The organism is Streptomyces flavidovirens DSM 40150, assembly GCF_000429085.1.
Taxonomy (GTDB): domain Bacteria; phylum Actinomycetota; class Actinomycetes; order Streptomycetales; family Streptomycetaceae; genus Streptomyces; species Streptomyces flavidovirens.
This window is the reverse complement of sequence record NZ_AUBE01000032.1, coordinates 1-57,671: the sequence shown is the minus strand read 5'-3', so window position 1 is coordinate 57,671 and position 57,671 is coordinate 1. Positions and strand designations below refer to the sequence as shown.

Annotated in this window: 43 protein-coding genes and 1 other RNA gene (1 of these 44 running past the window's edge); 24 read left to right on the top strand and 20 right to left on the bottom strand. The window is 70.8% G+C overall.

Features of this window, described 5'->3' with window-relative positions; all coding sequences use genetic code 11:
- The 4 genes in view from G412_RS0128440 to G412_RS0128425 are tightly spaced (at most 4 nt apart) and all read right to left on the bottom strand, a layout consistent with a single transcriptional unit that may run on beyond the window.
- Window positions 1–624, bottom strand: the 5' portion of a protein-coding gene (locus tag G412_RS0128440) for an AAA family ATPase (RefSeq protein WP_028815039.1). The gene continues 351 nt to the left of window position 1, outside the view; only the first 624 of its 975 coding nucleotides appear in the window; the start codon lies at window positions 622–624; its stop codon lies beyond the left edge, outside the window.
- Window positions 621–1,805 carry a DUF4350 domain-containing protein gene (locus G412_RS0128435; RefSeq protein ID WP_028815038.1) on the bottom strand — a complete coding sequence of 395 codons (1,185 nt, stop codon included), beginning with the start codon at window positions 1,803–1,805 and terminating at the stop codon, window positions 621–623. Before G412_RS0128435 ends, G412_RS0128440 begins: the two co-directional genes overlap by 4 nt.
- Window positions 1,802–2,500, bottom strand: a complete 699-nt coding sequence (locus tag G412_RS0128430; RefSeq protein ID WP_028815037.1) for a DUF4129 domain-containing protein — start codon at window positions 2,498–2,500, stop codon at window positions 1,802–1,804. Before G412_RS0128430 ends, G412_RS0128435 begins: the two co-directional genes overlap by 4 nt.
- A gap of 4 nt (window positions 2,501–2,504) precedes the next feature.
- The gene (locus G412_RS0128425) at window positions 2,505–3,734 is read right to left on the bottom strand and encodes a DUF7847 domain-containing protein (protein WP_078607473.1); all 1,230 of its coding nucleotides are present in this window, start codon (window positions 3,732–3,734) and stop codon (window positions 2,505–2,507) included.
- Between the two features lie 140 nt (window positions 3,735–3,874).
- On the opposite strand from G412_RS0128425, the gene mtnA reads away from it, so the two are divergent.
- From mtnA to G412_RS0128390, 7 genes are all read left to right on the top strand, one after another.
- Window positions 3,875–5,029, top strand: a complete 1,155-nt coding sequence (mtnA, locus tag G412_RS0128420) for an S-methyl-5-thioribose-1-phosphate isomerase (protein WP_028815035.1) — start codon at window positions 3,875–3,877, stop codon at window positions 5,027–5,029.
- Between the two features lie 4 nt (window positions 5,030–5,033).
- Complete coding sequence (mtrA, locus tag G412_RS0128415; RefSeq protein WP_187283109.1) at window positions 5,034–5,723, top strand: two-component system response regulator MtrA; 690 nt, start codon at window positions 5,034–5,036, stop codon at window positions 5,721–5,723.
- A 1-nt stretch (window position 5,724) separates the two neighbouring features.
- Window positions 5,725–7,710, top strand: coding sequence for an MtrAB system histidine kinase MtrB (mtrB, locus tag G412_RS0128410; protein WP_078607471.1), 1,986 nt, complete (start codon window positions 5,725–5,727; stop codon window positions 7,708–7,710).
- A complete protein-coding gene (locus G412_RS0128405) occupies window positions 7,700–9,586 on the top strand; it encodes an LpqB family beta-propeller domain-containing protein (protein ID WP_028815033.1) in 1,887 nt (628 codons plus the stop codon). Before mtrB ends, G412_RS0128405 begins: the two co-directional genes overlap by 11 nt.
- Before the next feature lie 102 nt (window positions 9,587–9,688).
- Complete coding sequence (locus tag G412_RS0128400; RefSeq protein WP_028815032.1) at window positions 9,689–10,417, top strand: ComF family protein; 729 nt, start codon at window positions 9,689–9,691, stop codon at window positions 10,415–10,417.
- 313 nt (window positions 10,418–10,730) lie between these two features.
- Window positions 10,731–11,420, top strand: a complete 690-nt coding sequence (hpf, locus tag G412_RS0128395; RefSeq protein WP_028815031.1) for a ribosome hibernation-promoting factor, HPF/YfiA family — start codon at window positions 10,731–10,733, stop codon at window positions 11,418–11,420.
- Between the two features lie 225 nt (window positions 11,421–11,645).
- Window positions 11,646–12,401, top strand: a complete 756-nt coding sequence (locus G412_RS0128390; protein WP_028815030.1) for a response regulator — start codon at window positions 11,646–11,648, stop codon at window positions 12,399–12,401.
- A 13-nt stretch (window positions 12,402–12,414) separates the two neighbouring features.
- Here the strand turns inward: G412_RS0128390 and G412_RS0128385 are convergent, their stop codons facing one another.
- Entirely contained in the window at window positions 12,415–13,578 is a 1,164-nt protein-coding gene (locus G412_RS0128385) for a winged helix-turn-helix domain-containing protein (RefSeq protein ID WP_028815029.1), read from the bottom strand.
- Window positions 13,579–13,694: 116 nt separating this feature from the next.
- Window positions 13,695–14,267 (bottom strand): GNAT family N-acetyltransferase, encoded by a 573-nt coding sequence (locus G412_RS0128380; RefSeq protein ID WP_028815028.1) that lies wholly within the window; start codon window positions 14,265–14,267, stop codon window positions 13,695–13,697.
- A gap of 262 nt (window positions 14,268–14,529) precedes the next feature.
- On the opposite strand from G412_RS0128380, the gene secA reads away from it, so the two are divergent.
- Window positions 14,530–17,391: a preprotein translocase subunit SecA gene (gene secA / locus G412_RS0128375; RefSeq protein ID WP_028815027.1), complete on the top strand. Its 2,862-nt coding sequence runs from the start codon at window positions 14,530–14,532 to the stop codon at window positions 17,389–17,391.
- Between the two features lie 107 nt (window positions 17,392–17,498).
- On the opposite strand, the gene G412_RS0128370 is transcribed toward secA, so the two are convergent.
- Window positions 17,499–17,996, bottom strand: a complete 498-nt coding sequence (locus tag G412_RS0128370) for an Rv3235 family protein (RefSeq protein WP_028815026.1) — start codon at window positions 17,994–17,996, stop codon at window positions 17,499–17,501.
- A 278-nt stretch (window positions 17,997–18,274) separates the two neighbouring features.
- Between G412_RS0128370 and G412_RS0128365 the strand changes: the two genes are divergently transcribed.
- Complete coding sequence (locus tag G412_RS0128365) at window positions 18,275–18,778, top strand: DUF6912 family protein (protein ID WP_028815025.1); 504 nt, start codon at window positions 18,275–18,277, stop codon at window positions 18,776–18,778.
- A gap of 87 nt (window positions 18,779–18,865) precedes the next feature.
- Entirely contained in the window at window positions 18,866–19,531 is a 666-nt protein-coding gene (locus G412_RS0128360; protein ID WP_028815024.1) for an HAD family hydrolase, read from the top strand.
- Window positions 19,532–19,906: 375 nt separating this feature from the next.
- On the opposite strand, the gene G412_RS0128355 is transcribed toward G412_RS0128360, so the two are convergent.
- Complete coding sequence (locus G412_RS0128355) at window positions 19,907–20,473, bottom strand: DJ-1/PfpI family protein (RefSeq protein WP_028815023.1); 567 nt, start codon at window positions 20,471–20,473, stop codon at window positions 19,907–19,909.
- Window positions 20,474–21,113: 640 nt separating this feature from the next.
- Here G412_RS0128355 and G412_RS0128350 point away from each other — a divergent pair.
- Entirely contained in the window at window positions 21,114–26,069 is a 4,956-nt protein-coding gene (locus G412_RS0128350) for an NAD-glutamate dehydrogenase (protein WP_028815022.1), read from the top strand.
- Between the two features lie 64 nt (window positions 26,070–26,133).
- Here the strand turns inward: G412_RS0128350 and G412_RS0128345 are convergent, their stop codons facing one another.
- The 3 genes from G412_RS0128345 to G412_RS0128335 are packed head-to-tail and all read right to left on the bottom strand — an operon-like array spanning window position 26,134 to window position 29,076.
- Entirely contained in the window at window positions 26,134–27,378 is a 1,245-nt protein-coding gene (locus tag G412_RS0128345; protein WP_028815021.1) for a glycosyltransferase 87 family protein, read from the bottom strand.
- A gap of 26 nt (window positions 27,379–27,404) precedes the next feature.
- Window positions 27,405–28,127 (bottom strand): ABC transporter ATP-binding protein, encoded by a 723-nt coding sequence (locus tag G412_RS0128340; RefSeq protein ID WP_028815020.1) that lies wholly within the window; start codon window positions 28,125–28,127, stop codon window positions 27,405–27,407.
- The gene (locus G412_RS0128335; RefSeq protein WP_078607469.1) at window positions 28,120–29,076 is read right to left on the bottom strand and encodes an ABC transporter permease; all 957 of its coding nucleotides are present in this window, start codon (window positions 29,074–29,076) and stop codon (window positions 28,120–28,122) included. The genes G412_RS0128340 and G412_RS0128335 overlap by 8 nt, the downstream gene beginning before the upstream one ends.
- Window positions 29,077–29,202: 126 nt before the next feature.
- Between G412_RS0128335 and G412_RS0128330 the strand changes: the two genes are divergently transcribed.
- On the top strand, window positions 29,203–29,823 hold the full coding sequence (locus tag G412_RS0128330; protein ID WP_078607468.1) for a TetR/AcrR family transcriptional regulator: 621 nt from the start codon (window positions 29,203–29,205) through the stop codon (window positions 29,821–29,823).
- Here the strand turns inward: G412_RS0128330 and G412_RS36375 are convergent.
- From G412_RS36375 to G412_RS0128290, 7 genes are all read right to left on the bottom strand, one after another.
- Window positions 29,813–30,526 carry a response regulator transcription factor gene (locus G412_RS36375; protein ID WP_051338663.1) on the bottom strand — a complete coding sequence of 238 codons (714 nt, stop codon included), beginning with the start codon at window positions 30,524–30,526 and terminating at the stop codon, window positions 29,813–29,815. The genes G412_RS0128330 and G412_RS36375 overlap by 11 nt on opposite strands.
- On the bottom strand, window positions 30,523–32,016 hold the full coding sequence (locus G412_RS0128320) for a sensor histidine kinase (protein WP_208857945.1): 1,494 nt from the start codon (window positions 32,014–32,016) through the stop codon (window positions 30,523–30,525). The genes G412_RS36375 and G412_RS0128320 overlap by 4 nt, the downstream gene beginning before the upstream one ends.
- Entirely contained in the window at window positions 32,013–34,826 is a 2,814-nt protein-coding gene (locus G412_RS36370; protein WP_244283280.1) for a bifunctional SulP family inorganic anion transporter/carbonic anhydrase, read from the bottom strand. The genes G412_RS0128320 and G412_RS36370 overlap by 4 nt, the downstream gene beginning before the upstream one ends.
- A gap of 172 nt (window positions 34,827–34,998) precedes the next feature.
- The gene (locus tag G412_RS0128305; protein ID WP_028815015.1) at window positions 34,999–35,910 is read right to left on the bottom strand and encodes a carbohydrate ABC transporter permease; all 912 of its coding nucleotides are present in this window, start codon (window positions 35,908–35,910) and stop codon (window positions 34,999–35,001) included.
- On the bottom strand, window positions 35,907–37,190 hold the full coding sequence (locus G412_RS0128300; protein WP_051338665.1) for an ABC transporter permease subunit: 1,284 nt from the start codon (window positions 37,188–37,190) through the stop codon (window positions 35,907–35,909). Before G412_RS0128300 ends, G412_RS0128305 begins: the two co-directional genes overlap by 4 nt.
- A 76-nt stretch (window positions 37,191–37,266) precedes the next feature.
- A complete protein-coding gene (locus G412_RS0128295; RefSeq protein WP_078607477.1) occupies window positions 37,267–38,667 on the bottom strand; it encodes an ABC transporter substrate-binding protein in 1,401 nt (466 codons plus the stop codon).
- Window positions 38,668–38,836: 169 nt separating this feature from the next.
- A complete protein-coding gene (locus tag G412_RS0128290; protein WP_028815012.1) occupies window positions 38,837–42,223 on the bottom strand; it encodes an FtsK/SpoIIIE domain-containing protein in 3,387 nt (1,128 codons plus the stop codon).
- 379 nt (window positions 42,224–42,602) lie between these two features.
- Between G412_RS0128290 and G412_RS0128285 the strand changes: the two genes are divergently transcribed.
- The 4 genes from G412_RS0128285 to G412_RS41165 all read left to right on the top strand — a co-directional run bounded on the left by G412_RS0128285 (window position 42,603) and on the right by G412_RS41165 (window position 47,897).
- Window positions 42,603–44,228 carry a serine/threonine-protein kinase gene (locus G412_RS0128285; RefSeq protein WP_028815011.1) on the top strand — a complete coding sequence of 542 codons (1,626 nt, stop codon included), beginning with the start codon at window positions 42,603–42,605 and terminating at the stop codon, window positions 44,226–44,228.
- A gap of 137 nt (window positions 44,229–44,365) precedes the next feature.
- The gene (locus tag G412_RS0128280) at window positions 44,366–45,619 is read left to right on the top strand and encodes a serine/threonine-protein kinase (RefSeq protein ID WP_028815010.1); all 1,254 of its coding nucleotides are present in this window, start codon (window positions 44,366–44,368) and stop codon (window positions 45,617–45,619) included.
- 70 nt (window positions 45,620–45,689) lie between these two features.
- Entirely contained in the window at window positions 45,690–46,796 is a 1,107-nt protein-coding gene (gene prfB, locus G412_RS0128275) for a peptide chain release factor 2 (protein WP_028815009.1), read from the top strand.
- Between the two features lie 267 nt (window positions 46,797–47,063).
- Entirely contained in the window at window positions 47,064–47,897 is an 834-nt protein-coding gene (locus G412_RS41165; protein ID WP_028815008.1) for an LPXTG cell wall anchor domain-containing protein, read from the top strand.
- 141 nt (window positions 47,898–48,038) lie between these two features.
- Here G412_RS41165 and G412_RS0128265 read toward each other — a convergent pair whose 3' ends face one another.
- Window positions 48,039–48,233: a hypothetical protein gene (locus G412_RS0128265; RefSeq protein WP_028815007.1), complete on the bottom strand. Its 195-nt coding sequence runs from the start codon at window positions 48,231–48,233 to the stop codon at window positions 48,039–48,041.
- 252 nt (window positions 48,234–48,485) lie between these two features.
- Here G412_RS0128265 and ftsE point away from each other — a divergent pair, with 252 nt between their 5' ends.
- The 5 genes from ftsE to ssrA all read left to right on the top strand — a co-directional run bounded on the left by ftsE (window position 48,486) and on the right by ssrA (window position 52,324).
- Entirely contained in the window at window positions 48,486–49,175 is a 690-nt protein-coding gene (gene ftsE, locus G412_RS0128260; protein ID WP_028815006.1) for a cell division ATP-binding protein FtsE, read from the top strand.
- Between the two features lie 9 nt (window positions 49,176–49,184).
- Window positions 49,185–50,102, top strand: coding sequence for a permease-like cell division protein FtsX (gene ftsX, locus G412_RS0128255; RefSeq protein ID WP_028815005.1), 918 nt, complete (start codon window positions 49,185–49,187; stop codon window positions 50,100–50,102).
- A 68-nt stretch (window positions 50,103–50,170) separates the two neighbouring features.
- On the top strand, window positions 50,171–51,343 hold the full coding sequence (locus tag G412_RS0128250) for a S41 family peptidase (protein WP_028815004.1): 1,173 nt from the start codon (window positions 50,171–50,173) through the stop codon (window positions 51,341–51,343).
- An 18-nt stretch (window positions 51,344–51,361) separates the two neighbouring features.
- Window positions 51,362–51,847, top strand: a complete 486-nt coding sequence (gene smpB, locus G412_RS0128245) for an SsrA-binding protein SmpB (protein WP_028815003.1) — start codon at window positions 51,362–51,364, stop codon at window positions 51,845–51,847.
- 106 nt (window positions 51,848–51,953) lie between these two features.
- Window positions 51,954–52,324: a transfer-messenger RNA gene (gene ssrA / locus G412_RS38620) on the top strand.
- Window positions 52,325–52,353: 29 nt separating this feature from the next.
- On the opposite strand, the gene G412_RS0128240 is transcribed toward ssrA, so the two are convergent.
- Entirely contained in the window at window positions 52,354–53,676 is a 1,323-nt protein-coding gene (locus G412_RS0128240; protein ID WP_028815002.1) for an MFS transporter, read from the bottom strand.
- 83 nt (window positions 53,677–53,759) lie between these two features.
- On the opposite strand from G412_RS0128240, the gene G412_RS36365 reads away from it, so the two are divergent.
- From G412_RS36365 to G412_RS0128225, 3 genes are all read left to right on the top strand, one after another.
- Window positions 53,760–54,773 carry a LysR family transcriptional regulator gene (locus G412_RS36365; protein WP_051338662.1) on the top strand — a complete coding sequence of 338 codons (1,014 nt, stop codon included), beginning with the start codon at window positions 53,760–53,762 and terminating at the stop codon, window positions 54,771–54,773.
- 124 nt (window positions 54,774–54,897) lie between these two features.
- Window positions 54,898–56,232 (top strand): MFS transporter, encoded by a 1,335-nt coding sequence (locus tag G412_RS0128230; RefSeq protein WP_028815001.1) that lies wholly within the window; start codon window positions 54,898–54,900, stop codon window positions 56,230–56,232.
- Between the two features lie 114 nt (window positions 56,233–56,346).
- Window positions 56,347–57,504, top strand: coding sequence for a uroporphyrinogen-III synthase (locus G412_RS0128225; protein ID WP_028815000.1), 1,158 nt, complete (start codon window positions 56,347–56,349; stop codon window positions 57,502–57,504).
- Window positions 57,505–57,671: the final 167 nt, after the last annotated feature.

Below are 57,671 nucleotides of genomic sequence, written 5' to 3'. Positions count from 1 at the left end.
GCCCGCTGCTTGCAGGTCGCGGGGGTTGAAGCCCTCCGCGTGGCGGGTCAGTACGCCGATCTCGTCCTCGCGGGACGGGAGCGGGACCGTGAGCTTGAGGAGGAAGCGGTCCAGTTGGGCCTCGGGGAGGGGGTAAGTGCCCTCGTACTCCACGGGGTTCTGGGTCGCTGCGACCAGGAAGGGGTCGGGCAGGGGGCGGGGGGTGCCGTCGACTGTGACCTGGCGCTCCTCCATGGCTTCCAGGAGGGATGCCTGGGTCTTGGGAGGCGTGCGGTTGATCTCGTCTGCGAGCAGGAGGTTCGTGAAGACCGGGCCTGGTTGGAAGGAGAACTCGGCGGTGCGGGCGTCGTAGACCAGGGAGCCCGTGACGTCGCTGGGCATGAGGTCGGGGGTGAACTGGACGCGCTTCGTGTCCAGTTCGAGGGAGGCCGCGAGTGCGCGGACGAGCAGCGTCTTGGCTACTCCGGGGACTCCTTCGAGCAGGACATGGCCTCGGCAGAGCAGGGCCACGACCAGCCCGGTGACAGCGGGGTCCTGGCCGACCACGGCCTTGGCGATCTCGGTGCGCAGTGCTTCGAGGGAGGCTCGGGCGCTGTCTGGGGTCTCTGCGGGCTGGGCGCTCATGAAGCGCGTACCTCTCTTTCGAGGGCGTCGAGTTCGTCTGCCAGGCGGATGAGGCCGGCGTCGTCCGAAGGAGCGGTGCCGAAGAGCAGGGCCGGGAGATCCCGGCTGGTCGTCGGCAGGTGGGATGAGACGGCTGGGATCAGTGCGTCGGAGGCGTGGGCCCGGGAGGCGGGCACGCCGAGAAGGGGGGCCAGACGGGTGCGGGTTGCCGAGCGGAGGGCCGCGGCCGCGCGGTCGCGGGCGTCGGCCCTGCGGTAGAGACGGGCGCGGCCCTCGGTGGTCTCGGAGGCACGGACGGCCACGGGGAGCTGTTCGGTGACGAGGGGGCCGAGTCGCCGGGCGCGCCAGATGGCGGCGAGTACGGCGGCGAGGGCGAGTTGGAGTGTGGCCCAGAGCCAGCCGGGAGGGACCAGGTCGTAGAAGCTGCTTTCGCCGCCGTCGGTGGCGGAGGCGTCACCGAGCGAGGGGAGGTACCAGACGAGATGAGGCCGGGAGCCGAGGAGTTGAAGGGCGAGCGAGGCGTTGCCCTGCTTGTCGAGGCGGTTGTTGTAGAGGATGTCCGGCGCGCCCAGCAGGACGGTGTCGCCGCCCGTGGTGTCCGGTACGCGCAGGAGGGTGGCGAGGCCGTCGCTGAGGTAGCAGGCGTCGTCGGCGGCGGCCTCGGAGGTGTAGCGGTGCCCGCCGGTGTCGGCGTCGCCGGCGCGGAGCGCGGCGGGCAGCGAGCACTGCGGGGAGCGAGGCGACACGGGGGTGGGCTTCTCGACGCGTACGCCGGGGGCGAGGGCGCGGGCGGAAGGGGCGCCGGGGGCGAGGAGCACCGTACGGGACGCGGATTCGCTCATGGTGGTGCGGAGTTGGTGCTGCTGCCGGTCCGTCAGGAGGTCGGGGTCCGTCACCAGGAGAGTGGTGCCGGGGGTCACCGCCTCCGTGGCGTCGTCGAGAGTGGTGACCACCTGGGTGCTGACGCCGCGGTCCTTGAGCAGTTCGGCGACAGCGCGGCTGCCGTAGGGGTCCGCGGAGCGCGGGTCCAGTCGGCCGTGCTGGTCGCCGGAGCGCACGGCGGCGATGGCGATGCCGGCGACCAGGATGATGAGCAGCCCCAGGAGGAGGCCGCGGCTGCGCGTCCAGACCTGGCGGGCGGTGGGGGAGGCCGAGGTGGAGCGGATGGGAGCTCCGGTCATTCGGCGGCTCCTTGGGCCGCGCCGCTGAGCAGTGGCTTTGTTCGTTCGACGTCGGAGTCGAGTTCGCTCAGGCGCCGGTATGCGTGCTCGTCGGCGGTGCGGCCACCGTATGTGACGTCGTCGAACTCGCGGGCCGCGGCGCGCAGCCGGCCGGCGTGGCCGGGCAGGGACTGTCCGGCTTCCGCGGCCGCCTCGTCCGCGGTGCGGCCAGGACGCGGGGCGAGGAGTGCGCGTTCTTCCAGGGAGCGTACGACGGCCCGCATCCGTTCCTGGACGGCCTGGTTCCAGCGGTGCGTGGCGGCGTGCGCCTCCGCGGCGGTCCGGTGCTCCGCCGCGCTGCGCGGGCCTGCGTCGAACAGCGTCCCTTCGGAGGGAGGGGTGCGCTGCGGGGTGCCGAGCCGCAGCCACAGGCCGACGGCGAGGAGCACGACGAGTACGACGACGACCACGAGCCCCACCCAGCCTCCCGGTGTGGCCCCGGACGCCGCGCTGAACAGGTCGTTGACCCATTCCCAGAAGCGGTCGATGGCGCGCTCGAGGAAGCTCGGGTCGTTCTCGTGGTACATCGGCTTGGACAGTTCGCGCTCCGCGGCCTCGCGGGCCGGGACACGCGGAGTGTCCACCGGTACGTCACCCACGTCGTCGCTTGCGCGGGCCCAGAGGTCCGCTGCTGTCCTGCCCCCCGCTGTGGACACCGCATCAGCTCCCGGGTGTGTTGTCGGTGGGCTGCTGGGGGCCGTAGCCGGGGATACCCGCGGCGCGGGCGAGTTCGAGGTCGAGAGCCTCACGGCGGATGCGCTGGTCCACGTAGAGCAGGACACTCACGCCGGCGGAGATCGGGTAGGTGATCGAGGAGGCGATCACGGCGCCGATGCCGGTGATGATGAGGAAGGGCCAGCCGAACTCCGGAGTCCTGCCGCTGAACAGTCCGTCCAGGCCGTCGTCGGCGGCGTAGGCGATGAGGCCGAACGGTACGGCGATGATCATTGCCACGATGAAGGTCAGCAGCGCCGTGAGCAGCATGATGCCGAAGATCCGCCACCATGCGCCGCTGACCAGCTTGGCCGAGCGGCTCAGGGACTTCATGATGCTTTGCCTCTCCAGCATCAGTGCGGGGGAGGCGAGGCTGAACCGGATCATCAGCCACACGACGACGACGAAGGCCGCGAGACCGAGGAGCAGCGAAAGTGCGGTGCCTACTCCGCCACCCACCAGGAGGCCGGGCAGGATGCCCACCGTCATGATCGCGAAGGCCATGAGGGGGAGCAGCAGGGTCAGGCCGAGCAGCTGCGGCAGCCGGGGCTTCGCCTCGCGCCAGGCGTCGGCGAGCGTCACCGGCCGGCCGAGCACGGAGCGGCTGATCACCATGGTGAGCAGCGCGGTGGTGAAGAGCGTGCCGATGAGGGTGATCGCGAACGTGGGGGCCGAGTTGATCAGGGTGCTCTGCATGACGTCGACGGACTGGCTGAGGGCCTCGGCCGGCGTGGCGTTCGGGTCGACCTCGGGCGGTGCGGGGAGCAGGTAGCGCTGGATCAGGATCTGGCAGATCTGTGTGATCACCGCGACGGTGACCGTGATGCCGAGAACGGTGCGCCAGTGCGCGCGCAGGGTCGACACCGCTCCGTCCAGGATCTCGCCGACGCCGAGCGGGCGCAGCGGGATCACTCCTGGTTTCGCGGCGGGGGGAGGGCCTCCCCAGCCGCCTGCCTGGGGCCTGCCGCCCCAGTTCGGCGCGGGCTGCTGCTGCGGCGGCCCGGGGGGCGTGTCCTGGCCGCTGGGCGCGGACCACTGGCCTGCCGGGGGCTGCTCCTTCGACCACTTCGACGCGGTATCGCTCTGGTCGGTGGGCTCGGCAGGGCGGGGCACGCCCGGCTTCTGGTCGTCGGAGGGGGCAGATCCGGGCGAGGCCCAGCCCGGAGAGTCGTTCATTGTCGCTCCTTCAGGGTGCCCGTCCGCGGGCGCGGCGGCAGGTTGGCAGCCATCGTGTCATGGGGCACGCGTCGGCGGACCGGGCCCCGTATCTCCTTCGCACCTTCAATTGTCGGTGCCTCAGCGGGCAGACTGGGCAGATGGCTGATCAGGACGCGCAATTCCCGGCGGGCGCCGAGCCGCCCGCTCTCCCTACGCTGCGCTGGGAGGAGCCGCCCGAGGGGCCCGTGCTGGTGCTGCTCGACCAGACGCGGCTCCCCGCGGAGGAGGTCGAGCTCGTCTGTACGGATGTGCCTGCGCTGGTGCAGGCCATCCAGGTGCTGGCCGTTCGTGGCGCACCTTTGCTGGGCCTGGCCGGCGCCTACGGTGTGGCTCTGGCCGCCGCCCGCGGGTACGACGTGGAGGAGGCCGTGGCGCTGCTGGAGCGGGCGCGGCCCACCGCTGTGAACCTCGGCTCCGGGGTGCGGCACGCGGCAGCGGCGTACCGGAGGGCCGTCGCGAACGGCGCGGGCAGTGAGCAGGCGGCGGCGTCCGCGCTGGCGGCGGCGCGGGAGCTGCACCGGGCCGACGCCGAGGCCAGTGTGCGGATGGCGGCGCACGGGCTGGCTCTCCTGCAGGAGCTGGTGCCGGGAGGCGGGCACCGCATCCTGACCCACTGCAACACCGGGGCGCTGGTCTCGGGCGGTGAGGGCACCGCGTTCGCGGTGGCGCTGGCCGCGCACCGGACGGGCAGGCTGCGGCGGCTGTGGGTCGACGAGACGCGCCCGCTGCTGCAGGGGGCCCGGCTCACGACGTACGAGGCCGCGCGGCACGGCATGGCGTACACACTGCTCACGGACAACGCCGCGGGTTCGCTCTTCGCCGCCGGTGAGGTGGATGCCGTACTCATCGGGGCGGACCGGATCGCGGCCGACGGTTCGGTGGCGAACAAGGTGGGGAGCTATCCGCTCGCGGTGCTGGCCAAGTACCACCACGTGCCGTTCATCGTGGTGGCGCCCGTGAGCACGGTGGATCTCAGTACCCCGGACGGTGCGTCCATCGAGGTGGAGCAGCGGTCGGGACAGGAGGTGACAGAGTTCACGGTGCCGTCGGTCCCGGTGGCTGGATCTGATGCCGGGATCGGGGTCGGGATGCCTGTGGCTCCGCTGGGGACACAGGCGTACAACCCGGCCTTCGACGTAACGCCGCCAGAACTGGTGACCGCGATCGTCACGGAGCAGGGTGCAATTTCCCCGGTCACGGGGCTCGCACTGGCGGATCTGTGTGCCAGGTCACGCCAGGTAACGATTAGCTAATGGGATGATGTCGTTTATGAAGGGACGCGTCCTTGTCGTCGACGACGACACCGCACTGGCCGAGATGCTCGGCATTGTGCTGCGTGGTGAAGGTTTTGAGCCGTCGTTCGTAGCGGATGGCGACAAGGCACTTGCTGCATTCAGGGAGGCCAAGCCCGACCTGGTGCTGCTGGATCTCATGCTGCCCGGACGGGACGGCATCGAAGTCTGCCGGCTGATCCGGGCCGAGTCCGGGGTGCCGATCGTCATGCTCACCGCCAAGAGCGACACCGTAGATGTGGTGGTGGGGCTGGAGTCAGGTGCTGACGACTACATCGTCAAGCCGTTCAAGCCCAAGGAGCTCGTCGCCCGTATCAGGGCGCGACTGAGGAGGTCGGAGGAGCCGGCGCCGGAACAGCTGGCGATCGGGGACCTGGTCATTGACGTGGCCGGTCATTCCGTGAAGCGGGACGGGCAGTCCATCGCCCTGACTCCGCTCGAGTTCGACCTGCTGGTCGCGCTCGCCCGTAAGCCCTGGCAGGTGTTCACCCGCGAGGTGCTGCTGGAGCAGGTGTGGGGTTACCGCCATGCCGCGGACACCCGGCTGGTCAATGTCCATGTCCAGCGGTTGCGGTCCAAGGTCGAGAAGGACCCGGAGCGGCCGGAGATCGTTGTGACCGTTCGCGGGGTCGGCTACAAGGCCGGACCGAGCTGACATGACCCGAGGCAGCGCTGCTCCGATGCCCGGGGGGCCGGGAGTCCGTACGGGGCGGGCTGCCGGTCCTCGGCGAAGGACGTCCAGGGCCGGGCGTCTCCTGCGGCGCAGTCCCGCGCTGCGGCTCTTCGCGCGCTGGGTGCGCCGGCCGCTGCTGCCGTCGTTGCGGCTGTGGCGGCGGAACATCCAGCTGCGGGTGGTCGTCGGCTCGCTGCTGATGTCGCTCGGAGTGGTGCTGCTGCTCGGCTTCGTCGTGATGTGGCAGGTGCGCAACGGCCTGCTCGACGCGAAGCAGGAGGCCGCGCAGAGCCAGGCGGCCGGTGGGTTCGACGTGGCGGAGGAGAAGGCCCGTACCGTCGCGGGAACGGGTGCCAGTGACAGCTCGGAGGCCAGGGCCGCCGCGCGGAACTCCACCAACTGGAGGACCGAGCTGGTGGAGCAGCTCGCCAGCGGTGGCCGGCAGGCCTTCCACGTCGTGGCACTGAGCGCCAATTCCGACGACGAGAGCTCCAGCAACCGCGGGCCGCGGGCGTCGGGTGGCGTGAACCAGAGCGCGAGCGTGCCGCAGGAGCTGCGGGACGCGATCGACCAGGGGACCGGCAAGGCGTACAAGGCCTTCGTCCGGATCACGTACACGGACGCGCAGGACCCCGAGCCCGGTCTCGTCATCGGCAAGCAACTGAATGACAACAGTGGGCAGCCGTATCAGCTCTACTACCTCTTCCCGCTGACGCAGGAGGAGGAGTCACTCAGCCTGGTGAAGACCACACTCGCCACCGCGGGGGTGTTCGTCGTGGTGCTGTTCGGGGGCATCGCCTGGCTGGTCGTACGGCAGGTCGTCACGCCGGTGCGGATGGCCGCCGGGGTCGCCGAGCGGCTGTCCGCGGGCCGGCTCCAGGAACGCATGAAGGTCACGGGCGAGGACGACATCGCGCGCCTCGGCGAGGCCTTCAACAAGATGGCGCAGAACTTGCAGGTCAAGATCCAGCAGCTGGAGGAGCTGTCCCGGCTCCAGCGGCGCTTCGTCTCGGACGTCTCGCACGAGCTGCGTACGCCGCTGACGACGGTGCGGATGGCCGCTGACGTCATTCACGAGGCGCGCGGCGACTTCGACCCGGTGACGGCGCGCTCCGCCGAGCTGCTCGCCGGACAGCTGGACCGCTTCGAGTCGCTGCTCGCCGACCTGCTGGAGATCAGCCGGTTCGACGCGGGCGCCGCGGCCCTGGAGGCGGAGCCGATAGACCTGCGTGAGGTCGTACGCCGGGTCATCGAGGGCGCCGAGCCGCTGGCCGAGCGCAAGGGCACCCGGATACGGGTGACCGGCGACGAGCAGCCGGTCGTCGCCGAGGCCGATGCCCGGCGGGTGGAGCGCGTACTGCGCAATCTCGTGGTCAACGCCGTCGAGCACGGTGAGGGCCGGGACGTCGTGGTCCGGCTGGGAGCCGCGGGCGGCGCTGTCGCCGTGGCGGTGCGTGACTACGGCGTGGGGCTCAAGCCGGGCGAGGCGACCCGGGTGTTCAACCGCTTCTGGCGGGCCGACCCGGCGCGTGCGCGTACCACCGGCGGTACGGGCCTCGGCCTGTCCATCGCCGTCGAGGACGCGCGGCTGCACGGCGGCTGGCTGCAGGCGTGGGGAGAGCCGGGCGGCGGATCGCAGTTCCGGCTGACGCTGCCGCGTACGGCGGACGAGTCGCTGCGCGGATCCCCGATCCCGCTGGAGCCCGAGGACTCGCGGCGTGCGCGCGAGCGCGCGCAGGCGGACAGCAGGATGACGGGGGACCAGCGGGGCGCCGGCGCCAACCGGCTCGCGACGGTGCCCGCACAGCCGCGCGCCGAGCGGTCGCCGCTGCCCGCGGTGCCCCGTGCGGCGCCCGCGGCGGATCCGACGGCGCTGCCGGGCAGCGGAGCCCGGGTGGTGGCCCGTCCGGCGGGTGACGGTGACAGTTCATCGCAGGCGGAGCGGAAGGACATCACCCGTGGGCACTGAGCGAAGGCGCGGCGGCCGGTGGCGGGCGCCGCGGACGGCGGTGCTGCTCGGGTGCGCGGGTCTGCTGCTGGCCGGCTGCGCCTCCATGCCGGACAGCGGTGACGTGGAGGCCGTGGAGGCGTCCCCACGCGGTGACTCCCAGGTGCGGGTGTACGGGATGGCGCCGAGGAAGGGGGCGCAGCCCAACGAGATCGTCGAGGGTTTCCTGGAGGCGATGACGGGGGACGACCCCCAGTTCGCCACGGCCCGCAAGTACCTGACGAAGAAGGCTTCCGAGAACTGGAAACCCACGCAGGTCACGGTGCTGGACAACGGCCCGGTGCCCCAGGACCAGCGGGCCAATGACCGCGAGGGCGGGGCGTATACGTACGCGCTGACCGGCACGAAGATCGCCGAGGTGAACGAGCAGCACGCGTACCAGCCGGTCAACAGCTCGTACCACGAGACGCTCCATCTCAGCAGGCAGAACGGACCGGACGGCAAGGAGTGGCGCATCGACGGCCTGCCGCAGGGCCTGGTGCTCGGCGAGTCGGACTTCGAGCGCATCTATCACTCCGTCAACAAGTACTACTTCGCTTCCGGTACGTCGTCGGAGCGGACCGGCGCGGCCCACCCCTGGCTGGTCGCCGACCCGGTGTACGTGCGCAAGCGCATGGACCCGCAGACCCAGATGGACCAGGTGACGCAGACGGTCGAGGCGCTGCTGAGCGGTCCGACCAACTGGCTGAAGCCGGTGGTCGGTTCGAGCTTCCCCACGGGTACGGCGCTGAAGCTGGAGGACGGCGCCAAGTCGCTGGCGTTCGACGACCGCAACGCTCTCAAGGTGCCGCTCAACGAAAAGGCGTCCAACGTCGGGCAGAAGCGGTGCCGGGAGATGGCCGCCCAACTGCTCTTCACCCTGCGGGACCTGACGTCGTACCGGGTCGGGCAGGTGGAGCTGCAGCGGTCGGACGGCTCGACGCTGTGCGTACTCGGCGGGGACCAGGCGGAGGACTTCGCTCCGGAACGCGCCTCGGGGAGCCCGGACTACCAGTACTTCCTCGACACGAAGCAGCGTCTCGTACGGATGGTCGGAAGCACCGAGAACACCGGCGCCGACGAGGAGGCCGAACCGGTGCCGGGGCCGCTCGGCAGCGGCGAGCGGCGCCTGAACTCTGTCGCGGTGGCGCGCAACGAACGGCACGCGGCGGGAGTCTCGCACGACGGGCGCTCGCTGTATGTGGCGTCCGTCGTCTCCGACAGTGAGCCGCAGGAGCCGGTGCTGACCAGCAGCGCCAAGCAGGAGAAGGACCGGCTCTCGGCGCCGAGCTGGGACGGCCGGGGCGACCTGTGGGTGGCGGACCGCGACCCGCGCCAGCCGCGGCTGCTGCGCCTGGCGGGCGGCGAGGGCGAGCCGGACGAGGTCACGGTCGTCGACGGCCTCGACGGGGCTCGTATCGAGGCTCTGAAGGTGTCGGCGGACGGCGTACGGATCGCCCTGCTGGTGTCGCAGGACGGCCGGACGACCTTGAAGCTCGGCCGGATCGAGCGGCGCGGGCCCGAGGACAAGCCGGAGGTGTCCGTCACCGACCTGCGGCCCATCGCGCCGCAGATGGAAGAAGTGACGGCCGTGTCGTGGGCCGGGCGCAGCCGCCTGGTGGTGGTCGGCCGCGAGTCCGGCGGGGTGCAGCAGCTGCGGTATCTGCAGACGGACGGTTCGACGTCGGACGCCCAGTCGGTGCCGGGTGCGAACAGGGTGACGGCGGTCGCTTCGGCGGACGACAACCGGCTGCCGCTGCTGGCGCACTCGCTGGAGGACGGCATTGTGCGGCTGCCACCCGGCGCGAACTGGAAGACCGTGGTCAGCGAGGGTTCGTCCCCGGTCTATCCCGGATAGCTCCCTCGGCTCCGCTCCTTGCCGTCTCCGCTCCTTGCCGCTCCGCGATCGAGTTTTCCACAGGGGTGGTTGCCGGGTGCCCGGCTGGGCACAGTGGATGCCATGCACGGATTGTGGCGGGAGGTCGCCGGTCTGGTGCTGCCGGTCGCGTGCGGCGGCTGCGGCAGGCCGCGCACGGTGCTGTGCGCCCAGTGCGGGCAGGCGTTGTACGGCGCCGCGGCGCGCCGGGTACGCCCGTGGCCGGAGCCGCCGGGGCTGCCGGTGGTCCATGCCGCCGCTCCGTACGAGGACGCGGTACGCGCGGTGCTGCTCGGCCATAAGGAGCGGGGCGCATTGGGGCTCGCGGGGGCGCTTGGGGGCGCACTGGCGGGCGCAGTGCGGGCCGCGGTGACCGGTGTGCCGACCGGGGCGGCGGGGCCGCTGCTGCTCGTACCCGTGCCGTCCGCCCGCAGCGCGGTCAGAGCGCGCGGGCACGATCCTGCGCGCCGGATCGCGCTGGCCGCCGCGGGACAGCTGCGGCGCGCCGGGGTGCCGGCCCGCGTGCTGGCCGTGCTCAGACAGCGGAGGGCGGTGAGCGACCAGGCGGGCCTGAGCGCCCGCGAGCGGGCGGCGAACCTGGCGGGAGCCCTGGAGGTCGTCGCCGGGGGCGGGCGGCTCCTGGAGGGCGGCCGGGCCGTGCTGGTGGACGATCTCATGACCACCGGGGCTTCGCTCGCGGAGGCAGCCCGTGCACTGAGTGCCACCCAGGAACGGCTGAATTCCGAATCCGGACGGGTGAATGCGGCGGTGATCGCGGCCCCCTCGCGTTCGTTCGTAATAAACCGGAACTGACAGGGAACACGGATCGTTGCAGGTGGAGAGAGGGGAAAAGCACTTGAATGGAGGTACGCGCCGGTAGCGGGTGCCGACAGGCGTCCGAGCGAGCTATGTTCGGTTGTGAGGAAAAGCAGACCCTGCGCCTCACTTGTCCGGACGGCTGCGCTTCGGGATTCTCTTCAGCCCGAAGTCGATGGGGTGGGGATCTTGTCGACTGGGGAGGAGGAGGTGAAAGTCACCAAGTCCGAGGTTCCGGAGTTCACCGGAACCTGGTGCGAAAGGGAGACGCTCCGCCGTTGAGCGGGGCTATCCGGGAACGGAGTTCTGCGTGGACATCGTCGTCAAGGGCCGCAAGACCGAGGTGCCCGAGAGGTTCCGCAAGCACGTGGCCGAGAAGCTGAACCTGGAGAAGATCCAGAAGCTCGACGGCAAGGTGATCAGCCTGGACGTCGAGGTGTCCAAGGAGCCCAACCCGCGGCAGGCCGACCGTTCCGACCGTGTGGAGATCACGCTTCGCTCGCGTGGCCCGGTCATCCGGGCCGAGGCATCCGCCGCCGATCCGTATGCGGCACTGGACCTCGCAACGGGCAAGCTCGAGGCGCGGATGCGCAAGCAGCACGACAAGCGCCACACGCGTCGCGGGAACGGCCGGATTTCGGCCGCCGAGGTCGGTGCGACCGTGCAGGGTGCCGCAGCCATCAACGGCAACGGGGTGCTCGTCGCCGAGGAGGCGCCGCCCACCATCCCCACCACCAGGATCGGACCGCTCGAAGTACAGGGCGAAGGACCGCTGGTGGTCCGCGAGAAGACGCACGTCGCGGCGCCGATGTCGCTCGACCAGGCGCTCTACGAGATGGAGCTCGTCGGGCACGACTTCTACCTCTACGTCGACTCCGAGACGAAGGAGCCGAGTGTCGTCTACCGGCGGCACGCCTACGACTACGGTGTCATCCGCCTGACGACCGACCCCCTGGCCGAAACCGAGGCGGGCGGCGCCGGCGGTGCACTCGGCGGGTGATTCGCAGGGCACGCTGAACCAACGAGGGCAGCGCGCCGTACCCATCTGTGGTGGTGGCCCCTGGGGAGCGCTCGTGCGCCCCCCGGGGGCACCACCGTGCGACCGCAGGATCACCGGTCCGTCGTCCGGGCATGAAATCATGGCGCCGCAAGCCAATCGGTGCTCTGCACACTGTGGTTGGGGCAGCTCATGAATTTCGGGCCACGGCCTTCAGGGGGAGGAACGATGGCGGACAGCTTCGGTCCGGTGCACGACGAGTCCGGCATGGAGGACGCCGACGGTGCCGGCGGTCCCAGGGGGGACACCGGGGGGTCGCGCAAGGAACCCATCAGGGTGCTGGTCGTGGACGATCACGCCCTGTTCCGCCGGGGGCTGGAGATCGTCCTCGCGCAGGAGGAGGACATCCAGGTCGTCGGCGAGGCCGCGGACGGGGCGGAGGCCGTGGACAAGGCCGCCGATCTGCTGCCGGACATCGTGCTGATGGACGTACGGATGCCCAAGCGCGGTGGCATCGAGGCATGCACCTCGATCAAGGAGGTGGCCCCCAGCGCGAAGATCATCATGCTGACGATCAGTGACGAGGAGGCGGACCTCTACGACGCGATCAAGGCGGGTGCGACGGGGTATCTCCTCAAGGAGATCTCCACGGACGAGGTGGCCACCGCGATCCGTGCGGTGGCCGACGGCCAGTCCCAGATCAGCCCGTCGATGGCGTCCAAGCTCCTCACCGAGTTCAAGTCGATGATCCAGCGCACCGACGAGCGCCGGCTCGTGCCCGCGCCGCGGCTGACCGAGCGGGAGCTCGAGGTCCTCAAGCTGGTCGCGACCGGCATGAACAACCGCGACATCGCCAAGGAGTTGTTCATCTCCGAGAACACGGTGAAGAACCACGTCCGCAACATCCTGGAGAAGCTGCAGCTGCACTCCAGAATGGAGGCGGTCGTCTATGCGATGCGCGAGAAGATTCTGGAGATCAGGTGAGGCGGCCCGCGGGTCAGGTCAGGCGGGCCAGTTCGGCGGTCAGCGGCTCGCGCAGCTCCGGAGCGTCCACACGCTCCAGTCGTACGTTCGTGCAGCCGACCCACTCCGCAGCCTGAACCAGGGCCTCGGCCATCGGCCGGACCGCCTTGCGGGTCACGAGCGAGACCTGCCGGGCCACCAGCGTCTTCCCCTCGCGCGCCGGGTCGACCCGGCCCAGCAGCCGGCCGCCGGCGAGCAGCGGCATCGCGAAGTACCCGTGTATCCGCTGAGGCTTGGGGACGTAGGCCTCCAGGCGGTGAGTGAAGCCGAAGATCCGCTCGGTGCGCGGGCGGTCCCAGATGAGGGAGTCGAAGGGCGACAGCAGCGTCGTGCGGTGGCGGCCGCGCGGGGTGCTCACCAGCGCCTCGGGGGCCGCCCAGGCGGGCTTGGCCCAGCCCTCGACCTCGACCGGGACCAGACCCGACTCGGCGATCACGGCGTCGACCTGCTCACCCTTGAGGCGGTGGTAGTCGGCGATGTCGGCCCGCGTGCCGACGCCGAGGGACTGCCCGGACAGCCGCACGAGGCGGCGAAGGCACTCGGTGTCATCCAGGTCGTCGTGGTAGACGGCGTCCGGGACGGCGCGCTCGGCCAGGTCGTAGACCCGCTTCCAGCCGCGCCGCTCGGTGCACACCACCTCGCCGTACATCAGCGCGCGCTCGACGGCGACCTTCGACTCCGACCAGTCCCACCACTCACCCTTGTTCTTCGCGCCGCCCAAATCCGTTGCCGTCAGCGGGCCTTCGGTGCGCAGCTGCTTGATCACCGTGTCGTACGCGCCGTCCGGCAGGTCGTGGGACCAATGCAGGCGGTCGCGGTAGGCGCGGCGGCGGAAGGCGAAGTGCGGCCATTCCTCCATGGGCAGGATGCAGGCGGCGTGCGACCAGTACTCGAAGGCGTGAGCGCCGGTCCAGTAGGCGCTGTCGACGGTCGCGCGGCCCACGGCGCCGAGGCGGGCGTACGGAATCAGCTCGTGCGAGCGGGCCAGCACGGAAATCGTGTCGAGCTGCACCGCGCCCAGGTGGCGCAGCACGCCGCGCACGCCGGCCCGCCGGTCCGGCGCGCCCAGGAAACCCTGGGCGCGCAGGGCGATCCTGCGGGCTTCGTCGGCGGACAGGGAAACGGCGGGCGGCGGCAGGCTGGTCATGGCGGCAGCCTAAGCGCCGCCACTGACAACGGGCCCTGATCTCGGGGGATTCAGGCCCAGGGGGACAGGCCAGGGGGACAGGCCCGGCGGGGTTCAGGCTTCAGGCTTCAGGGCTTCCTGGGCAGGTACGGGCTGGCCGACGGCAACCCGAGGTCGGAGGGGAGCAGCGCGCCGGCCCAGCCGTCGCGGCGTACCCCCTTGTTCATGATGCCGGCGCGCTGGATGCCTTCGATGACGAATCCGGTCTTCTCGGCCACCGCGCGCGACGCCTCGTTGCCGATCTCGGCGCGCCACTCCAGACGTTCCACGCCCGCCGTGGTGAAGGCCCAGTGGGCGACGGCCCGCACCGCTTCCGTGACGTAGCCGCGGCCGCGGTGCTCCTTCGCCGTCCAGTACCCGATCTCCGCGGCGCCCTCGCCGCGCGTGATCGACGACACCGCCCCCACCAGTTCGCCGGTGTCCCGCGTGAGGACCGCGAAGGCGTACACCGTGTCGTAACGCCAGCCGTCCGGGACGATCCGGCCGATGAAGCCCTCCGCGTGCTCGCGTTCGTACGGCGAGGGGATCGACGTCCAGCGCTGGATGTCGGGGTCCTGACAGGCCTGGTAAACGGCTTCGGTGTCGGCGGGCTCGAAGGGGCGCAGCAGCAGACGCAGGGTGGTGAGGATGGTGGGCTCCATCGCCTGATTCTCGGCTCGCGCGGGCGGCCCGCGCCAGCCCGGCGGCCGGGTGTGCGAGACCTTTTCGGGATGGCCCGGCACCTTCCGGGCTCCCTGTCCGTTCTCTTTGCGGGTAACAGTGGGCCTTCCTGCGGGCGGACCTCCCGGCGTGGCGGGGTCCTCGCTTACGATGGCCGATGCGGTGGGGACCACCTGCCGTGCCCGCGCCAGCGTCCATACATGACTCAGTGCACAGGCCCGACCGGCAAGGAGACCAGCCTCAGTGTCCGTCTTCAACAAGCTCATGCGTGCAGGCGAAGGCAAGATCCTGCGCAAACTGCACCGCATCGCGGACCAGGTCAACTCCATCGAAGAGGACTTCGTCAACCTCTCCGACGCCGAGTTGCGGGCGCTCACCGATGAGTACAAGGAGCGGTACGCCGACGGCGAGAGCCTGGACGACCTGCTCCCCGAGGCTTTCGCGACCGTCCGCGAGGCAGCCAAGCGTGTTCTCGGTCAGCGCCATTACGACGTCCAGATGATGGGTGGCGCCGCCCTTCACCTCGGATATGTCGCCGAGATGAAGACCGGTGAGGGCAAGACCCTCGTCGGCACGCTGCCCGCCTATTTGAACGCGCTGTCCGGCAAGGGCGTCCACCTGATCACGGTGAACGACTACCTGGCCGAGCGCGACTCCGAGATGATGGGCCGGGTGCACAAATTCCTTGGCCTAGAGGTCGGCTGCATTCTCGCGAATATGTCGCCCGCGCAGCGCCGTGAGATGTACGCCTGCGACATCACGTACGGCACGAACAACGAATTCGGTTTCGACTACCTGCGCGACAACATGGCGTGGTCGAAGGACGAGCTCGTCCAGCGCGGCCACAACTTCGCGATCGTCGACGAGGTCGACTCGATCCTGGTCGACGAGGCCCGTACGCCGCTGATCATCTCGGGCCCGGCCGACCAGGCCACCAAGTGGTACGGCGACTTCGCCAAGCTGGTCGTGCGCCTGAAGAAGGGTGAGCCGGGCAACCCGCTCAAGGGCATCGAGGAGACCGGCGACTACGAGGTCGACGAGAAGAAGCGCACCGTCGCCATTCACGAGTCCGGTGTCGCCAAGGTCGAGGACTGGCTGGGCATCGACAACCTCTACGAGTCGGTCAACACGCCGCTCGTCGGGTACCTGAACAACGCCATCAAGGCCAAGGAACTCTTCAAGAAGGACAAGGACTACGTCGTCATCGACGGCGAAGTCATGATCGTCGACGAGCACACCGGCCGTATCCTCGCCGGCCGCCGCTACAACGAGGGCATGCACCAGGCGATCGAGGCGAAGGAAGGGGTGGACATCAAGGACGAGAACCAGACCCTCGCCACGATCACCCTGCAGAACTTCTTCCGCCTCTACGACAAACTCTCCGGCATGACCGGTACGGCCATGACCGAGGCCGCCGAGTTCCACCAGATCTACAAGCTGGGCGTCGTGCCGATCCCGACGAACCGGCCGATGGTCCGCGCCGACCAGTCCGACCTGATCTACCGCACCGAGGTCGCGAAGTTCGCCGCCGTCGTCGACGACATCGTGGAGAAGCACGAGAAGGGCCAGCCGATCCTGGTCGGCACGACGTCCGTGGAGAAGTCGGAGTACCTCTCGCAGCAGCTCTCCAAGCGCGGCGTGCAGCACGAGGTCCTGAACGCCAAGCAGCACGATCGTGAGGCGTCGATCGTCGCCCAGGCCGGCCGCAAGGGCGCCGTGACGGTCGCCACGAACATGGCGGGACGCGGTACGGACATCAAGCTCGGAGGCAACCCGGACGACCTCGCCGAGGCGGAGCTGCGCCAGCGCGGCCTCGACCCGGAGGAGCACATCGAGGAGTGGGCCGCGGCGCTGCCCGCCGCCCTCGAACGGGCCGAGCAGGCCGTCAAGGCGGAGTTCGAAGAGGTCAAGGCGCTCGGCGGACTGTACGTACTGGGTACGGAGCGGCACGAGTCGCGGCGTATCGACAACCAGCTGCGCGGCCGCTCCGGCCGTCAGGGCGACCCGGGTGAGTCCCGCTTCTACCTGTCGCTGGGCGACGACCTGATGCGTCTGTTCAAGGCCGCGATGGTCGAGCGCGTGATGTCGATGGCGAACGTGCCCGACGACGTACCGATCGAGAACAAGATGGTGACGCGGGCGATCGCGTCCGCGCAGTCGCAGGTCGAGCAGCAGAACTTCGAGTCGCGCAAGAACGTCCTGAAGTACGACGAGGTGCTCAACCGGCAGCGCCAGGTCATCTACGGCGAGCGCCGTCGTGTCCTGGAGGGTGAGGACCTGCAGGAGCAGATCCGTCACTTCATGGACGACACCATCGACGCGTACATCCAGGCGGAGACCGTCGAGGGATTCGCCGAGGAGTGGGACCTCGACCGGCTGTGGGGCGCGTTCAAGCAGCTCTACCCGGTGAAGGTCACGGTGGAGGAGCTGGAGGAGGCGGCGGGCGACCGCGCGGGCATCACCGCCGAGTTCATCGCCGAGTCCATCAAGGACGACATCTACGAGCAGTACGCCCAGCGCGAGGCGCAGCTCGGCTCCGAGATCATGCGTGAGCTGGAGCGGCGTGTAGTGCTGTCCGTACTGGACCGCAAGTGGCGCGAGCACCTCTACGAGATGGACTATCTCCAGGAGGGCATCGGCCTGCGTGCGATGGCCCAGAAGGACCCGCTGGTCGAGTACCAGCGCGAGGGCTTCGACATGTTCAACGCCATGATGGACGGCATCAAGGAAGAGTCCGTCGGCTACCTGTTCAACCTGGAGGTCCAGGTCGAGCAGCAGGTCGAGGAGGTTCCGGTGCAGGCCGCCGTGCCGGATCAGGTGGCGGGCGAAAAGCCGTCGCTCCGGAAGGAAGAAGCGGTGCCGGCGGGCGCGGGCGCAGGCGCAGGCGCAGGCGCGGGCCGTCCGGAGATCCGGGCGAAGGGGCTCGACGCTCCGCAGCGGCCCGACCGGCTGCACTTCTCCGCTCCGACGGTGGACGGCGAGGGCGGTGTCATCGAGGGCGACTTCCACAATGGTGACGGGCCTGCCCGGTCCCAGTCGGACGGCATGACGCGTGCCGAGCGGCGCAAGGCGCAGAAGGGCGGCAGCCGCCGCCGGAAGAAGTAGGCACGCTGGTACGTGTGCGCGTACCGCTGTTTCCCGGCCGGGGCCGGACACCGATGGGGTGTCCGGCCCCGGCCGCGTTCTGCGGGGAGTGGCTATGCCGGGACTGCCTATGCCGGGGCGCATGCCGCCGCCGGGGTGCCGCCCAGTTCGACGGCGGCGCACCGCCAGCGCAGGTCGCGGCCCTGCTCCAGGCGGAACGCCATCGCCCGTACCTGATCGCCCGCCGCGATGCTCGCGAAGGCCTCGACCACGCCCGGGCGCGGGTGGAAGCCACCGCAGGTCCGTACGACGGGGAGTGTGCCGCGCGTGCGCAGTGGGGTCCGGGGCGCCAGCTGGACGAGCTGCTCGTATGCCTCGCCGATGGTGTGGCCGAGCATCCAGTGGACGGGGCGCCGGCCGCTGAGGACCGCCAGCAGGCGCTCGGCGAACTGTTCGTGGGGGGTGGGGCGGTGGTGGGGGTGGCGCGGTGCGGTGGGCGCGGGGGTGGGTGTGGGTGCGGGTGCTCGGGTGGGGGTGGGCGTGCGGGGTCGGGTGCGGGCGGGGGGCGTCGTGGCCGGCCTGCGCTGGTCGCGGCGTCCTTGTGGCCGGGTGCTGTCCTTGCTCATCTCAGTGCCCCGCTCTCCGGCCCGGCCGTGATACCGGGCAGTAACTTCTGTTGGTGATCTTCTACGGGAGGGCGGACGGCGGCGGCAAGGGGCGGTCGGTGTGGGAGGCGTCGGCCGTCGGAATCACCTATCCGGGTGACGGGAGGCAGTCCTGGGGCGGTGGCCGGCCGACGGGCGGGTCGACGGGTGGACGGCGCGGGGGCCGGGGACCACCACCCCGAAAGGGGACTCCGTACGTATCCTTGAGGCCGTCTCCCGACTACGAAAGCGGCCTGCTCATGCGCGTCTACGTCCCCCTGACCCTTCCCGGTCTCGCTGAGGCGCACAAGGCGGGACAGCTGGGGCCCGGCCCGCTGACGGCCTACGCCGTGACGCCGGGCCTGCGCGAGTGGTACGTCTCGGACGACATCGAGGAGCTCGAGTACGCCGCGCTCAACCGCGCCGCGGCGGCTTCGCTGCGGCTGCTGGCGGGGGACCCCGGCGCCGCCCGGCGCCGGGTCGTCGTGGCAGTCGACGTACCCGACGGAGACGCTGTCGCCGACCCCGACCGGGGACTGGATTCGGCGGGGATCGGCGAGGTGCGGATCGCTGCCGCGGTGCCGCTGAAGAAGGCGGCGGCGGTGCATGTCGACGCGGACGACGCGGAGGCGGATGTGACGGCGGCTGCCGCGGCGCTGGGGGCGGCGGACCACGGGGACGACGACGCGCAGTTCACGGTGGACGGGGCGGAGGACCACGAGCTGCTGTGGTTCGGGGTGCAGGAGATCCCCAATTTGATCTGACCGGCTCAGTCCGGGCATCAGCGGTGTCTGCGGTTCTGCGGTGTCTGCGATGTCTGCGTTGTCGTACCCGGTGGGTACCTTCTTGGAATGGGGAAGCACACGACGACGCATCTCGTCTGGGACTGGAACGGCACGCTGCTCGACGACATCAGTGCGGTCATCGGGGCGACGAACGCGGCGTTCGCGGAGATCGGCATCGAGCCGATCACGCTCGCGCGGTACCGGGAGCTGTACTGCGTGCCCATCCCCCGCTTCTACGAGCGGCTGATGGGGCGGCTGCCGACGGACGCGGAGTGGCTGGTCATGGACGAGGCCTTCCACCGGCACTACACCGAGCTGCGGGTGGTGTGCGCGCTTGCCCACGGGGTGGAGGAGCTGCTCGTGGAGTGGCGGTCCGCGGGGCGCAGCCAGTCGCTGCTGAGCATGTACGGGCATGAGCAGCTGCTGCCGGTGGTGCGGCAGTACGGAATCGAGCGGCACTTCGTGCGGGTCGACGGGCGGACCGGGCCTTCCGGCGGCAGCAAGGCCGCGCACATGGCGCGCCATGTCGCGGCGCTCGGCGGCGTCACGCCGGAGCGGGTGGTCGTGATCGGCGACGCGGTCGATGATGCGGTGGCGGCGGCGCATGTGGGGGCGCGGGCGGTGCTCTATACGGGGGGCTCGCACAGTCGGGCCAGCCTGGAGCCGGCCGGTGTTCCGGTGGTGGACACGCTTGCGGAGGCGGTGGAGCTGGCGGAGCGGTGGGTGGGGTGACGCCGGCCCCCTGACCCCGTCGCTCTTGACCCCGCCGCGCTTGACCCGCGGCTCTGCGGTGCGGTGCTCGGGGGCCTGCGGCGCTTTCCCCTACCCGCCCCCTTCCCGAACTGGGGCTCGGCCCCAGACCCCGCTCCTCAAACGCCGGAGGGGCTGGAAGTGTCCGGGGGAGGGAGAGCCGGAGGCTGGGATCGCCCGAGGCAACGGCAGCCGGGGCCGGGAGTGAGCCGTAGCCCGGCAGCTGGGGCTGGGATTGCCCCAGGGGGAGCGGCGGCCGGGGGCCCGGATTGCCCGGCGGAGCGGCCAGCCGGGGCTGGACGTGCCCAGGGGAGTGGCAGCCGGGGGCTGGGAGGGGGGCCGTGGTTGTGGTGGTGGTTACGTTGTTGGGTTTTTCGTGTGCAGGATCTTTAGGAACTCTCGCATCCAGGCTGAGTGGTCCGGCCAGGCGCGGGCCGAGACCAGGGTGCCGTCGACGACCGTTTCGGCGTCCTGGAAGGTCGCGCCCGCTGCCTGCATGTCGAGTTCAAGGGCCGGATACGCCGTGACCCTGCGGCCCGCCAGGCCGTCCACCGCCGCTGTCAAAAGCGGGCCGTGGCAAATCTGGGCCACGGGCTTGTCCGAGTCGAAGAAGGCCTTGAGGATCTTGCGCAGCTCCAGGTCGTTGCGCAGGTACTCGGGTGCTCGGCCGCCCGGGATCACCAGGGCGGCGTACTGGCTCGGTTCGACTTCAGAGAACGCCAGGTCGGCGGGCCAGGTGTAGCCGGGCTTCTCGGTGTACGTGTCGAAGCCGGGTTCGAAGTCGTGGACGACGAACTGGAGCTTCTTGCGGGCCGGGGCGGCGATATGGACTTCGTACCCCTCCTCGCGCAGGCGCTGGTACGGGTAGAGGACTTCCAGCGATTCCGCTGCGTCACCGGTGACAATGAGGATCTTGGGTGCCATGGGTGTGTGCTCCCCTCGGTCTGTGCCGTCTCGGTCAACGTGCGTCGGCGGTCGGCGGCCGGCGCTTGCCACGGCGCCGGGCCGGACCGGCGGCCGGAGGCCGCCGCAGCGGCCTCGAAGCCTGTGAGGCGCCCTGGCGCCGAGCAACGCGAGAGACGCGTCGAGGAGAGGTGTCGATGAGGATCTTGGGTGCCATGGGTGTGTGCTCCCCTCGGGCGGGCCGTGCCGTGCCGTCCGGTTCAACGTGCACCCGGCGGCGGCGTTTGCCAAGGCGCCCCGCCGGGTCCGTCAGGAGCTTCGGGCGGCGGTCGTCGCTGTCCACAGTGTCAAACTTCCGGGCTGGTTTTGTACACCGATCGGACATGACGGGGCCCCCGTGCGGCGGGATAGCCTGGTGCCGTGATCAGCGCGATAGCCCTCGGGGGCAGTGAAGCCCCCGGCAAGCGCCCGGAGTGCCCATGCGCCCGGGCGGCGCTCGCTGGTCCCCGAAACCCCGACCGGTCATCAAAAATGGCCAATAACGTCATGGGTATCTCTCACCGCGGCATAACGTCGACACCGACCGGATACCCGCGTCGTGGCGTTGTGTCACCCTTCTTCACCTACGTCACGCAACGGCGCGCGACAGGAGCCAGAGGACATGCAGACCAAGCTGGACGAAGCCAAGGCCGAGCTGCTCGTACGGGCGGCCCGGGTAGCTGAGAACAGCCCGGCCGGGGGGCAACCTTCGACTGGGTCCACGAGTGAAGGCACTCCCGACAGGGAGACGCTCCTCGCGTACCTCCAGCGCTACTACCTGCACACGGCCCCCGAAGACCTCGCCGACCGCGACCCGGTCGATGTATTCGGCGCGGCGCTCTCGCACTACCGGCTGGCGGAGAACCGCCCGCAGGGCACCGCCAACGTCCGGGTGCACACCCCGACCGTCGAGGAGAACGGCTGGACCTGCAGCCACTCCGTCGTCGAGGTGGTCACCGACGACATGCCGTTCCTGGTCGACTCGGTCACCAACGAGCTGTCCCGGCAGAACCGCGGCATCCACGTCGTGATCCACCCGCAGGTCACCGTGCGCCGCGACGTCACCGGCAAGCTGATCGAGGTGCTCGCCGCCGACGGCGTGCGCAGGGGAGAGAAGCTGCCGCACGACGCGTGCGTCGAGTCCTGGATCCACGTCGAGATCGACCGCGAGACCGACCGGTCGGATCTGAAGCAGATCACCGCCGACCTGCTGCGCGTCCTGAACGATGTCCGCGAGGCCGTCGAGGACTGGGAGAAGATGCGCGACTCGGCGCTGCGCATCGCCGAGGAGCTGCCGAGCGAGCCCACCGCCGACGACCTGCGTGACCAGGAGGTCGACGAGGCCCGCGAGCTGCTGCGCTGGCTGGCCGCCGACCACTTCACCTTCCTCGGCTACCGCGAGTACGAGCTGACCCAGGACGACGCGCTGTCCGCCGTTCCCGGCACCGGCCTCGGCATCCTGCGCTCCGACCCGCACCACAGCGGCGACGAGGACCACCCGGTGAGCCCGTCGTTCAGCCGGCTGCCCGCCGACGTCCGGGCCAAGGCCCGCGAGCACAAGCTGCTCGTACTGACGAAGGCCAACAGCCGCTCGACCGTGCACCGGCCCAGCTACCTCGACTACGTCGGCGTGAAGAAGTTCGACGCGGACGGGAACGTCGTCGGCGAGCGGCGCTTCCTCGGGCTGTTCTCCTCGGCCGCGTACACCGAGTCCGTACGCCGTGTCCCCGTCGTCCGCCGCAAGGTCGCCGAGGTCCTCGACAGCGCGGGCTTCTCGCCCAACAGCCACGACGGCCGCGACCTGCTCCAGATCCTGGAGACGTACCCGCGCGACGAGCTGTTCCAGACGCCCGTCGACCAGCTCACGTCCATCGTGACGAGCGTGCTCTACCTCCAGGAGCGGCGCCGGCTGCGGCTCTACCTGCGACAGGACGAGTACGGGCGTTACTACTCCGCGCTGATCTACCTGCCGCGCGACCGCTACACGACCGGTGTGCGGCTGCGGCTCATCGACATCCTCAAGGAGGAGCTCGGCGGCACCAGCGTCGACTTCACCGCCTGGAACACCGAGTCGATCCTCTCCCGCCTGCACTTCGTCGTCCGCGTCCCGGCCGGCACCGAGCTGCCGACCCTCACCGACGCCGACACCGAGCGCATCGAGGCGCGCCTGGTCGACGCGGCCCGCTCCTGGGCCGACGGCTTCTCCGACGCGATGAACGCCGAGCTGGGCGAGGAGCGCGCCGCCGAGCTGCTGCGCCGGTACGGTCACGCCTTCCCCGAGGGCTACAAGGCCGACCACTCGCCGCGCGCCGCCGTCGCCGACCTCGTCCACCTCGAACAGCTGACACACGGCCGCAACAGCTTCTCGCTCTCCCTGTACGAGCCGGTGGGCGCCGGACCCAACGAGCGCCGCTTCAAGATCTACCGGATCGGCGAGCAGGTCTCCCTGTCCGCCGTCCTGCCCGTGCTCCAGCGCCTCGGCGTCGAGGTCGTCGACGAGCGTCCGTACGAGCTGCGCTGCGCCGACCGTACGCACGCGTGGATCTACGACTTCGGCCTGCGCATGCCCAAGTCGAACGGCAACGACGGCTACCTGGCCGACGACGCGCGTCAGCGTTTCCAGGAGGCGTTCTCGGCCGTGTGGACCGGGCAGGCCGAGAACGACGGCTTCAACGCCCTCGTCCTGAGCGCCGGCCTGGACTGGCGGCAGGCGATGGTGCTGCGCGCGTACGCGAAGTACCTGCGCCAGGCCGGTTCGACCTTCAGCCAGGACTACATGGAGGACACCCTCCGCAACAACGTCCACACCACCCGGCTGCTGATCTCGCTCTTCGAGGCGCGGATGTCGCCCGAGCGCCAGATCGCGGGCACCGAGCTGACCGACGGGCTGCTCGAAGAGCTCGACGGCGCGCTCGACCAGGTCGCGTCGCTCGACGAGGACCGGATCCTGCGGTCTTTCCTGACCGTCATCAAGGCGACGCTGCGGACCAGTTTCTTCCAGCGGACCGAGTCCGGTGAGCCGCACGGGTACGTCTCGATGAAGTTCGACCCGCAGGCCATCCCGGACCTCCCCGCGCCCCGCCCGGCGTACGAGATCTGGGTGTACTCGCCGCGCGTCGAGGGGGTCCACCTGCGCTTCGGCAAGGTCGCGCGCGGTGGTCTGCGCTGGTCGGACCGGAGGGAAGACTTCCGGACCGAGGTGCTGGGCCTGGTCAAGGCGCAGATGGTCAAGAACACGGTCATCGTGCCGGTCGGTGCCAAGGGCGGGTTCGTCGCCAAGAACCTGCCGGACCCGTCCGTCGACCGTGACGCGTGGATGGCCGAGGGCATCGCCTCGTACAAGACCTTCATCTCGGCGCTTCTCGACATCACCGACAACATGGTGGCGGGCGAGGTCGTGCCGCCGAGAGACGTCGTGCGCCACGACGAGGACGACACGTACCTCGTCGTCGCCGCCGACAAGGGCACGGCGACCTTCTCCGACATCGCCAACGAGATCGCGATCGCCTACAACTTCTGGCTCGGTGACGCCTTCGCGTCCGGTGGCTCGGTCGGTTACGACCACAAGGGCATGGGCATCACCGCCCGCGGTGCCTGGGAGTCCGTCAAGCGGCACTTCCGCGAGCTCGGCCACGACACGCAGAACGAGGATTTCACGGTCGTCGGCGTCGGTGACATGTCGGGTGACGTGTTCGGCAACGGCATGCTGCTCAGCGAGCACATCCGGCTCGTCGCGGCCTTCGACCACCGGCACATCTTCATCGACCCGACCCCGGACGCGGCAACGTCGTACGCCGAGCGCCGCCGTCTCTTCGAGCTGCCGCGCTCCTCGTGGGCCGACTACAACATGGACCTGCTGTCGCCCGGCGGCGGCATCCACCCGCGCAGCGCCAAGGCGATCCCGATCAACTCGCACATCCGCGAGGCGCTCGGCATCGAGCGGGGCATCACCAAGATGACCCCGGCCGACCTGATGAAGGCGATCCTCAAGGCGCCCGTCGACCTGCTGTGGAACGGCGGCATCGGTACGTACGTCAAGTCCTCGGCGGAGTCCAACGCCGACGTCGGTGACAAGGCGAACGACGCCATCCGCGTCAACGGCGAGGACCTGCGGGTCAAGGTCGTCGGCGAGGGCGGCAACCTGGGCGCGACCCAGCTCGGCCGCATCGAGTTCGCCCGCCGCGGCGCGGGCGGCGAGGGCGGCCGGATCAACACCGACGCCATCGACAACAGCGCGGGCGTGGACACCTCCGACCACGAGGTGAACATCAAGATCCTGCTGAACGGGCTTGTCGCGGACGGTGACATGACCGTCAAGCAGCGCAACAAGCTGCTCGCCACGATGACCGACGAGGTCGGCTCGCTCGTCCTGCGCAACAACTACGCGCAGAACACCGCGCTGGCCAACGCGGTCGCCCAGGCGCCCTCCCTCCTCCACGCCCACCAGCGCTTCATGCGCCGGCTGGAGCGTGACGGGCACCTGAACCGCCCGCTGGAGTTCCTGCCCAACGACCGGCAGATCCGCGAACTGCTGAGCGCGGGCCGCGGCCTGAGCCAGCCGGAGCTCGCCGTCCTCATGGCGTACACCAAGATCACGGTCGCGGACGAACTGATCCACACCGGCTTGCCGGACGACCCGCACCTGCGGAGCCTGCTGCACGCGTACTTCCCGAAGGCGCTGCGCGAGAAGTTCGGCGAGCAGATCGACGCGCACGCGCTGCGTCGCGAGATCATCACGACGGTGCTGGTCAACGACACCGTGAACACCGGTGGCTCGACCTTCCTGCACCGTCTGCGGGAGGAGACCGGCGCGTCGATCGAGGAGATCGTACGGGCGCAGTTCGCGGCCCGCGCGATCTTCGGCCTGAGTGAAGTCTGGGACGCCGTCGAGGCGCTCGACAACAAGGTCGCGGCCGACGTCCAGACCCGGATCCGGCTGCACTCGCGCCGCCTCGTCGAGCGCGGCACGCGCTGGCTGCTGGGCAACCGGCCGCAGCCGCTGCAGCTCGCCGAGACCATCGAGTTCTTCAGCGCCGGTGTGGCGCGGGTCTGGGACGAGCTTCCCAAGCTGCTGCGCGGGGCGGACCTGGAGTGGTACCAGGGCATCCTCGACGAGCTGACGGACGCGGGTGTTCCCGAGGAGCTGGCGCTGCGGGTGGCCGGGTTCTCGTCCGCCTTCCCGACTCTCGACATCGTCGCCATCGCGGAGCGCTCCGGGAAGACGCCGATGCAGGTCGCCGAGGTGTACTACGACCTCGCCGACCGCCTCTCCATCACCCAGCTGATGGACCGGATCATCGAGCTGCCGCGGGCCGACCGCTGGCAGTCCATGGCCCGCGCCTCCATCCGCGAGGACCTGTACGCGGTGCACGCCGGCCTGACGCAGGACGTGCTGTCCGTGGGCGATGGGGCCTCCTCGCCGGAGGAGCGCTTCAAGGCGTGGGAGGAGAAGAACGCGGCGATCCTCGGCCGCGCGCGCACGACGCTGGAGGAGATCCAGGGGTCGGACGCGTTCGACCTGGCGAACCTGTCGGTGGCCATGCGGACGATGCGGACGATGCTGCGTACGCGCGTCTGATCCGTACGCAAATGGAAGAGAAGGGGCGCCCCGCACCGGAAGGACTCGGTGCGGGGCGCCCCTTTCACGCACTCCCGGAGGACGACCACAGCCTGCGGCAGGACAGCACGGTGGCGGTGAGGAGCAGGCCGTTGCGTACGACCATGACCGCGCACCCCAGCGGCGTGCCCGACACCACGTCGTCGTACAGCACCGGATAGGCGAGCGCGCTCACGGCGGCCGCCGGCAGCAGCAGCGCCGCCACCGGGCGCTGGGTGGTGGCACGCGAGGTCAGGCAGACGGCGGCCAGGCCGAGCAGCCACACCAGGTACTGCGGGCTGATCACCCGGCTGGTGACCGTGAACAGGAGTACGGCGGCCAGCGCGGCGTCGAACGGCGTCGCCGGTGTCCAGCGGCGGGCCCTGACCCGCCACACCAGCAGCCAGCAGAAGGCGGCGGCGGTGAGGAGGAGGGACGCCTGGGCGAGGGCCGGGACGTACGGTCCGGTCAACTCCATGGCGCCGTAACGGTATTCGGCCGTGCCCGGCCAGCCCGCGAGCCGCCCCAGGGACAGCGCGGTTCCGGCCAGCGACTCGATCTGCACGCCTCTGCTGCCCTGCTGGCGCAGGAAGCCGAGGGTGTGCGAGAAGCCGAACGCGAGGACGGCGAGCAGCGCGGCCGCACTGGCGGCGGCGGACAGCCAGGCGTCTTTGCCGGCACGTCCGCGAGGGGCGCCCAGCAGCGTGAGGAGTGGCCAGACCTTCACCATCGCGCCGAGCCCGGCGAGCGCACCGCCGACGCGGGGCCGCCCGTGCAGGGCGAGCAGGGCGAGTGCGGCGAGTGCGGTGACCTGGACGTCGTACCGGACGAGGGGCAGGTGCAGGAGCAGCGGCAGCGCGCACACCCACATCCACGCACCGGCCGTGCTGCGGCCGGGCCGCCGCCCCGCGCGCGCGAGCGCGCAGGCGACGAGCGCGTCGGCGGCGAGGGTGAGGACGAGGAAGCCCTGGAAGTACGTGAGTCCGGGCAGCGCGCCCGGCCCGAGGATCACCAGGGCCGCGCCGGGCGGGTACTGCCACATGGCGTCGTCGAGGGGGAAGTCGCCCCGCGCGAGCTGCCCGTACCAGCCGTAGTAGATGTGGTGGACCTCGCCGCTGATCGTTCCCACGTCGAAGGCGGCGAGGGGCTGTGCGAGCAGGGCGAGCATGACCAGGCGGGTGGTGAGCCAGACGGCGCCGAGTGCGCGGGCGAAACGGCGCGCGGCTGCCGCGGACGTGGGGGAGCCGGGGACGGTGTTCGCGTCGGCGGCCGGGATCTGGTCGGTCGTCATCAACGCGCACTTTAGCCATCTCCGGGCTATTTCTTCGGCTTTGTGTGGGCCTCGTAGGCGGCGACGACGTCCTTCGCGGGCCCGTCCATCCGCAGCGTCCCCGCCTCCAGCCAGAGCGCCCGGTCGCACGTCTCGGTGACCGTCCTGTAGTTGTGGCTGACCAGGAAGACGGTGCCCGCCTCGGCGCGGAGCTCGGCGATGCGGGCCTTGCTGCGGCGCTGGAAGGCGGCGTCGCCGGTGGCGAGCGCCTCGTCGATCATCAGTACGTCGTGGCTTTTGGCGGCGGCGATGGAAAAGCGGAGGCGGGCCGCCATGCCGGAGGAGTACGTACGCATCGGCAGGGTGATGAAGTCGCCCTTGTCGTCGACACCGGAGAAGTCGACGATCTGCTGGTAGCGCTCACGGACCTGCCGGTGTGACAGGCCCATCGCCAGGCCGCCGAGTACGACATTGCGCTCGCCGGTCAGGTCGTTCATCAGCGCCGCGTTGACGCCGAGGAGCGAGGGCTGTCCCTGGGTGTAGAGGTGGCCGCGGGCGGGTGGGAGCAGGCCGGCGACCGCTTTGAGGAGCGTGGACTTCCCGGACCCGTTGGAGCCGATGAGGCCGATGGCCTCGCCCTTGTGCGCGACGAAGGTGACGCCTTTGACGGCGTGCACTTCGCGGGTGCGGCCCCCGCTCTGGACCTTGTAGGTGATGTGGATGTCGTCCGCGATGACGGTGGGGGTCGGTGCGTCACTCTTTTCAGCCACGGCCGTACGTCTCCTCTGCCTGCCAGAAATAGATGAAGCCCCCCACGCCCGTGAGCAGCGCCCAGCCTGTGGCGACGAGCCACACATGCGGGGGCAGCCGGGCGGCGGTGAAGCTGTCGATGAGCGCGAAGCGCATCAGATCGATGTAGACGGCGGCCGGATTGCACTGCAGCGCCACGGCCACCAGGTGCGGCACCCTGTCGCTCCGCAGGACGTGGCCGACGCTCCACATGACGCCCGAGACGTACATCCAGGTGCGCAGGACGAACGGCATGAGCTGGGCGATGTCCGGGGTCCGGGACGCCAGCCTCGCCATGATCAGCGCCAGGCCCGTGTTGAACAGCGACTGGAGGGCGAGTGCGGGCAGTGCCAGCAGCCAGGACGGCCGGGGGAACTGCCCGAAGCAGCAGAGGATCACCGCCAGCGCGGCCATCGAGAAGAGCAACTGCTGGAGCTGCTGGACGGCGTACGCGACGGGGAGTGAAGCACGCGGGAAGTGCAGGGCGCGGACGAGAGCCAAGTTGCCGGTGAGGGCGCGGGTGCCCGCCAGGACGGTGCTGCTGGTGAAGGTCCAGACGAAGACGCCGGTGACCAGGAACGGCACGAAGTCGGCGATGTCGTCCTTGGTGCGGAGCAGGACGCCGAAGATGAAGTAGTAGACCGCCGCGTTGAGCAGCGGAGTCATGATCTGCCAGAGCTGGCCCAGCCTGGCCCGGCTGTACTGCGCGGTCAGCCGGGCGGTGGCGAACGCGGTGACGAAGTGACGGCGGCCCCAGAGCAGGCGGGTGTACGCGGGGAGCGAGGGCCGGGCGCCGCTCGCGGTGAGGCCGTGGCGGGCGGCCAGTGCGGCCAGGTCGGTGGCGGACGGGGCGGAGGGGGTGGGCACGGTGGGTGCAGCGGGCTCGGTGGGCGCCGGGGTGTGGGCGGGCGGTGTCGAGGTCAGGGTCACATCGGCGGCTTTCGGTGGGGGCGGCGGCGAGCGTGCGACGGAACGGGACCGTATCGTCGCTACGGTGACAGTACGGGTGACGTACGTCGAAACGCAACCGTTCCGTCGTGACGCTATGCTTCGCGCATGAGCGCCGACCCGCGACCGACCACGCCCACGCCACCCCGCCGCGCCCCCGCCGGAGCCGCCGTGCTCAGGGAGGACGTGACCGACGCCATCCGTGCCGCCGTCTTCGGGGAACTGGCCGCCGTCGGGTACGCGCGCATGTCGATCGAGGGCATCGCCCGCCGGGCCGGCGTCGGCAAGACGGCCGTCTATCGCCGCTGGAAGTCCAAGCTCGCCCTTGTCCTCGACCTCGTCTCCGCCGTGGCGGCCGAGGGCCTGCCCGCACCGGCGACCGGTTCGCTGTACGGCGACGTACGGGCCCTGCTCGAAGTGGCCGCTCACGCGCTGCGCCACCCCGTCGCCTCACAGGTCGTCCCCGACCTGCTGGTCGAGGCCGCGCGTCACCCCGAGATCGCCGACGCGATCAAGTCGGCACTCCTGGACGGACAGCACGGGGTCGCCGCCGCCGTCGTACGGGACGCGGTCGCGCGCGGCGAGCTGCCCGAGGGGGCTGACGCGGACCGGGCTCTGGACCTGATCGTGGGGCCGCTGTACTGGCGGCTCGTGGTCGTGCGTACCGCGATGCCCGCCGGATATCTCGACGATCTGGCGGCCTCGGCGGTCGCCGCGCTCAAGGCCTGACGGGACCGGCCGGCCGGCCGGGCGCTTCCTCCTCGGCCGGGTCGCCGAGCCGGTAGCCACGGCCGCGGACGGTGGTGATCCGGTCGGCGCCGAGTTTGCGGCGGAGGTAACGCACGTACACCTCGACGACGTTGGAACCTTCCTCGGCGTCGTTGCCCCACACCGTGGCCAGCAGTCGTTCACGGGGCAGCACGCGTCCGCAGTCGCGCATCAGGGTCTCAAGCAGGAGGGACTCGCGGGCGCTCAGGCCGACCGTACGGCCGTCCACGTGAGCTTGACGCGTTCTCAGGTCAAGGGCGACGGCGCCGCGCCGCAGCACGTAGTCGTCGTCGACCTCACGCAGCCGGAGCCGGACACGGGCGAGCAGCTCCTCGAAACGGAACGGTTTGGCCATGTAGTCGTTCGCGCCGCCTTCGAGGCCCGCGACGGTGTCCTCGACGCTGTCGCGGGCGGTGAGGATGATCACCGGCAGACAGGAGCGTGCGGCGCGGAGCTCGGACAGGACCGTGAACCCGCTCTTGCCCGGCAGCCCCACGTCGAGGATCAGCAGGTCGTAGGCGCCGGTCAGGGCTTCGTCGTGGGCGCGCCGGCCGTCGCTGACGACGGTGGTGACGAAGCCGTGGGCCCGGAGCCCTTTCCGGAGGAACGAGGCGATGCTCGGCTCGTCCTCGGCTATGAGGATGACGGGTTCGGCCGGGCTCATCGCGCCTCACTGAACACGGCGTCGCGGTCCGCTCCGCCGGGGGCGAGGGGGATGAGCAGGGTGAAGGTGGCACCGCGGCCGGGGTGATTGCGCAGGGTGACCCGGCCGCGGTGGGCCTCGGCGATCGCCTTCACGATGGCCAGACCGAGTCCGGCGCCGGCGGTACGGCGGATCCGGGTGGCTCTCGCGAACCGGTCGAAGACGCGGTTCTCCTCCTCGGGGGGTACGCCCGGCCCGCTGTCGCGCACCCACAGCTCGGCGGTCCCGCCGCGTACCCGCCACCCGATTCGGATGGGGGCATGCGGCGGCGTGTGCTGGGCCGCGTTCTGCGCGAGCTGGACCAGCGCCTGGGTCAGCCGGTGCCGGTCGGCGTGCACGGTCACAAGCTCTGGCGATGGGGGAACTTCGAGGATCCAGTGATGGGGCGCCAGGGCCGATGCCTTGACGTAGACCTCCTCGACCAGTTCGCACAGGTCGACGTCGGCGGGGTGCAGGAAGTCCGGGTGGCCGGCGTGGGTGAGCGTCAGCATGTCCTTCACGATGCGGTTCATCCGGTGCAGTTCGTCGGTCACCAGAGCGACGGTGGCCTGGCGGTCGGCCGGGTCGGCGTCGATCAGTTCCAGGTGGCCGAGGACGATGGTGAGCGGCGTACGCAGCTCGTGCCCGGCGTCGTCGATGAACTGCCGCTGGGTGGCGAACGCCTGCTCCAGCCGGTCCAGCATGGCGTTGAAGGTCCTCGCCAGCTCGGATATCTCGTCGTTGTCGTGTACGGGGATGCGGGTGGCCAGGTCGGACTCGTTGATCGACCTGACGGTGTCCCGGAGCAGCCGCAGCGGCGCGAGGAGGCGGCTCGCGAACACCCAGCCGACGACGGCGGCCAGGAACAGCGAACCGAGCCCGATGAAAGCTTCCACCCGGATGGTGTCGGCTATCTCGGCGTATTCACGGTCGGTGAAGGTGGCGATGACGAAAACGCCGCGACGGTGATCGCCCTCGACGGACACGGGCACCACGGCATACCGGACGTGCCCGGCCCGGGTGTGGGTGTCCCCGAACGCGGGCCGGCTGGCGGCGGCGAACTCGGCCACCAGCGCGGGATCGGTGTCCAGCCGCGCGGGCGGGGGGATGGCGGTCCGCCGGAACGGCACACCGTCGACGATGGTCAGCATGGTCTGATGCTTGTCCGGAACCTGGTTCCGCAGCACCGCCTCCATCAGTTCGCGCACCCCGGTCGACGGCTGGTTCACGGCAGGGCGGTGGTCGTCGAGGAAGACCCGCAACTCGCCCACCTCCTGGGCTATTCGCGCATCGATACGTTCCCCCGCACGGGTCGACAGCAGGACGCTCTCGGCGGCGGTGACAGCACCGAGGGTGAGGACGAGGAGCAGCAGCATCCGCCCGAGCATGCGCAACTGGACCGAGCGGAACAGGCTCGGGCCGCTCGGCTCGTGCGGGCCGCAGGGGACGGCTCCCGCTCGGCGGCGGCTCACCCGTCGTCACCGTCCCCGCCCTCCCCGTCGTCGTCACCGTCCCCGCCGTCGTCGTCCCCGCCGTCACCCCTGCCGTCACCGTCCCCGCCGTCACCCCTGCCGTCGTCGTCCCCGCCGCCGCCGTCGTCCCCGGCGCGACCTCTGGCGGGGGGTGCCGGGGACGACGACGTTGACGTCACCCCGGCGGGCAGCGGCTCGCCCGGCGGCACCGGCTCCGCTTCCGTCGGCCGCGGGGCCGGCTCGCTGGGGCCCGGTGCGCTCGTCGGGCGGGCCGATGGGGCCGGGCGTACCGGCGCCGGAGCACGGCCGGGTGGGGCTGACGACGTCGGCTGTGGTCCCGGCGCCGGTGCCACGGACGACGCTGTCGGACCGGACGCGGGCCCGGTCGCGGGCCCCGTCACCCGCCCCGCCTCCGCAGGTGCCGGAGTGGTACGCCGGACGACGACGGAATCGCCGAGACGCGGGGGCGGTTCACGGTCGGCACAGGAGACCGGCGCCGCCGCGATCGGCGCCACCGCGGCGAGGAAAGCCGCCGTACGCCGAAGGGACCGCTTCATGCGGTGACAGCCTCCCGCGCACGCTCTTGGCTCGCGGCCGCCACGGACGTGCCCTTGGCCCCCACCGGAGCGAATGTGCCGGAGGCGGCGTCCAGGACGTACATCTCCGCCTCGGCGATGTCGAAGTACATCCCGGTCAGTCGCAGCGCGCCGGAGTCGACCCGCGCTGACAACCGGGTGAGTGAGCAGATTGTCGAGTTGCTGGATGACGTTGAGCCGGGCCAGCCGGGCCTGGTCGGTGCCTTCGCCGCTCTCCCCTTCCGCCGCCGAGTCGACGCGGAAGCGGGCCATCGTGTGTGCGCCGTGGCGCAGCCACTCGTCCAGGGGAGAGCCGGCCGCTTCCGTACCCGTCCCGTCGAGCAGCGCCCCCATGGCGCCGCAGCCGGAGTGGCCGCAGACGGTGATGCTGCTTACGCCGAGGACTTCGGTCGCGTACTGGATCGCGGCGGCCACCGAGGTGTCCCCGCCGTCCAGGCCGCCGTCCTTCCCGCGGCGCGGGATCAGGTTGCCGATGTTGCGCACGGTGAAGAGGTCACCAGGGCCACTGGCCGTCATCAGGGCCGGAACCAGTCGCGAGTCGGAACAGGTGATGAACAGTTGCGACGGGGACTGACCGGCCTCCGAGAGCTGCGCCAGAACCGCTCGTAGCTGCGGAGCGGTGATCCGCTGGAACTCGTTCACGCCGTGCAGCAGATGCGCCTCCGGCGCCGCCTCGGGCCGTCGTACGGCCCACGGGAAGAACGCGGACACCGTGGCGGCGGCGGACTTGCGGCCCGCCGGGGTGCCGGACGCCGCGTTCTCGTACCAGCTCTCGTGGATCTCGTCGATGTCCACCCGGCCGCCGAGGCGTTCGTGGGTGGTGCGCCAGGCGTGCAGGGCCTCGAACGCGGCGTGGTCCAGGTAGTCCACGCGCAGGTCCACGTCGACCGTCGCACCGGGGGCCACCCGGGACAGGACCCGGTTCAGCTTCGGGACGGCGGCGAAGGTCAGCGAACCCTCGACCACGACGTGCCAGTGCTCCCCGGTGTGCTCGGTGCGGATCTTGGTGTGGGTGAGCCGGTACAGCGCCTGCAGTACGGCCACACCGATGCCCAGCAGGACGCCCTCCAGCAGGTTCAGTTCGACCACGCCGAACGCTGTGACGACGTACACCATCAGTTCCCGGTGCTGCCGCAGGTGGCGGATCTCCTTGGCACTCACCATGCGTACGCCGACGACCACCAGCAGCGCGGACAGCGCGGCGAGCGGGATCTGCTCGATCAGCCCGGCGGCCAGCGCCACGAAAACGACCACCCACACCCCGTGGAGGACGGCCGAGGCCCGGCTGCGCGCACCGGCCTTGGCGTTGGTGGAGCTGCGCACGATGACACCGGTGACGGGCATCCCGCCGAGCAGCCCGGACGTCGAGTTGGCCAGGCCCTGGCCGATCAGCTCGCGGTTGAGATTCGCCCGGGGCCCCTCGTGCATCCGGTCCACGGCGACCGCGGACAGCAGCGACTCGATGCTCGCGATCACCGCCATGGTCAGTACGGCCAGAACGACGGCGCTCCAGCTTCCCTCGGGCAGTTCAGGAGTCAGGTGCACATTCAGTACGTCGCCGGGCAGCTCCACCCGGGCGGCGTCCAGCGGTGCCACGACCGCGGTCACCGTGGCCAGCGTGATCGCCACGAGAGCGGGCGGCAGCGCGCCGGCCTTGGCCGGCAGCTTGGGCCAGAGGAGCATGACGGCGATGGTGAGGGCGCCCGCCACGGCCGCCGCCGGGTTCAGGCTCATCACCTGGCCGGGAAGTGCGGTGAGGTTGTCGGTGGCGGAACTGCGGGCGTGGCCGCCGAGTACGACGTGCACCTGGGCCAGCGCGATGGTGATGCCGATGCCCGCCAGCATGCCGTGCACGATGGCGGGCGAGATCGCCAGCGCGGCACGGGCCACGCGCAGACAGCCGAGCGCGATCTGGACCAGGCCCGCCGCCACCGTGATGGCGCACGTGGCCTGCCACCCGTACGTGTCCACGAGCTCCGCGACGATCACGGTCAGGCCCGCGGCGGGCCCGCTGACCTGGAGCACGGAACCGCCGGTGGCGCCCGCGACGATGCCGCCGACCGCCGCGGCGATCAGGCCGGCGGCGATCGGGGCGCCCGAGGCCAGGGCTATGCCGAGGGACAGCGGTATCGCGATCAGAAAGACGACGACCGAGGCGGGCACGTCGTAGCGGAGATTGCGGAGATTGCGGAGATTGCCGAACAGGGGAGGCATCTGTGCGTCCTTCACCAGAGCGTGGGGATGCGGATGCCACCCAGGTAAGGCCCGGGCGATGAATCAGGCAGGCGGGGTCCGGGACTGCGGGTTTGTCATTCGATTGCCATTCCATGAAGCCCCGATGAGAAAGTTCTCAGCGTTGCTCCACGGCTGCCCCTGTTGATCCTCCCTACTTCACCGCGCCGGCCATCACGCCGGACACGAACTGCCGCTGGAACGCGAAGAAGACGATCAGCGGGATGATCATGGAGATGAAGGCGCCGGGCGCCAGGATGTCGATGTTGTTGCCGAACTGCCGTACCTGGCGCTGGAGCGCCACCGTGATCGGCGGGTTGGCCGAGTCGGCGAAGATCAGCGCGACCAGCATGTCGTTCCAGACCCACAGGAACTGGAAGATGCCGAGCGAGGCGATGGCGGGACCGCCGAGTGGCATCACGACGCGCGTGAACAGCCGGATTTCGCCCGCCCCGTCGAGCCGCGCCGCCTCCAGGAGCTCCCTGGGGATCTCCGCGAAGAAGTTGCGCAGAAGGAAGATGGCGAAGGGCAGGCCGAAGGCGACGTGGAAGAGGACCACGCCCGCCGTGGTCTCGAAGATGCCGATCTTGCCGAAGAGTTCCGACACCGGGACGAGGGCGACCTGCACCGGAACCACCAGCAGGCCGACGACCACCAGGAACCACCAGTCGCGGCCGGGGAAGTCCATCCACGCGAAGGCGTACCCGGCCAGCGAGCCGATCACCACGACCAGGACGGTCGACGGGACGGTGATCATGATCGTACTGAGCAGGGAGTCGACGATGGTGTTGTTGTCGAGGAGATTGGCGTAGTTGTCGAGGGTGAGGCCGGCGGGGGCGGAGAAGACCTTCCACCAGCCCGTCTCCGCGATGTCGGTGGGGCTGCGCAGTGACGAGAACAGCAGCCCGATCGTCGGCATCAGCCAGAACAGCGCGACCAGGATCAGGAAGATCCGTACCGCGCCGCCGCCCGCGCGCGCCGCGATCCGCGCGGGCAGGGACTGCTTGGCCTTGATGGGGGCCTCGGTGGTGGTGGTCGTGGGGGGCGTGGGGGCCGTGGTGGTCATCGGCGGCTCTCCTTTCGCATCCGTCGGATGTTGAAGAGCATCACCGGGACGACCAGCAGCAGGAGCAGTACGGCGATGGCGCTGCCGATGCCCGGGTCCGCGTCCGTACCGAACGACGAGCGGTAGAGCTGGAGCGCCAGCACGTTCGCGTCGTCCTGCGACGACCCCGGCGCGATGATGAACACCAGGTCGAAGATCTTCAGTACGTTGATCATCAGAGTGACCAGCACCACCGCGAGGACGGGCGCCAGCAGCGGGACCGTGACGCGGCGGAAGACCTGCCACTCGTTGGCGCCGTCGACGCGGGCCGCCTCCAGGAGCTCGCGCGGCAGGCCCGCGAGCCCGGCCGCGATCAGCACCATCGCGAAGCCCGCCCACATCCATACGTAGCTGCCGATGATGGCGGGGGTCACCAGGCCCGGACCGAGCCAGTCGACCCCGTTGTAGGGCTCGCGGAAGTTCGAGGCGGGGAAGCGGAGTTCGGCTCCGTCCGCCTTGGCGGAGAGGGTGAAGGTGCCGTCGGCGCCGGCTTTCGCCGAGTCGACGACCTTGCCGTCCTTCACCGCCTCGACCTTGATGCCCTTGAGGCCGAGCTCCTTGGGGTCGATGGTGTTGGGCCTGCCGCCGCCGCCCTTCGTGAAGTCCAGCCAGGCCGTGCCCGTGACCTTGTCCGGCGCCGTCTTGGCGGGCGCGGCGATCTCGGCGTCGCCCGGCATCTTGGCGGGCGGTACGCCGACCAGCGGCAGCAGGACCTGTTCGCCGGCTCTGACGGGCTGTTTCGTGACGAAGGAGCCGCCGCCGCCCGCTTCCAGCGGATGGACCGGCAGGGGGCGGGCCTTCGGGAAGCCGGCCGATTCGGAGAACATGTCGTGGACGCTCACCGCGACGGCGTTGGCGACCCCGCGCTCCGGATTCTGCTCGTACACCAGCCGGAAGATGATGCCCGCGGCGAGCATGGAGATCGCCATCGGCATGAAGACCAGCAGCTTGAACGCCGTACCCCAGCGGATGCGTTCGGTGAGTACGGCGAATATCAGGCCCAGGGCCGTCGAGACCGCGGGGGCGACGACCACCCAGATCGCGTTGTTCTTGACGGCGGTCAGGATGGTGTCGTCGGTGAAGATCTCGACGAAGTTGCCGAATCCGGCGAAGTTGTCGCCCGACTTGTCGAAGAAGCTCCGGTAGACCGAGTACCCGATCGGGTAGACCACGAGCGCACCGAGCAGCACCAGGGCGGGCAGCAGGAAGCCGGCCGCCATCAGTTTGCGCGTACCCGTCACGCTCTTGCGTGTGCCCTTGTCGGCGGGGGGCGGCGTGACCTTCGCGGCACCCCCCGCGGTCGCTGACGTCACGGCGTCAGCTCTTGTACGCCTTGGCCGCGTCGGACTCCAGCCGTTGCTGGGTCCCCGCGATGTCCTTCGGGTTCTTCAGGAAATCCTGCAGCGCCTTCCACTCACCCTTGCCGGGCGTGCCGCCGAACGACTGCGGGGCCTGGTCCGACATGTCGAAGCGGAAGTCGTCGCCCGCCGCGATCAGGGCCTTCGCGATGTCGCGCTGCACGTCGTTCGGATACGCCGCCACGTCCAGGGACTTGTTCGGCGATACGAACCCGCCCGCCCCCGCCCAGATCTTCGCGGCGTCGGTCGAGGCCAGGAACGTCAGCAGCGCCTTGGCACCCTTGGAGTCCTTGAGCGCCACGGCGGCGTCGCCACCGGTCACGACGGGGGACTCACTGCCCACCGCCGGGAACGGGAACACCTTGGCGTCCGTGCCGATCTTCGCCTTCGTCTGCCCGATGTTCACGGAGACGAAGTCGCCCTCGAAGACCATCGCGGCCTTCGGGTCCTCGGCGAACGTCTGCGTGACGGAGGCGGGGAACTCGGTCTGCAGGGCACCGTCCTGGCCGCCCGCGATGAGCTCCTTCTTGCCGAACAGCTCGGCGAGTGTGGTCAGCGCGTCCTTCACGGACGGGTCCGTCCACTTGATCTCGTGCTGGGCCAGCTGGTCGTACTTCTCGGGGCCCGCCTGCGAGAGGTAGATGTTCTCGAACCAGTCGGTGAGGGTCCAGCCGTCCGCGCCGCCGATGGATACCGGGGGGACGCCGGAGGCGGAGATCGTCTCGGCGGTGGTCAGGAAGTCCTTCCAGGTCTTCGGCTCCTCGACGCCGGCGTCCTCGAACGCCTGGGTGTTGTACCAGATCAGGGACTTGTTGGCGGCCTTGAAGTACACCCCGTACTGAGTGCCGTCGACAGCCCCGATGTCCTTCCAGCCCTGCGAGTAGTTCTTGTCCAGCTGTGCTCGGGTCGCCGCGTCGACGGGCTTCGCCCACTTGCGCTGGACGGCCTGCTGGAGCGCGCCCACCTGCGGGAGCATCGCCACGTCGGGCGGCGAACCGCCCGCGATCTTCGTGCCGAGGAAGTTGACGATCGGGTCCTGGGCCGGGACGAAGGTGACCTTCGCGCCCGTGCGCTTCTCGAACTCGTCCAGGACCTTGGTGAAGTTCTCCTGCTCGGGGCCCGTCCAGACCGCCGCGACCTGGACCTCCTCGCCGTTCAGTCGGGGGAGCGTGACGGAGGACGAGGGCTCTGTGGTGGGCCCGCTTCCCTCGTTCCCCCGGTCCTTGTCCTTGTCGCCACCGCAGGCGGTGAGGGCGAGCGTGCTCGCGGCGATCACCGCCAGGGCGGCCCGGCGCGCCCGGCGCCCCTGGCGCCCCCGGCGCTCCTTGCGACCCTTGTGTGTGCGAAGAGTTGTGCGCATCACTGCCCCGTCTCTCCTGTGCGCGTACGGACCGGCGCAGCCCTCGGAGAACCGCTGGCGCCGATGCCGGTCTAGCTGTCCCGTGGGTCAGTCCTACGCCCGGCGGTCGGCCCCGGCAATAGTGCCTTCCGTGTCAACCGGGTGATCGTAATGGGCTCGTGACGTTGAGTCAGGCCTCGGGGGGCGCGTCCAGGGGCGGCAGCGGAGTGGCGTTGACCGTGCGGGCGGCGCGGTCCAGGGCGCTGGCCAGCAGCGCGAGGTCCGTCGGCCCGTTGCCCAGTTCGCGCACCGGGCGGCGGGCCGGCGGATCGCCCATCCGCTCCCACTCCAGGGGCACGACGGTGGGGCGCAGCGTCGCGGTGCGGGGGATTCGGCCGGTGACCCGGCCGGCCTGGAAGGGGGTCGGGGTGCTGTGTGGGTTTGTGGTGCTGTGCGGGTGTGTGGTGCTGTGCGGGTCTGCGGTGCTGTGCGGGTCTACGGTGCTGTCTGTGGTGCTGTGCGGGTCTGGGGTGCTGGGACGCAGTAGCGTGCCGCGTCCCGGTGCCGGCTCGTCGGGGGCGGGTGGGGACGGCGGTGGGTCGAGTACGACGCGTAGCCGCGCGCCGCGCGCCAGCTCCGTGTCCGCCGTACGGTCCGGTCTGGCGGATGTTGCCACCAGGTGTACGCCGAGCCGCTCGCCGTCCCTCGCCACGGCCTCCAGGGCCCGTACGACGGAACCGGCCGCCGGCCTTCCCGTACTGCCGAGGGCGGGCGCGACCAGCGCGTCGAGGTCGTCGACCAGCACGACGAGGCGGGGGAGCGGCGAGGGCCCGGTATCGGCCCTGGCCTGGCGCTCGCGGGACGTGGTGGTGCGCAGGCGCAGGGTGCCGCTGGGCGGTGAGTCCAGGTCGCCGTTCTGCTCGGCGGCGCTGGGCGGGCGCTGGCCGATCATGCGGCCCGACACTTCGCGCCTCGTGTGCCATTCGGCGAAGCCGAGGCCGCCGAGGAGTTCGTGGCGGCGCTTGAGCTCCGCGCCCAGCGCCTGGGCGAACTCCCTCATGCGGATGGGGTCGGAGGCGCTGAGGTGGGTGGAGACGTGCGGCAGTTCCGTGCAGGGGCGCAGGCCGTCGCCGCGCTCGCCGCCGGCGCCGTCGACCAGGACGAGTCCCAGGCGGTCGGGGCGGGCCGCCGCCGCGAGTGACGCCGCTACGGAGCGCAGCAGCTCGGTACGGCCGCTGCCCGCCGGGCCCTCGATCAGGAGGTGCGGGCCCTCTGCGGTCAGGTCTACGCAGAGCGGGCCGCGCGGGCCCGCCCCGAGCACCGCCCACGCGCGGGTGGCGCCGGGCGCCTGGCCGTCGTCGGCGGCTGCCGCCCAGCGGGCCATCAGGGAGGCGGGGGTGGCTCTGGCCAGGCCCAGTTCGTCGAGCAGGCGGGCGGAGGAGGGGAGGGGGGTGGTTCTGCCTGGGCGGGGGGTGTGGGTGGTGGTGGTGCTCGTGGTGCTGGTGGTGTTGGTGGTGCCGACGGTGGGGTTTGTGGGTGGGTGGCCGTCCGCGCGTAGTGGGGCCAGGGCCCGCGCGACACGCTCCGCCCAGGCCGCGGACACCGCGTCCACCGTTGCGAGCGTGCCGTGGCCCGCTGGTTCGCCTCCCGCTGTACGCAGCAGCCGCAGGGCGGTGGCCACATCGCCGCTGAGCAGTGCGGCCGCGCCGCACTCGCGGAACGCGGGTGACGCGGCGCAGGCGGCCTCGTACGTCGCCGCGACCGGCGAAAGCGGTGACGCGGCGGGGGTCTCGGCCAGGCACAGGAGGTGGATGCCGGACGACGCGCCGGTCGCGGCCAGCCGGGCGGTGGACTCGCGCAGCGCGGCGGAGCCGGGGTCGCCGTCGACGATGACGACCGTGTACGGGCCTTCGTCCGCCGCGTGCTCCTCGTCCGTGCGGCGCATCAGCTCGGCGATCCGGGCGGTCGCCTGGTCGCGGTCGTACGCGAGGAGCAGCCGGCAGTCCTGGCCGTGGGCGGGGCGCAGGTGCGGCAGCCAGCCGAGCCAGGACCACTCGGCAGTGCGGTCTTCGAGGGGCCTGGCCCTGTCTGTGCTGAGCAGCACGATTTCGAGGTCGGTGGGGGAATGCAGCGTCGCGAGCTGCGCGACGGCCGACCTGGCGAGCCCGGCCAGGCGTGCGCGGGGGCCGGCCAGGCCCAGCGAGCCGACTTCGCGCAGGGCGACGGTCACGGGCACGGCGGGCAGCGGGCGTCCTCCGTCGGGCGCCGGGCGGTCCGCGGTGCCCAGCCGCAGGACGAGTGCTTCGGGGTGGCCGGGGCCGCGCTCCCACAGGCGGGGGCCGGGGCCTAGCGCGGTGAGCAGGAGGGCGGCGGGGTCGGGCCAGGCTTCGGGCAGGGGGGTGGGGGTGGCTGGGGTGGCGGGGCCGGTGGGGTTGGCGGGGTTTGCTTCGGTGGGCGGCAGGCCGAGGGGGGTGGCCGCGGCGGGGGCGTACTCATCCAGGAGCTCGGGGCGGCCGCCGGTGAGGCGGCGGGCCCAGGCTCCTATGCCGCCGCGTCGGCCTGGCTGTGCGGCGGGGGGTGTCGCTTCTGGTCGCGGGGGCTCCGGGGTCGGTGCCGCGTCGGGGCGTCTCCTCGGGTGCCGAACGTTCGGGCACTCGGGATGTTCGGGCGTGTTGCGTTCGACACCCTGCGGGGAGCGCCCCGACACGTCCCCTCCCGGCACCTCGGTGTGCGACACGGGGTCACCCCCGGCCACGTGCCCTGCTGGGGGTGGGGTGGCCACGTGCCCTGCTGGGGGTGGGGTGGCCACATGCCCCGCTGGGGGTGGGGCGGGTGTGGCGGGTGTGGGTGTGGAAGCTCTGCGGTCGGTGGCGTGCGTCGGTGGAGTGTCCGGTGTGCGGGTCAGGCGTAGGTGGCCCTCGCCGTCCGGGGTTGTCTGGAGGGGGAGGGGCTGGTCGGCGGGGGTCAGCAGGCGCAGGGCCGACTCGCCTACGCGCAGCAGTGCGCCGGGTGAGAAGGGGACCGGGTGGTCGGTGAGGTCCTCGCCGTCCAGGGACGTGCCGTTCGTGGAGCCCAGGTCCGCGACGGAGACCCGGCCGTCCTTCGTCAGCGTCACCGTGCAGTGCAGCCGTGACACGTCCGGGTCGTTCAGGGGGACGTCGGCCTGTGTTGAGCGGCCGATGCTGATCCGGCCGCCGTGGAGGAGGTGGACCCCGCCCGCGTCGGGTCCCGCCACCACGTGCAACTGGGCGGGGGCGTCCGAGGTGCCGTCCGGCTCGGGTGAGGGAGCGTAGAGGGACAGCACGGCTCCGTCGACCAGTGGGGGCTCGCCGAGCGCGCAGCGCTGTGCGTCGAGCCGGTCCCGGCCCGCGTAGACCACCACGGCGCCCGTGGTCTCCGGGGCCGACCCGGGACCGGAGACGGCCGCGGCCAGACCGGAGGCGACCGCGGCCAGCGCGGTCCCGGCGGGCGCGGTGACGAGCACGTCGCACGCGCGTCCGGCCGGGGCACCCTCGGGGCCCTCGGCGGGGCGCGCACTCAGCGCGCGTGGCGCGAGGACGGTCAGCCGGATCTGCATCGCGTCAGCGGTCCCTTCTGCGCGAAGTGCCCGGCAGGGGTGGCGCCCTGTGATTCCCCCCACCCGGCACGGACGCGTCGTCCGGTTCAGGTCGGCACGTGTGCGGCAATCCCGACCCCACAGTCCGTGCTGCAGGCATCCTCGCACCTGCCACTGACAACATGCCCGCCGCCCACCTTCAAGTGATCTTGAATGGTCGGCTGTGGGCGTAAAAGTGCAGACTTCGACATATGCGGCACGCGCGTTCGGCAACCATCCGTATGGGGAGCGCGTCTACCCTCGGTACGCGGCCCGGCCGCGCCCCGGTGGGAGGCGGGCGGACGGCACTACAGTGGGTCGGAACCACCACGAGGATCACGAGCAGCAGGGAGCGCATGACGTGCGGCCGGTAGGCAGCAAATACCTGCTCGAGGAGCCGCTCGGGCGCGGCGCCACGGGCACCGTCTGGCGAGCCCGCCAGCGTGAGACCGCGGGCGCCGAGGCGGCCGTGGCCGGCCAGCCCGGCGAGACCGTCGCGATCAAGGTCCTCAAGGAGGAGCTCGCCAACGACGCCGATGTGGTGATGCGTTTTCTGCGTGAGCGGTCCGTTCTGCTGCGGCTCACGCATCCCAACATCGTGCGGACCCGTGACCTTGTGGTCGAGGGGGATCTGCTCGCGCTGGTGATGGATCTTGTCGACGGGCCCGACCTGCACCGCTATCTGCGGGAGAACGGTCCGTTCTCGCCGGTCGCCGCCTCTTTGCTCACCGCGCAGATCGCGGACGCCCTCGCCGCCAGCCACGCCGACGGCGTCGTCCACCGCGACCTCAAGCCGGCGAATGTGCTGCTCGACGAGCGTGACGGCCAGATGCATCCGATGCTCACCGACTTCGGCATCGCGCGCCTCGCCGACTCTCCGGGACTCACCAGGACCCACGAGTTCGTCGGTACGCCCGCCTACGTCGCCCCCGAGTCCGCCGAGGGACGGCCGCAGACGTCCGCCGTCGATATTTACGGCGCGGGAATTCTGCTGTACGAGCTGGTCACGGGGCGTCCGCCGTTCGCGGGGAGCTCGGCGCTGGAAGTGCTCCACCGCCATTTGAGCGAGGAGCCCCGCCGGCCCACCACCGTCCCCGAGCCGCTGTGGACGGTCATAGAGCGCTGCCTGCGCAAGGAACCGGACGAGCGGCCCAGCGCCGAGAACCTCGCCCGCGCCCTGCGCACCGTCGCCGCAGGCGTCGGCGTGCATTCGTCGTCCGCCCAGGTCGAGGCGGCCATGGGTGTCGGCGCGCTGCTCGCGCCCGACCCCGCCCCCGCGCCGGTCCCCGGAGCCGCCGATCCGACGCAGGTCCTGCCGGGCAACGCCGGATCGTACGACCCGGCCGCCGCGACCAGCGTCCTGCCGTCGACCGGCGGCGGACAGTACGGCGGCCCCGGCGCCGCCGACCCGACCGCCGTCATGCCGCCCGTGCCGCCGCGCCCCGACGGCGTACCCGGTGGCGCGAACCCCGAGGACCCGCACCCCTGGCAGAACCAGCTACGGGCCGCCCGCGACCGCAACGAGCAGACGCAGGTCCAGTACCTCGACCCGAGCCAGGACCCGCTGCGCCGCCGCCCCCAGCGCCAGCCGCAGCAGCCCCCGCAGCGGCAGCAGCAACAGCGTCCACAGCAGCCGCAGCGGTACGCCCCGCCGCCCCCGCCGCAGCACCAGCAGCCCCAGGCGCCGCCCCCGCAGCAGCGGTACGCGCCGCCGCGGCAGCCCGCCCAGCCGGCTCCGCGTCCGCCGCGCGAGCCCCGCGAGCCGCGCCGCCGCAGTGCCAATCCGATGCGGATTCCGGGCCTGGGCTGTCTGAAGGGCTGCCTGTTCACGCTCGTCCTGCTGTTCGTGGCGTCCTGGCTGATCTGGGAGTTCTCCGGGCTTCAGGAGTGGATCGGCACGACGAAGGGCTTCTTCGCCCAGATCGGTGACGTGATCGACAGCGTTTCGAAATTCGTGCGCGATCTCGGCGGGCCCAGCGGCGCGTGAGCGGGCGAGTTCGTTGATTTGTCGACTTCTGGGGGTGGATTTCACCCCCAGGAGTCGACGTTGACGCGATACCGGGCACCGGACGCCCTGTCAGCCGCGTAGCCTCAGGGCGACCGTCAGCCGCTGAGGGAGCAGTCTTGGCACGGAAAATCGGCAGCCGGTACACGGCCCACCAGATCCTTGGACGGGGCAGTGCCGGCACGGTGTGGCTCGGTGAGGGGCCCGAGGGCCCTGTCGCCATCAAGCTCCTGCGTGAGGACCTCGCGTCCGACCAGGAGCTCGTCGGACGCTTCGTCCAGGAGCGCACCGCGCTGCTCGGACTCGACCACCCCCGCGTCGTCGGCGTCCGCGACCTCGTCGTGGACGGCACCGATCTCGCCCTGGTGATGGATCTCGTACGGGGTACGGATCTGCGGACGCGGCTCGACCGTGAGCGGCGCCTGGCGCCCGAGGCGGCCGTCGCGATCGCCGCGGATGTCGCCGACGGGCTCGCCGCCGCGCACGCGGCCGGCGTCGTACACCGGGATGTGAAGCCGGAGAACATCCTGCTGGACATGGAAGGGCCGCTCGGGCCCGGCGGCGCGCATCCCGCGCTGCTGACCGACTTCGGCGTCGCCAAGCTGATCGACACCCCGCGCCGCACCCGCGCGACGAAGATCATCGGTACGCCGGACTACCTCGCCCCCGAGATCGTCGAGGGCCTGCCGCCCCGCGCCGCCGTCGACATCTACGCCCTGGCGACCGTGCTGTACGAGCTGCTCGCGGGCTTCACACCCTTCGGCGGCGGCCACCCCGGCGCCGTACTGCGCCGTCATGTCACCGAAACCGTTGTTCCTCTGCCGGGCATCCCCGAGGAGCTGTGGCAGCTCCTCGTGCAGTGCCTCGCGAAGGCTCCGGCGTCCCGGCTGCGCGCGTCCGAGCTCTCCGCCCGGCTGCGCGACCAGCTCCCGCTTCTCGCCGGAATGCCGCCGCTGGACGTCGACGAGCCGGGCGCGGAGGAAGAGGAGACGGAGTACCCGGCGTATCCGGCGTACGACGAGCCGCAGCCCGTCACCCCCGACGAGCCGCACCGCCGCGGCGTCGTCCCGCTGGTGCGCGGCTCCGCCCCGGACTCCAGCCGCGACACCCACACGAGCATGCGCGTCCCCGCCCCGGACGAGCTGGCCGGCGGCGCCCGCGGCACGGCGCGCGCCCCCCGGGCGGCGGGCGAGCGCCGCCCCGGCTCGGCCCGCCACAAGTCGGACGCCGTACGCAGGCGGCGCCTGGTGCTCGGCGGGGCCGCGGTCCTGGTGGCCGCCGCGATAGGCGTGGGCGGCTGGCTGGCCGCGACGGGGGAGGGGGCGGACCAGGCCCCGCAGGACAGCGAGCAGTCGTCTCCGGCGCAGCCGTAGCCCGGTGGAGTGACAAGGCGCTCTTCCGGGGGAGGGGAAGGTACGGCCGCCCAGCCGTTACGCTGGACCCGTGGCAGTCGTCGATGTATCCGAAGAGCTCAAGTCCCTCTCCTCGACCATGGGGTCGATCGAGGCCGTCCTGGACCTCGACAGGATGAGGGCCGATATCGCCGTGCTCGAGGAGCAGGCCGCGGCCCCGTCCCTGTGGGACGACCCGGAGGCCGCGCAGAAGATCACGAGCAAGCTCTCCCACCTCCAGGCCGAGCTGCGCAAGACCGAGGCGCTCCGCAGCCGGATCGATGATCTTTCGGTGCTCTTCGAGCTCGCCGAGATGGAGGACGACGCCGACACCCTCGTGGAGGCGGAGGCCGAGCTTCTTTCCGTCCGCAAGGCGCTGGACGAGATGGAAGTACGCACGCTCCTGTCCGGCAAGTACGACGAGCGCGAGGCCCTGGTCAACATCCGCGCCGAGGCCGGTGGCGTCGACGCCTCCGACTTCGCCGAGCGGCTGATGCGCATGTACCTGCGCTGGGCCGAGCGCCACGGATACGCCAGCGAGGTCTACGAGACGTCGTACGCCGAAGAGGCCGGCATCAAGTCCGCCACCTTCGTCGTCAAGGCGCCGTACGCCTACGGAACGCTCTCCGTGGAGCAGGGCACGCACCGCCTCGTCCGCATCTCCCCCTTCGACAACCAGGGCCGCCGCCAGACGTCCTTCGCGGGCGTCGAGGTGCTGCCGGTCGTCGAGAAGACCGACCACATCGAGATCGACGAGTCCGAGCTGCGGGTCGACGTCTACCGCGCGTCCGGCCCCGGCGGCCAGGGCGTCAACACCACGGACTCCGCCGTCCGTCTGACGCACATTCCGACCGGCATCGTCGTCTCCTGCCAGAACGAGCGCTCGCAGATCCAGAACAAGGCGAGCGCCATGAACGTCCTCCAGGCGAAGCTCCTTGAGCGCCGCCGCCAGGAGGAGCAGGCGCTGATGGACTCGCTCAAGGGCGACGGCGGCAACTCCTGGGGCAACCAGATGCGTTCGTACGTCCTGCACCCCTACCAGATGGTCAAGGACCTGCGTACGGAGTTCGAGGTCGGCAACCCGCAGGCGGTTCTCGACGGCGAGATCGACGGCTTTCTGGAAGCCGGAATTCGCTGGCGCAAGCAGCAGGAGAAGTAAAGCTCGCTTTGTCGACAACGCAACTGCCGCCGAAGAGGCGGCAGTTGCGTTTTGTGTCACAGTCGTATTCCCGTACGACGGGCAAGTGCCTGCAATCCGGACATCGCACCCGGAATGACCTTGACGCTCCCTTTAAAAGTGGCAAAGCTGACGCGCGGCATGCGTATCTCTGGGGCGTGTGTGACCGGGGGAATTTACAAACCCCCAGTGTCTGTCGCCCCTTGCGCTGCTCCACTCACGAATTCAGCTACTGGGGGTAGCAAGCAGATGACCAAGAAGACGCGGATCCGCGTTGCGCGTATAGCAGCCGGTGCGGTGATCGCCGCCGGTGCCTCGCTGACCGCCGCGGGCGCCGCTTCGGCCGTCGGCATCGGCGTCGACGTGGCCGGCCTGAGCGCCGACGCCAGCGTCGACAAGGAAGGCCTCGACATCGCCGTCGCCGCCGACCCCGGCACCCCGGCGGACCCGGGTACGCCGGCCGACCCGGACGTCCCGGCCGACCCGGGCACCCCGGCCGACCCGGATGTCCCGACGGACCCCGGTACGCCGACGGACCCGGACGTTCCGACCGACCCGGGTACGCCGACGGACCCGGATGTCCCGACGGACCCCGGTACGCCGACGGACCCGGACGTTCCGACCGACCCGGGTACGCCGACGGACCCGGACGTCCCGACGGACCCCGGCACCCCGACCGACCCGGACCTCCCGACCGACCCGGGTGGCAACGGCGGTAACGGCACCGGCGGCAACGGCGGTAACGGCAACGGCGGCAACGGCGGCAACAACGGCAACCAGAACGGTGGCGGCGGCAACGGCGGCACCGACGACGGTGGCTCCGTGACCGGTGGCTCCGACGGCGGCACCGACGGTGACGCCGGCACCTGCACCCTCGACCTCGACGGTGCCGAGTGCGAGGACAACACCGACACCGACAGCGCCGGCTCCCAGCCGGTGGCTCAGGGCAAGGCCAAGGAGGAGCTCGCCGCGACGGGCGCCGCCCAGACCTCGTTCCTGCTGATCGGTGCCGCGACGATGATCGCGGGTGGCATCGGCTTCCGCATGCTGCCGCGCCTGGTCAACGGCCGTACGGTCGCCTGAACCAGCTAGGCACACAAGAGGGGCCCGGAGCGCGCTGAGCGCTCCGGGCCCCTCTCTTTGGCCCCGCCGGCCCTCAGAAGGGCCGTGGAAGCGTATGAGCGGCAAAAACCGGCGTACCGAGCGGTAGGGCCGGGCCGGGTACTACGCGGTCTGGTACACCAGCAGGGCCACCGCCGCCACCAGCAGCGCCACGAGCGCCACCAGTGCCGCAGGACTCAGCGCGCCCAGCGGGCCGCCCTCCTGCTGCATCCTCGCCCTGTGGGCCCGGCAGACCGGGCAGCGGCCCTGATTCACAGGCGCCGCGCAGTTCGCGCACACCAGTCGGTCATAGGTCATGCGCATTCCTCCTCCCGCGCGGCGGAGCCGCCTGTCACTCCGCCCAACGCTCAGGGGAACGTGACCGTTCCCCCTCCCACTGTGCCAGCTCCCACGGGTTCCGGCGCGCCCCGCAGTGTTACGGCCGTTCCCTTCCGGTCGGAATGCAACGCCGATCCGTGATAAAACGCCCATCGCAGGACGCCGACTGCGCGGCCGTGCCCGCGTCGCGTATGGTCACGCTCACCTACTCCCGGCGACCGTGGTGCACCCGTGATCCGATTCGACAACGTCTCCAAGACCTACCCGAAGCAGAGCCGCCCCGCCCTCAGGGATGTTTCCCTGGAGGTCGAGAAGGGCGAATTCGTCTTCCTCGTGGGCTCTTCCGGCTCCGGCAAGTCAACCTTCCTGCGGCTGCTGCTGCGTGAGGAGCGCGCCAGCCACGGCATGGTGCACGTCCTCGGCAAGGACCTCGCGCGCCTGTCCAACTGGAAGGTGCCGCAGATGCGGCGCCAGCTCGGCACCGTCTTCCAGGACTTCCGGCTTCTCCCCAACAAGACCGTTGGGGAAAATGTCGCGTTCGCGCAGGAAGTCATCGGCAAGTCGCGCGGAGAGATCCGCAAGTCCGTGCCCCAGGTCCTCGATCTCGTCGGCCTCGGCGGCAAGGAGGACCGGATGCCCGGTGAGCTCTCCGGTGGTGAGCAGCAGCGCGTGGCGATCGCGAGGGCGTTCGTCAACCGCCCGATGCTGCTGATCGCGGACGAGCCGACCGGCAACCTCGACCCGCAGACCTCCGTCGGCATCATGAAGCTGCTGGACCGCATCAACCGCACCGGCACCACTGTGGTGATGGCGACCCACGACCAGCAGATCGTCGACCAGATGCGCAAGCGCGTCATCGAACTCGAGGGTGGCCGCCTCGTGCGCGACCAGTCTCGCGGCGTCTACGGCTACCAGCACTGAAAGGACGCCATGCGCGCCCAGTTCGTCCTGTCGGAGATCGGCGTCGGTCTCCGCCGGAACCTCACCATGACCTTCGCGGTGGTCATCTCCGTCGCCCTCTCCCTCGCCCTGTTCGGCGGGGCGCTGCTCATGCGCGAGCAGGTGAGCACGATGAAGGGCTACTGGTACGACAAGGTCAACGTCTCCATCTTCTTCTGCAACAAGAACGACGCGGAGACCATCCCCAAGTGCGCCAAGGGAGCGGTCACCGCCGAGCAGAAGAGGCAGGTCAAAGCCGACCTCGACAAGATGGACGTCGTAAAGAAAGTCGAGTACGAGTCGGCCGACCAGGCTTTCAAGCACTACAAGGAGCAGTTCGGGGACTCCTCGATGGCCGACACCATCACCCCGGACCAGATGCAGGAGTCGTACCGGGTCAAGCTCAAGGACCCGGAGAAGTACAAGGTGGTCGCGACCGCGTTCGCGGGCCGGGACGGCGTGCAGTCCGTCCAGGACCAACGCGGCATCCTCGACAACCTCTTCAACCTGATGAACGGCATGAACGTGGTCGCGCTCTACGTGATGGCCCTGATGCTCGTCATCGCGCTGATGCTGATCGTCAACACGGTGCGCGTCTCCGCCTTCAGCCGGCGGCGTGAGACGGGCATCATGCGGCTCGTGGGCGCGTCGAGCTTCTACATCCAGATGCCGTTCATCATGGAGGCCGCGGTCGCGGGTCTGATCGGCGGTGTGTTCGCCTGCGTCATGCTGCTCGCGGGCCGGTACTTCCTCATCGACCACGGCCTGGCGCTGTCCGAGAAGCTGACCCTCGTCAACTTCATCGGCTGGGACGCGGTGCTGGCCAAGCTGCCGCTGGTGCTCGCGATCGCCCTGCTGATGCCCGCGCTCGCCGGGTTCGTAGCGCTGCGCAAGTACCTCAAGGTGTGACATGAGCCCCTGGCGTCGTACGGTCAACCGACCGTACGGCGCCCTTTGTTTGTCCTAGACTCGGCGCCATGCCGGGCCCGGAAGTCACTTCTCGGCCCCGCGGTGTTCGCCGCGGGGCGGCCCTGACGTTGGTTTTCGCGACCGTACTCGTCACCGCGGCCGCCACCGACGCCTGGCAGCGCGACGACGCGAAGTCCCCTTCCCTCCCGGCCCGTTCCGTCGCGGCCACGGCCGGCCGCGAGGCGGTCGCCGACGCCGCCGCCCAGGCGATGGCCGACGGCAAGTCCGGCAAGGAGGCGGCCGAAGAGGTCGTCAGCCGCAGCGGGGACCGGTGGGGCGCGGTGTACGACCCGGCGGAGTACGAGGAGTTCGAGCAGGCGCTCGACGGCGCGTACACGGGCGTCGGACTGTGGGCCGAGCGCGCCGAGGACGGCCGCATCGAGGTGTCCAGGGTGCAGCGCGGCGGCCCGGCCGAGCGGTCCGGAGTCAGGGCGGGCGACCGGCTCCGTACCATCGACGGGCGCCCGGTGGAGAACCGCCCCGTCACCGAGGTCGTCCAGCTCCTGCGCGGCGACGGCGGCAGCGGGGCCGAGGCCGGCAGCTCCGTCGTGCTCGGTCTGGAGCGCGCCGGGCGTCAGTGGAGCGAGCGGCTGCGGCGGGCGCGGCTGACCACCGAGGCCGTCACCGTCGAGCGGCTCGCGGACGGCGCCACGCTGATCAAGGTGGCGGCCTTCACCAAGGGCTCGGGCGAGCGGGTGCGGGAAGCGGTCCGCGCCGTACCGGAGGATCACGGTGTACTCCTCGACCTGCGCGGCAACGGCGGCGGGCTCGTCACCGAGGCCGTCACCGCCGCATCCGCCTTCCTCGACGGCGGCCTGGTGGCGACGTATGACATGGAGGGTGAGCAGCGGGCGCTGTACGCGGAGCCGGGCGGGGACACCGACCGTCCGGTCGTGGCGCTCGTCGACGGCGGCACCATGAGCGCGGCGGAGCTCGTCACGGGCGCGCTCCAGGACCGTGGCCGGGCCGTCACCGTGGGTTCGCGTACGTTCGGCAAGGGCTCGGTGCAGATGCCGAGCCGGCTGCCGGACGGGTCCGTCGCCGAGCTCACCGTCGGTCATTACCGCACTCCCGCCGGCCACAGTGTCGACGGCAGGGGCATCAGCCCGGACCTCGCGGTGAGCGAGCGGGCCGAGGAGCGGGCCCGGACAGTATTGAGTGGCCTCGGGGGAGGGTCATAGTGCGAAAATGGCCGCACTATGGCTAAGGAAAAAGGGCGCAAGATGATCGCGCAGAACAAGAAGGCGCGACACGACTACCTCATCATCGACACCTACGAGGCCGGCATGGTCCTGACCGGCACCGAGGTGAAGTCCCTGCGCCAGGGTCGCGCCTCGCTGGTGGACGGCTTCGTGCAGCTCGACGGGGGCGAGGCGTGGCTGCACAACGTGCACGTACCGGAGTACTCGCAGGGGACCTGGACCAACCACTCCGCGCGCCGCAAGCGCAAGCTGCTGCTGAACCGGGCCGAGATCGACAAGCTGGCGAGCAAGTCGTCGGAGACGGGTCACACGATCGTGCCGCTCGCGATGTACTTCAAGGACGGCCGGGCCAAGATCGAGATCGCGCTGGCCAAGGGCAAGAAGGAGTACGACAAGCGGCAGACGCTGCGGGAGAAGCAGGACCTGCGCGAGACGAACCGGGCGATCTCGGCGGTGAAGCGCAGGGAGCGAGGGCGGCTCTGAGGGCGCGCAGCCGGCCGGCAGGAATAGGCTGGCACGGTCGTGCGTTGTTCACGTACGATGGCGCCTGTGCCCCTCGGGGTGCGGCACCACCTTGATAAAAAAACATGGGGATGATCGGTTTCGACAGCGGATGTCGAGGCAGGGGAAGCGAGTCGAGGAAGCGGCAATGATCTCGTTAACCATATGTCGCAACCAATAATCGCCGATTCCAAGCGCGATTCCTTCGCCCTCGCTGCCTAAGTAGCGACCTAGCGAAGTGTCAGCCCGGGGGTGTTCCCGACCCGGATCCTGGCATCATCAAGGGAACTAAACCACTCGGTCCGGTCACGGGATCGGGTGGGAAATCAAACAGTGACTGAGCCCGTCGGAGACTTGTCCGTGTGATCTCCGGGGCCGAGAAAATCGCAGCGGACTGCACTCGGAGAAGCCCTGGTTCTGCACCGTTGGACGCGGGTTCGATTCCCGCCATCTCCACAATTCCCATGTGAGGCCGAGGCCCCGCTGTCCTAGGACGGCGGGGCCTTTGCCGTGCCCTGCGGGCGCGTCCTCAAGCACAGCAGCAGGGCGGCGGCCGCGGCCGCCACCGGGGCGGCGTAGCCCGAGGCCGGGTGGGTGTGTTCCGCCAGCCAGCCGCCGGTCGCCGCGCCTGCGGCGATGCCGCCCAGGATCGCGGTGACGGCCAGGGTCATGCCCTCGTTCAACTGGGCCCGCGGGACCACGCGTTGGAGCAGGGTCATGCCGGTGACCATCGTGGGTGCTGTTGCCGCTCCCGCCAGCAGCAGCGCCCCGGCGACCGCGGCCAGCGAGCCCGTCGAGGCCGCGAGCAGGGGCGCCGACATCAGCAGGGTCATCGCCGCGACACACACGAGCAGGCGGCGGTGCGGGTGGGCCGCCGGGCGCGCGGAGCCGTACAGCAGGCCGGCCACGCATGATCCCGCCGCCTGGAGGGCGAGGACCGGGCCCGCCGCCGCGCCTTGGCCCAGACCGTCGGCGAAGGCCAGCGTGACGACCTCCATGGAGCCGAAGACGCCGCCCGTGGCGAGGAAGACGGCCAGCAGCGCGGGCACGCCGGGCAGGCGGAGCGGGGAGCGGGTGGTCGTCGTGCGGGGGGCGACGGGCGGTTCCGTGGCCCGCTGGGCGGCGAAGATCAGTACGCCGGTCATCAGGAGGATCGCCCCGGTCAGCGTGCCGGCCTCGGGAAAGAGCGCCGTACAGAGGAACGCGGCGGCGACCGGGCCCAGCATGAAGCACAGCTCGTCGGCGGCCTGCTCGAAGGAGTTCGCGGTGTGCTGGGCCGCCGGATCGCCCCGGTGCAGGTGGGCCCAGCGGGCGCGGGACATGCCGCCCGTGTTGGGGGTGGTGGCGGTGGCGGCGTACGCGGCGAAGAGCGTCCAGTCCGGGGCGCCGTAACGGACGCACAGGAGCAGCGCGAGGGAGCCCAGTACGGCGACGGCGGTGGCGGGCACCGCGACGCGGGCCTGCCCGTGCCGGTCGACGAGCCGGGCCGTCCAGGGCGCCACCAGGGCGGTGACGGCCAGGCCGGTCGCGGTGACGGCGCCTGCCAGGGCGTACGAGCCGCGCGAACCGGCGATCATCATGACCGCGCTCACGCTGAACATGCCCATCGGAAGGCGGGCGAGGAGATTGCCCGCGGTGAACGCGCGGGCACCGGGGGTGGCGAAGAGGCGGCGGTAGGGGGAGAAGTGTCCGGGCCTGCGGGGCCGTGACCGGTGTCGCGGTTCGTACGCGTACGCGGGGCGGTCCGCGACGATCAGGACATCACCGGACACGGCCAGGAAAGGGGAACAAAAGGGTTCTTGGAGGGGCATGGATCAAGCTTCACGGCGGGAGCCCGCGGCGGTCCAACACCTGCTGGGCGCCCATTTACGCACCTGCGTTGTAAGTTCACGGCGTGCCCCATGACATCGAACCCCGCCTGCTGCGCGCCTTCGAGGCGGTCGCCGCGGATCTCCACTTCACCCGCGCCGCGGCCAGGCTCTACGTCGCCCAGCAGGCGCTGAGCCGTGACGTCCGGCGCCTGGAGCGGGAGTTGGGCTCCGAACTGTTCGTACGGTCCACCCGGAGCGTGTTGCTGACGGCGGACGGCGAGCGGCTCCTGCCGTACGCGCGGCGGGTGCTGGCGGCGTACGACGAGCTGGGCGCGGCCCGGGCGCCCGGCGAGCGGCCGCTGGTCGTGGACGTGAGCGCGACGGTCGGCACCACCTACCAGGTGCTGGAGAGGGCACGGGCGACCGCGCCCGACGTCGAGTTCGTCGCGCGCTTCCACAGCGGCCTCACGGGCGCGGCGGCCGCGATCGTCGCCGGCCGGCTGGACGTGTCCTCGGGGCGGGTCGCCGGGCTCGATCCCGCCGTGCTCGACCAACTGGAGCACTGTCCGGTGCGCTTCGAGCGGATGGCCGTACTGCTCCCCGGGGACCATCCGCTGGCCGCGCTGGACGAGGTGCCGCTGGACGCGCTCGCGGGGGAGACGCTCTACGCGGGCGCGGGCAACCCGGCCACCGCCGAGTGGACCGATCTGGCGCTGCGGCTCTTCGCGGGGCGGGGCATCGAGGTGGCGGCGCCGTTCCCGGAGATCGAGGGCGCCGAGGAGTTCGTCCGGGTCATTCGCAAGCGGCGCTGGTCGGTGCTGGCGAGTACCGAGTTCATCGCGGTGCCCGGCATGGAACTGCGGCCGATCGTCGATCCCGTACCGCTGTCGCCCATTTCACTCGTGTGGCGAAAAGGGCTGCGCCACCAGGGGCTCGAAGCCTTGAAAGAGACGATTCGCGGGCTCGTGGAGCGGCATGCGTGGCTGGAGCTGCCCGCGGACGGCTGGCTGCCCGAGACCGACAGGTCACTGATGCGGCCCCGTCCGACGTCGCCACCGAACCGGAAGGTGTACGGAGAAACGTTCCGCTCGCCCTGAGCCTCACCGCCCCGCCCCGCCCCGCGTGAGAGCAAGGTTGCGCGGCAGTCATCTCGTAACACGGGGCTGAAACCCGCCGTCCCTACCGTCAGGTCCATCGACCCGACACCTGTGGAGGCACGTGATGACTGGGCGGCGCTGGATCGAGCACTGGGACCCCGAGGACGAGACGTTCTGGCGGGAGGGCGGTGAGCAGATCGCCCGCCGCAACCTGCTGTTCTCGGTGTTCTCCGAGCACATCGGCTTCTCGATCTGGACCCTGTGGTCCGTCATGGTGCTCTTCATGGGCCCGGAGTACGGCATCGACCCGGCCGGCAAGTTCTTCCTGATCGCCACGGCCACCCTCGTCGGGGCCGTCGTCCGCGTCCCGTACACCTTCGCGGTGGCCCGCTTCGGCGGCCGGAACTGGACCATCTTCAGCGCGCTGATGCTGCTGCTGCCCACGGGCGCGGCGTACGCCGTGATGGAGCCCGGCACCTCCTACACCACCTTCATGGTGGTGGCGGCCCTGACCGGCGTCGGCGGCGGCAACTTCGCCTCCTCCATGACGAACATCAACTCCTTCTTCCCGCTCCGCAAGAAGGGCTGGGCGCTGGGCCTGAACGCGGGCGGCGGCAACATCGGCGTACCCGTCGTCCAGCTCATGGGCCTGCTGGTCATCGCGGTGGCCGGCGCGACCCACCCCCGCATCCTGCTGGCCGCGTACATCCCGCTGATCATCCTCGCGGCGGTGTGCGCCGCGCTGTGGATGGACAACCTGGCGCCCGTACGCAACGACACCGGGGCGGCGAAGGCGGCGGTCCGCGACCCGCACACCTGGATCATGGCCTTCCTCTACATCGGGACGTTCGGCTCCTTCATCGGCTACAGCTTCGCCTTCGGCCTGGTCCTCCAGACCCAGTTCGGCCGTACGCCGCTCCAGGCGGCCTCGCTCACCTTCATCGGCCCGCTCCTCGGCTCGCTGATCCGCCCCCTCGGCGGCTCGCTCGCCGACCGCTTCGGCGGCGCCCGCATCACCCTGTGGAACTTCGCCGCGATGGCGGCGGCGACCTCGGTCGTCGTCTACGCCTCCACCACGAAGTCGCTCCCGGTCTTCCTGACCGGCTTCACCGCGCTCTTCGTCCTGTCCGGCCTCGGCAACGGTTCGACGTACAAGATGATCCCGGCGATCTTCCAGACCAAGGCGCTGGCGCAGGGCATGGAGGGCGAGGCCGCGGCGGCGTACGGACGACGGCTCTCCGGGGCGTCCATGGGCCTGATCGGCGCGGTCGGCGCGCTGGGCGGACTCGCGATCAACCTCGCCTTCCGGCAGTCTTTCCAGACAGCCGGAACGGGCACGGCGGCCTTCGCGGCCTTCCTGGCCTTCTATGCCGCGTGCTTCACCGTCACGTGGGCGGTATACCTTCGGCGTCCGGCGGCCGTACCGGCGAAGCCGCAGCTCACCTATGCGGAGGTGTGAGCCGCGCGGGTCCGTAACGGCCGGGAAATACGAAGGAACCGAGTCTGTCATGTGATGTTGACAGGCTCGGCCCTCCGCATCACCAGCACAGCGGTACTGAGAGCCGGGTACGCCATGTCCGTGAACAACACCACCCCCGAACCACAGCACGGCCCGCTCGCGGGCTTCACCGTAGGCGTCACAGCCGCCCGGCGCGCCGACGAACTGGGCACGCTGCTGACGCGGCGCGGCGCGGCGGTCCTGCACGCGCCGGCGCTGCGGATCGTGCCGCTGGCCGACGACAGCGAGCTCCTGGCCACCACGAAGCAGCTGATCGACGACGCACCCGACGTGGTGATCGCGACGACGGCGATCGGCTTCCGGGGCTGGGTGGAGGCGGCGGACGGGTGGGGGCTGGGCGAAGCCCTCCTGGCCCGTCTCCAGCACGTGGAACTCCTCGCCCGCGGTCCCAAGGTCAAGGGCGCGATCCGGGCCGCCGGCCTCACCGAAGAATGGTCGCCCACCTCCGAGTCCATGGCCGAGGTACTGGACCGCCTCCTCGCCGAGGGCGTGGCGGACCGGCGCATCGCGATCCAGCTTCACGGCGAACCCCTGCCCGGCTTCGTCGAGGCGCTGCGCGCCGGCGGCGCGGAGGTCATCGGCGTGCCCGTCTACCGCTGGATGCCGCCGGAGGACATCGCACCACTGGACCGCCTCATCGACGCGACGCTCTCCCGCGGCGTGGACGCCCTGGCCTTCACCAGCGCCCCCGCGGCGGCGTCACTCCTGTCCCGCGCCGAGGAACGGGGTCTGCTGCCCGACCTCCTGGCGGCCCTCAGCCACGACGTACTGGCGGCGTGCGTCGGCCCCGTCACCGCCCTCCCGCTCCAGGCGCACGGCATCGACACCGTCCAGCCCGACCGCTTCCGCCTGGGCCCCCTCGTCCAGCTCATCTGCCGCGAACTTCCGGGCCGCGCCCGCACCCTGCCGGTCGCCGGCCGCAGCGTCGAGATCCGGGGACACGCGGTCGTGGTCGACGGCGAACTGCGCCCTGTGCCGCCGGCGGGGATGTCGCTGCTGCGGGCCCTGGTCCGCCGCCCCGGCTGGGTGGTCTCCCGAGCGGACCTGCTGCGCGCACTGCCTGGCTCCGGCCGCGACGAACACGCCGTCGAGACGGCGATGGCCCGCCTGCGTACGTCCCTGGGCGCCCCCAACCTCATCCAGACGGTGGTAAAACGCGGCTACCGCCTGGCCCTGGACCCGGCCGCGGACACGAAGTACGCAGACGCGTAGCCCCTGGCCCGGCGCAGCCCAGCACAGGCCAGGCCGGACCCCCGTTTTCCCCACCCCGCCCCTTCCCGAACCGGGGCTCCGCCCCGGACCCCGCTCCTCAAACGCCGGAGGGGCTGGGTGTGGCGGGGGGTGTTGCTGGGGCTCCGCCCCGGACCCCGCTCCTCAAA

What these genes read in the sequence shown, in the direction of transcription:
- G412_RS0128435 (WP_028815038.1), bottom strand. Translation starts at nt 1,805, where the DNA reads ATGACCGGAGCTCCCATCCGCTCCACCTCGGCCTCCCCCACCGCCCGC.
- G412_RS0128425 (WP_078607473.1), bottom strand. Translation starts at nt 3,734, where the DNA reads ATGAACGACTCTCCGGGCTGGGCCTCGCCCGGATCTGCCCCCTCCGAC.
- mtnA (WP_028815035.1), top strand. Translation starts at nt 3,875, where the DNA reads ATGGCTGATCAGGACGCGCAATTCCCGGCGGGCGCCGAGCCGCCCGCT.
- mtrA (WP_187283109.1), top strand. Translation starts at nt 5,034, where the DNA reads ATGATGTCGTTTATGAAGGGACGCGTCCTTGTCGTCGACGACGACACC.
- mtrB (WP_078607471.1), top strand. Translation starts at nt 5,725, where the DNA reads ATGACCCGAGGCAGCGCTGCTCCGATGCCCGGGGGGCCGGGAGTCCGT.
- G412_RS0128400 (WP_028815032.1), top strand. Translation starts at nt 9,689, where the DNA reads ATGCACGGATTGTGGCGGGAGGTCGCCGGTCTGGTGCTGCCGGTCGCG.
- G412_RS0128390 (WP_028815030.1), top strand. Translation starts at nt 11,646, where the DNA reads ATGGCGGACAGCTTCGGTCCGGTGCACGACGAGTCCGGCATGGAGGAC.
- G412_RS0128380 (WP_028815028.1), bottom strand. Translation starts at nt 14,267, where the DNA reads ATGGAGCCCACCATCCTCACCACCCTGCGTCTGCTGCTGCGCCCCTTC.
- G412_RS0128370 (WP_028815026.1), bottom strand. Translation starts at nt 17,996, where the DNA reads ATGAGCAAGGACAGCACCCGGCCACAAGGACGCCGCGACCAGCGCAGG.
- G412_RS0128365 (WP_028815025.1), top strand. Translation starts at nt 18,275, where the DNA reads ATGCGCGTCTACGTCCCCCTGACCCTTCCCGGTCTCGCTGAGGCGCAC.
- G412_RS0128360 (WP_028815024.1), top strand. Translation starts at nt 18,866, where the DNA reads ATGGGGAAGCACACGACGACGCATCTCGTCTGGGACTGGAACGGCACG.
- G412_RS0128355 (WP_028815023.1), bottom strand. Translation starts at nt 20,473, where the DNA reads ATGGCACCCAAGATCCTCATTGTCACCGGTGACGCAGCGGAATCGCTG.
- G412_RS0128350 (WP_028815022.1), top strand. Translation starts at nt 21,114, where the DNA reads ATGCAGACCAAGCTGGACGAAGCCAAGGCCGAGCTGCTCGTACGGGCG.
- G412_RS0128345 (WP_028815021.1), bottom strand. Translation starts at nt 27,378, where the DNA reads ATGACGACCGACCAGATCCCGGCCGCCGACGCGAACACCGTCCCCGGC.
- G412_RS0128330 (WP_078607468.1), top strand. Translation starts at nt 29,203, where the DNA reads ATGAGCGCCGACCCGCGACCGACCACGCCCACGCCACCCCGCCGCGCC.
- G412_RS36375 (WP_051338663.1), bottom strand. Translation starts at nt 30,526, where the DNA reads ATGAGCCCGGCCGAACCCGTCATCCTCATAGCCGAGGACGAGCCGAGC.
- G412_RS36370 (WP_244283280.1), bottom strand. Translation starts at nt 34,826, where the DNA reads ATGCCTCCCCTGTTCGGCAATCTCCGCAATCTCCGCAATCTCCGCTAC.
- G412_RS0128305 (WP_028815015.1), bottom strand. Translation starts at nt 35,910, where the DNA reads ATGACCACCACGGCCCCCACGCCCCCCACGACCACCACCACCGAGGCC.
- G412_RS0128295 (WP_078607477.1), bottom strand. Translation starts at nt 38,667, where the DNA reads ATGCGCACAACTCTTCGCACACACAAGGGTCGCAAGGAGCGCCGGGGG.
- G412_RS0128290 (WP_028815012.1), bottom strand. Translation starts at nt 42,223, where the DNA reads ATGCAGATCCGGCTGACCGTCCTCGCGCCACGCGCGCTGAGTGCGCGC.
- G412_RS41165 (WP_028815008.1), top strand. Translation starts at nt 47,064, where the DNA reads ATGACCAAGAAGACGCGGATCCGCGTTGCGCGTATAGCAGCCGGTGCG.
- G412_RS0128265 (WP_028815007.1), bottom strand. Translation starts at nt 48,233, where the DNA reads ATGACCTATGACCGACTGGTGTGCGCGAACTGCGCGGCGCCTGTGAAT.
- ftsX (WP_028815005.1), top strand. Translation starts at nt 49,185, where the DNA reads ATGCGCGCCCAGTTCGTCCTGTCGGAGATCGGCGTCGGTCTCCGCCGG.
- G412_RS0128250 (WP_028815004.1), top strand. Translation starts at nt 50,171, where the DNA reads ATGCCGGGCCCGGAAGTCACTTCTCGGCCCCGCGGTGTTCGCCGCGGG.
- smpB (WP_028815003.1), top strand. Translation starts at nt 51,362, where the DNA reads ATGGCTAAGGAAAAAGGGCGCAAGATGATCGCGCAGAACAAGAAGGCG.
- G412_RS0128240 (WP_028815002.1), bottom strand. Translation starts at nt 53,676, where the DNA reads ATGCCCCTCCAAGAACCCTTTTGTTCCCCTTTCCTGGCCGTGTCCGGT.
- G412_RS0128230 (WP_028815001.1), top strand. Translation starts at nt 54,898, where the DNA reads ATGACTGGGCGGCGCTGGATCGAGCACTGGGACCCCGAGGACGAGACG.
- G412_RS0128225 (WP_028815000.1), top strand. Translation starts at nt 56,347, where the DNA reads ATGTCCGTGAACAACACCACCCCCGAACCACAGCACGGCCCGCTCGCG.